Source organism: Mycobacterium sp. NGS48 (assembly GCF_059812585.1).
Genome location: NZ_JCALCY010000015.1, coordinates 1 through 57115, shown reverse-complemented (window position 1 = coordinate 57115; position 57115 = coordinate 1). Strand labels below are relative to the sequence as shown.

Here is a 57115-nt window from a genome sequence, read left to right as displayed (position 1 = left end):
CGGGCGGTTTCGATCAACACCGCCAACCCGCAGTCCGCTTCCAGCGACTGATCGCCGGTGACGACGCGATACCGCTCGAACGCCATCGCGATGGCGGCGTTGATGTGAAAAGCCGCAGTGCCGGCCGGCCAGTAGCCCGAACACTCCTGGCCGCGGATCGTCCGCCAGGGAAAGGCCGCGCCGTCGAGGCCGAGCTCGTCTGCGCGCTCCTTGGCGAGGTCCAGTGTCGAAGCTCGCCATCGCAGCGCATCGGCTGCCGCACGGGGTGCGGTGTAGGTCAGGACCGGAAGAACGAATCCCTCGGTGTCCCAGAAGGCGTGGCCGTCGTAGCCGGTGCCGGTGAGACCCTTGCTCGGGATCGCGCGCTGTTCGGCGCGTGCACTGGCCTGCAGGATGTGGAAGAGTCCGAACCGCACCGCCTGTTGGCTGTCGGCGTCACCTTCGACCTCCACGTCGGCGCTGTCCCAGAAGTCGTCGAGATATTCGCGCTGGGCGTCCAGCAGCCCCTGCCAGCCGACATAGCGGGCGCCGGTGATTGCGCCTGCCGCCTGGTCACGCAGGGCCGGCCGCGAGCGCAGACTCGACCACCCATAGGCCAGATATTTCACGATGCGCAGTTTCTGGCCCGAGCGCAGCCCACAGATGATCGTCGTCCTGGCCAGGTCGGGACGCGCTTCAGTGCTGACCTCGACGCGGCCCGGGACCTCGATCTCGTGATCCATCACCGCGGCCATCATCAGCCCACTGCCCCTGGTGCGGTGCATCAGCAAAGCTCGGTGATCGGTGGTGCTTTCGTGGTCGACGGCCTCCAGCGGTTCGTCCAGCACGGCGGACACCCGCGGATCGGCTGATGTCTGCGGCTGGTCCTCGTTGGCGACGAGTTCGGATTGCACTGTCACGCGGACGAATTCGTCGAGCGCCTCGACGACATATTCGATCGCCGCCACGCTGCGCTGGTCCAGCGACACCAGTCGGGTCGACACCACTTTGACCTGCTTGCCCGCCGGCGAGCGCCAGTGCGCGTGGCGGGTCAGCGTTCCGGCCCTCAGGTCGAGGATCCGCTCGTGGGCGATCAGTTCGCCATAGCGGACGTCGAACAACTCGTCGTCGACCATCAGCCGCAAGATCTTGCCGTTGGTGACGTCGACGACGGTCTGGCCGGCTTCGGGATATCCGAACCCCGCCTCCGCGTACGGCAGCGGCCGTATTTCGTAAAACGAGTTCAAATAGGTGCCCGGCAGGCCATGCGGCTCACCTTCGTCGAGGTTGCCGCGTAACCCGATGTGGCCATTGGACAGCGCGAACAGGGATTCCGATTGGGCCAGCACGTTCAGGTCGAGCCGGGTTTCGCGTACCTGCCAGGGCTCGACGGGGAAGTCTTCGTCGGTGATCATGACAGCAACTCGGCCAGATCGGTGACGACGACGTCGGCACCGTCGCGGCGCAACTCCTCGGCCTGTCCCACCCGGTCGACGCCGACCACGAAGCCGAAGTTTCCGGCGCGACCGGCCGCCACACCGGACAGCGCATCCTCGAACACCGCGGCCGCGTCGGCGTCCACCTGCAGCAGCTCGGCTGCCCGCAGAAACGAGTCGGGGGCCGGCTTGCCCTCGATGTGTTCTTCGCGCAGGGTTACCCCGTCGACCCGCTGCTGAACGAACCGATCCAGGCCGGTGACTTCGAGCACTTCGCGGGTATTGGCGCTGGACGACACCACCGCCACCGCCAGGCCGGCGGAGGCCACGGCTTCCAGGTAGCGGCGCGACCCGTCGAACACCTCGACACCGTCATCGCGCAGGGTCTGTTGGAACGCCTCGTTTTTGCGGTTGCCCAGGCCGTGCACGGTCTCGGCGTCGTCGGGATCGTCGGGGCCGCCCTCAGGCAGCTCGATGCCGCGACTGTCCAGAAAGGACCGGACGCCGTCCTCGCGTTTCTTACCGTCCACGTACTGCCGATAGTCGGTGGCCGGGTCGAACGGGACGAATTCCTCACCGGTACGTTCGGACCGCCGGCGAAGGTAGTCGTCGAACATGGTCTTCCAGGCTTTGGTGTGCACGCTCGCAGTGTCGGTGAGCACACCGTCGAGGTCGAACAGACACGCATGTACCTTTTCCGGCAGACCCAGCACAGCAGACCTCTCCTTTCAGTTGGGGCACTACCACTTCACCATGCCGGTGATCGGCAGGCAGCGTTTCCGGGTGGGCCGCTCATTAGACTGGGCCGGTGGAGTCAGCATCGCCCCGTCCTGTGTTGGTCGTCGACTTCGGCGCGCAGTATGCCCAGTTGATCGCCCGCCGGGTGCGCGAGGCCCGGGTGTTCTCCGAAGTCGTTCCGCACACCGCCTCGGTCGAGGAGATCAAGGCCCGCGACCCGCAGGCGCTGGTGCTCTCCGGCGGGCCGGCCAGCGTCTACGCCGAGCAGGCGCCGCAACTCGATCCGGCGCTGTTCGACCTGGGACTGCCGGTATTCGGGATCTGCTACGGGTTCCAGGCCATGGCCCAGGCGCTCGGCGGCACCGTCGCGCCCACCGGGACCAGTGAATACGGCCGGACCCAACTGAAAGTCCTTGGCGGCGAATTGCATTCGGACCTGCCGGATAACCAGCCGGTTTGGATGAGTCATCGTGACGCCGTCACCGCCGCACCGGAAGGATTCGAGGTGGTGGCCACCAGCGCCAGTTCGCCGGTCGCCGGCTTCGAGGACCGGGCCCGGCGACTGGCCGGCGTGCAGTACCACCCCGAAGTGATGCACACCCCGCACGGGCAGCAGGTGCTCAGCCGCTTCCTGCACGACTTCGCCGGCATCGGTGCGGACTGGACGCCGGCCAACATCGCCAGTGCGCTGGTCGAGCAGGTCCGGGAGCAGATCGGCGACGGCCATGCGATCTGCGGGCTGTCCGGCGGCGTCGATTCGGCGGTGGCCGCGGCCTTGGTGCAGCGCGCGATTGGTGATCGGCTGACCTGTGTCTTCGTCGACCACGGGCTGCTGCGTGCCGGCGAGCGCGCGCAGGTACGGCGCGACTTCGTGGCCGCCACCGGCGCCAATCTGGTCACCGTCGACGCAGCGCAGACCTTCCTCGATGCGCTGGCGGGGGTGACCAATCCCGAAGGCAAACGCAAGATCATCGGCCGCCAGTTCATCCGGTCCTTCGAAGGTGCGGTGCGGGATGTCATGGGGGACAACGAGATTGACTTCCTGGTGCAGGGCACGCTGTATCCAGACGTGGTGGAGTCCGGTGGCGGCACCGGCGCCGCGAACATCAAAAGTCACCACAATGTCGGCGGATTGCCCGATGATTTGAAGTTCAAACTCGTCGAGCCGTTACGGTTGCTGTTCAAAGACGAGGTGCGCGCGGTCGGGCGGGAGTTGGGGCTGCCGGAGGAAATCGTTGCGCGCCAACCCTTTCCGGGTCCGGGGCTGGGGATTCGAATTGTCGGCGAGGTCACCGCGGCGCGGCTGGAGACGCTGCGACGCGCTGATGCGATCGCGCGCGAGGAGTTGACCGCGGCGGGCCTGGACACCCAGATTTGGCAGTGCCCGGTGGTGCTGCTGGCCGACGTCCGCTCGGTGGGCGTGCAGGGCGATGGCCGCACCTACGGGCACCCGATCGTGCTGCGGCCGGTTTCCAGCGAGGACGCCATGACCGCCGACTGGACGCGGGTGCCCTACGAGGTGCTGGAGCGTATTTCCACCCGGATCACCAACGAGGTCGTCGAGGTCAACCGGGTGGTGCTCGACGTCACCAGCAAGCCGCCCGGCACCATCGAGTGGGAGTAAGAGCCTGCTCGATTTCATCGAGATTGCGTCCAGGGCTGTGATGCGGCTGTGGATCACAGCCCTGGCGTCAATCTCAACGCGGCCGGGCCCCACAGAAACACCATTTGCCTCAGCAGCCCCTTGCGTTGCTTGACGGTTGTCGGTGGGCAGGTGTTGACTCATCACTATCGAACATACATTCGAGAACGTGAGGGATTTATGTCTACCGCTGCAGTGGATGACCGCGCTGAGCAGCTGAAACTGCTGCGCCGGCAGATGGCGGCGGTGTCGGGGAAGGTCGGCTCCGGACGGCAGGCGGAGTCGGAGGCCAGGCTGCCGGTCCCGCCGTTGCTGGCCGATGTGCTGCCCGACGCGTTGCCCCGGGGAACGGTGGCCGTGCTGTCGGGGGCCCGGTCGCTGCCGCTGAGCATGGTGGCCGCGGTGACGGCCGACGGCGGCAACGCGGCGATCGTCGGCCAGCCGGATATCGGGCTGCTGGCCGCCGTGGAGATGGGAGCGGACCTGAGCCGGCTCGCGGTGATACCGGATGCCGGAACCGATCCGGTTGAGGTGGCCGCAGTGCTGATGGACGGGATGGATCTGGTGGTCCTCGGACTGGGTGGACGCACGGTGCCGTTGACCCGGGCGCGGGCGGTGGTGGCCCGCGCGCATCAGAAGGGCTGCACGCTACTGGTCACCGACGGCGATTGGCAGGGAGCGTCGATGCGGCTGGCGGCTCGGGTCTGCGGTTATGAGACCGGTGTACCAGGTTTTGGCCGGATCGGGCAGGTGCGGCTCCAGATCAGCAGGGTAGGCGGGCGGGGGCGAATGGTTGGGCGGATACGGGCGGGATAGTTTGATGGCCTCCCGAGTGCTGGCGATCTGGTGTATGGATTGGCCGGCGGTGGCCGCGGCGGCGGCCGTCGGCCTGCCCGCGACGGCGCCGGTTGCGGTCACTCTGGCCAACCGGGTGATCGCCTGTTCATCGGCCGCCCGTGCAGCGGGGGTGCGACGCGCGCTGCGGCGACGGGAAGCGGCTGCGCGCTGCCCGCAACTGCACGTGGTGGCCGCTGACGCCGATCGCGACGCCCGCTTCTTCGAAGGCATCGTCGCCGCGATCGACGATTTGGTGCCGCGCGCCGAGGTGCTGCGGCCCGGGCTGGTGGTGGTGCCGGTGCGCGGGGCGGCCCGTTTCTTCGGGTCCGAACAGGATGCATCCGAGCGGCTGATCGACGCGGTGGCCGCCGCGGGCGCCGAATGTCAGGCCGGAATCGCCGACCAGTTGTCCACCGCGGTCTTCGCTGCCCGTGCGGGTCGAGTCGTGCAACCCGGACACGACGCGCGGTTCCTGTCGGTGTTGTCGATCCGCCAGCTCGCCACCGAGCCCAGCCTGTCCGGTCCCGGCCGCGACGACCTGGCGGACCTGTTGTGGCGGATGGGGATTCGCACGATCGGAAAGTTCGCCGACTTGTCGCGTACCGACGTGGCGTCGAGGTTCGGGACCGATGCGGTGATCGCGCACCGGTTTGCCCGTGGCGAGCCGGAGCGTGGACCATCCGGGCGGGAGTTACCGCAGGAATTCGATGCCGTACTGCACTGCGACCCGCCGATCGATCGGGTCGACGCCGCAGCCTTCGCCGGCCGCTCGTTGGCCGGCACGCTGCATCAGACGTTGATGGACGCCGGGGTGGGATGCACCAAGCTGGCCATTCATGCCGTCACCGCCAACGGCGAAGAGCTGCAACGGGTATGGCGTTGCGCCGAGCCGTTGACCGAGGACGCCACCGCCGACCGGGTGCGTTGGCAACTGGACGGGTGGTTGAACAAGCGGACCGCCGACGAGCGCCCCACCGCGCCGGTGACGCTGCTGCGGCTGCAGGCGGTGGAGGTGATCTCGGCTGGGGCGCTGCAGTTGCCGTTATGGGGTGGACTCGGCGACGATGACCGGTTGCGGGCCCGCCGGGCGCTGGTCCGGGTGCAGGGCCTGCTCGGGCCGGAGGCGGTGCAGGTGCCGGTACTGTCCGGCGGTCGTGGGCCGGCCGAACGCATCACCTTCACACCGCTGGGCGACGAGCCGGTGCCGCAGGCCGACCCGCGTCAGCCATGGCCGGGTCAGCTGCCGGAGCCCTCGCCGACGGTGTTGCTCGACGACCCAGTGGAATTACTTGACACGCACGGTAATCCGGTGCGGGTGACCAGCCGCGGACTGTTCTCCGCCGACCCGACGCGAATGACCGCCCGCGGTCGTGACGACCGGCTGTGCTGGTGGTCCGGCCCCTGGCCGGTCGACGAACGCTGGTGGGATCCGCAGCGGGCCAAGGGCCGCACCGCCCGGGCGCAGGTCCTGCTCGACGGCGATCCCGGTAGGGCGCTGCTGCTGTGCTACCGCCGGCGGCGCTGGTATCTGGAGGGAATCTACGAGTGACGGCTTTGTCCGCCGGTCTCACCATCAACCCGACCGCTCGCTTGCCGAAGCGACCCGGCTTATCAGCAAGTCGACCCGGGCCACGTGTTGCTCCGGGCGTAACCGGCCGCCGCGGAAGAGCGTGACCAGTCCGTGCAGCGCCGCCCACAGCACCTCGGTGAGGGTGTCGACATCCTGGGCGCCCGCAATTCCTGTGACTGCTTGGCGGAGCTCGGCGAAGCCTTTTACCAACTCGGGAGGGGTATCTGCATCAGCGAATCGCAATGTGGTGGCGCGGGTGAACATTGTGTCATAGAGCGCCGGGTTCTTGTCGGCGAACTCGATATAGGCATGCGCGACTCGTTTCAGCGTCGCCTCGGGGCCTCGTCGCCCACGGCGGGCACGGGACAGCGCCTCGGCAAGTTCGTCGAACCCGTCGATCGCCACAGCCTCGGCGATACTGTCCATCCCCGAAAAGTGCTTGTACAACACCGGCTGGCTGTATTCGATCTCCTCGGAGAGCCGGCGTGTGGTAACAGCCTCCCAGCCCTCGGCTTCAGCCAATCCGCGGGCCGCACTGATGATGAGGCGACGCCGTGCGGCTTGCTCGCGCGCTCGTCGCTCGTTGATGGCCATACTTGATCATAGCATTGCTAGAAAATCTAGCGACGCTATTGACGTACGTATTCGCCAGCGCTAGCATTGCTAACCTTACGACTGAGAGTGAGGCGCGACATGATCGAACTCGCCGAGGTGCTGGCGATGATCGCGGTGTTGGGTACTGCGGTTGTGTACGGCACCGACGTATTCTGCGCAGTTGTTCAGCGACCAGCATTGGCCGCCGTTGACGATGGTGCCCTGGTGGCCGTGATGGGCAGCGTGCATTACTACGGTGACCGGCGCATGCCAGTGCCCGGTGTTCTCGGCGGCGTGGCCGCCATCGCCAGTGCTGCGCTGTTCGCGGTCGCCGGTCAATGGGCCCAGAGCATTACGGCGTTCTGCGCGGTAGTGCTGCTGCTGCTCTGGATCGTGCTTTATGCGCGGGTCAGCGCGCCGATCAACCGCCAGCTCACCCAGGCCGCTAGCAGCCGCCAGGTCCCGCCGAACGCACGTGTGCTGCAGTCCGGTTGGGACCGCATCATCAACGTTCGTGCCGCTGTGCAGGGACTGGCGCTCGCAGCGCTGTGCCTCACGATGATCGTCTGACCCCCAATGTCCACACCGGAAAGGAGGTCGTGATCGTGCGACCGCAAACACTTGGCCGACTCGTGATGCGCGCGGCACCGCTTTTCAACGCGCCGGTGGCCGCGGTGGCCAACTCGCCACGCTTCGGCGGGCTGGTGAACCGCAACATCGCCATGCTCAGCTATACCGGACGGCGGTCCGGACGTAGGTTCAGTATCCCGGTGGGATACCGGCGCAGCGGTGACGAGGTCATCATCGGCGTCAACATGCCCGAGGCGAAGACGTGGTGGCGCAACTTTCTCGGCGACGGAGGCCCACTGACGTTGCGGCTCGACGGCAGCGAACGCGCCGGGCATGCGGTCGCCACGCGTGACCAGAAGGGGCGCGTCACCATCACTGTGCGACTGGCCAACTGAGCACCGTTGCGTGACCCGGGGTGCGGGCGGTCAAAGTTAGCCCAGCCGCTGTGCGAAGGGCCCGACCCGCTCGATGAACCGGTCGAAGAACGTTACCGGGTCGACGTCAACCCCGATGAGCGCGTTGGGTTCTCGACCCCAGCGCCCCGACCAGTCGGTCACCGTCATGCCGCGGGTCAGGCTGCCCGCCAGTTCGACGTCCACCGTCGCCGGTCGGGTCGCCACCAACTGCGGGTCCACCGCGACCGCGGCGGCCAGCGGATCATGCAGGTGTGCCAGATACCCGTAGCCGGCGTTGTCGTGGGCCTCGAAGTAGAACCGCATCGCGTCTTCGATGAACCGGATCAACAGGTTCGGTGTCGTCGTCCTTAACCGCGACAAGTGCTCCGGTGTCATCGCTACGTGCTGGGTCAGGTCCAACCCGCACAGAATCGGAAGACATTCGGCGCCAACCCAGCTTCCGAAGACTTCCGCCGCCGCCTCGGGGTCCACGCTGATGTTCCATTCGGCCACCGGATTGGTGTTGCCGCGGTAATCGTAGGCGCCGCCCATGATCACCAGCCGATTCAGCAGGGTGGGCAATGTGGGCTCGGCGCGCAACGCCAACGCCAAGTTGGTCAGCGGCCCGGTGGCGACACCGATCAACTCTCCGGGATATGCGCGCGCAGCCCGGACCCACGCGCTCGCCGCGTCGTAGTCGGTGAGCGCGCGATCAGACGGCGGCAGCTCGGCATACCCTAAACCGTTGGGCCCATGGGCTTTTCCAGGAGGACACATCGGACAGCTCAGTGGCTGCGCGGCGCCCCTGGACACCGGGATCTCGCCCGCCTGGCACAGGTCGAGCAACCCCAGATTGTTCACGCAAACCTGGTCCACCCCAACGTTTCCCCCGGTCGAGGCGATGCCGACCAGTTCGACCTGCGGGCTGGCCAGTAGATACACCAAAGCCAGCGCATCGTCGACACCGGTATCGACGTCGGCGAAAATCGGTGATGTGTTCACGCAAACGTGATTACCAGAACGTCGCGCATTGCAGGCGCCGACTCGTCAACTGGCCGGATCGGTGAGACGCCGTGCACGGTACGGCGATCGTCACCCAGCAGCAGTGTCCGGGGCTCGGCCAGCGTGGCAGCCAGCAGTTGGCGACCGTCCACATCGAAGACCGTGCTCTGGCCACCGGCAGCATTGCTGCGATTGATCAGCAGCGAGGTAACCAGTGTGACGCCATCGCGGTGCAGTCCCTCCGGGGTGGGCTGACCCTCGTCGTCCGCGGATGCCACCACCCGAAACGGATGCACCTTGACGGTCCACTCCGCAACATCGTCGAGGGCGCCGGCGACTTGGCCCAGCAAATCCAGGATCCGTTGCAGCAGCGGCTCGCCGGCGAACGCGTCGGTCAACGGCTCGAAGTGGCGATCCCGCTCGACGTAAAGGGGATTGGAGTTTTTCGGCTGCACAAACGCAGCGACCGGTACCGGCGCTGAGACTCCACCTTTGACCGTGTAATGGCCGTAGCGGCGCAGCCGGTGTATGCCGAGCTCGGCGGCGTAGCGATCCGGCGCCAGATCGTCCCAGTGCTCGGCAAACCGCGCCCACGTGTCGTCGTCGACGCCGAGGCAGCGCGTCACCTCGTCCGGGGGTATCAAGCACACACCCGTCGCGGTGAGTCGATCGGTGTCCGACACACCGCCGGTGTACCTGCCAGCTGAGCCGGCTAAACGCGCGGAATCACCAGTGCACGCCGGGAACCAACCGGACCGCGCGTTTGACCGGACCGGGTACCCGCACCCGAGTGACCGACCGAACCGGGCGCTTCGGCTTACGCCGCGACGACGACTGGGCGGCAACGGGTTCAGGCGGCTCGATTCCCAGCGCTGCCGCGGAGTCGGGGTAACCGAGATAGAGCTGATGCAGGATCCGCCGCGACAACTTCGGGGTGAAGTAATTGCCGACGTCGGCGAGGGTCCCTAGCGGCGTGTCGATCCGGGCCGGCTTCTCGACCAGGCCGCGCACCACCATCGCCGCCGCATGCTCGGGGCTGATCGCGCGCATCGGGTTGAGCCGCCGCGACGGCGCAATCATCGGGGTGGCCACCAACGGCATATGGATGTTGGTGAAGGTGATGTGATCCGACAGCGTCTCCGAGGACACCACCTCGGCGAACGCGTCCAGTGCCGCCTTGCTGGGCAGATACGAGCTGTACTTGGGGCTGCGGGCCTGCACCCCGGCACTGGACACATTGACGACGTGACCGAACCGTCGCTCACGCCAGTGCGGTAACAGCGCCAGCATCATTCGCACCGCGCCGAAATAGTTGACCGCCATCACCCGCTCGTAATCGTGCAGTCGCTCAGTGGAGTTGACCACCGACCGGCGAATCGAGCGGCCCGCGTTGTTGACCAGGTAGTCGACATGGTCGAACCGCCCCAGGATGTCCTTGATGGTGTGCTCGACCGATGCCGAGTCGGTGACGTCACAGGTGAACGCATAGGCCCGGCCGCCGCCTGCGCGGATTTCGGCGACCAGGTCGTCGAGCGCCTCGCCGTTGCGGGCCAGCGCGAACACCGTCGCACCCCGCTCGGCGATCGCAATGGCCGACGCGCGACCGATGCCGCTGGACGCGCCGGTGATGATGACGTGCCGACCGACCAGCGCGCCGGCCGGATCGTCGCGACGGGCGCGGTCGGGGTCCAGGTGCTGCGCCCAGTACCGCCACAGCGCCGGCGCATAGTCGGCGAACTCGGGCACGCTGATCCCGGTGCCGCGCAACGCCTGCTGTGTTTCGTCGGAGGTGAAGGTGGGCGCCAAATCGACGACGTCGAGAACCTCGGCGGGAATACCGAGTTGGGTGGCCGCCATATTGCGCCACACCTTGGCCCGGCCCCGCACGTTGAGCACGGGTGCGGCCACCGAGCGGGGCAGCGAGCCGCGCAGCTCCGGCAGACCGGCTTCGGCGGCGATACCGCGGTAAATACCGCGCAGACCAATGGTTTTCGGCGCGGTCAGGTGGAATGCTTGTCCGTCTCGGCCGTCGGCGTGCATCAGTGACACCAGCGCGTCGACGACGTAGTCGACCGGGACGATGTTGGTGCGCCCGGTGTCGGGCAACATGATCGGGGTGAACCGGGGAAGCACAGCCAACTTCGTCAATATCGGAAAGAAGTAATACGGCCCGTCGACCTTGTCCATCTCGCCGGTGTGCGAATCACCCACTACTACCGCCGGCCGGTAGATGCGGTAGCGCAGCCCGGGCGTCGCGCGCACCAATGACTCGGCTTCGAACTTGGTCTGGTGATAGGGCGTCGGCAGCTGCTGCCCGACGTCGAAATCGGCTTCGGTGTACTCCCCGCGGAAGTCGCCGGCCACCGCGATCGACGACACGTGATGCAGCGTCGCATCGAGCCGACGTGCCAGCTCGATCACGGCGCGGGTGCCGTCCACATTGGCGGCGCGTTGCTCGGCATCCGACGCGGCGATGTCATAAATCGCCGCACAGTGCACCACATGGTCGACGCCGCCCAGGTCGGCGACGGCCTCGTCGGTCAACCCGAGATCGACCGCCGTCAGGTCACCGACCAGCGGTTTTACCCGATCGCCCCAGTCACGGGCCAGCCGTTCGAACCGGCCCAGCGACGGCCGGCGGACCAATACCACGACCTCGGCGCCCGGCTGAGTCGCCAGGAGACGGGAAACGACTCGTCGCCCGATGAACCCGGTACCGCCGGTAACGACATACCGCATGCAAGCCATCGTGACGGCTGACGCCGCGCCCGTCAACGCACTGTGACGGGATCGTCGCTAGAACAACTGCCCGGGCCCCTAGTAGCTGAAGTCGCGGATGCCGTCCCAATCCACCAGCGTCCACCCCATCGCAGGGCTGCCTTTGATGACGACGCGCCCGGTGTTGGGCAGCGGATGGCTTTTCACCAAGCTGTCCTTGGGGTTCTTCACGTTCATCAATGTCCAGTACATGATCGACGTGCTGTGCGAAAACGCGATCGGTTTGCTGTTGCCGCTGTCGTAGATCTTTTGGACGGCGGCGCCGAATTGGTCGTTGAACTTGGTCCCGCTGATGGACCCGGGGATGGCGTCCTGGTGATCGCCGTTCAGCCAATCCGCGGGCGCGAGCAGATAGGTCGAGCCGGCCCGGTCTGACCGCGTGTTGTCATACCAGCCGGCGTCGACTTCGCGCAGACCGGGCAGGATCTGAACCTGCTCGTTGAGTTCCTTGGCCAACGGAGCGGCCGTCTGCTGCGTGCGGACCATGGTCGAGGCGTACACGCCGTCGTAGTCGTTGCGGGCAAGCTGGTGAGCGACCTGCTCGGCCTGCCCCTCACCTTCCTCGGTGAGGCCCGGACCGGGCACCTCGGTGTTGATCATGCCCGCGGCGTTGCTCTCGGACTCGGCATGCCGCACGAAGGTCAGCGTGATGGTGCGCACGTGCGGCGATCCCGAGCAGGCGCCGACGATGACGACCGCGGCAAGCACGGCTGCCGCCTTCCAGATAATGGTCCGGTTGAGCATGCCGATAGCCTGCCTTGTCAAGGGCGTCGGTGTGAAGCATTTGCCCGGGTTGGGATGAAGAAGTGTCGCGGCAGCACACGCTGCCGAGTGAATCTGATCGAGAGGAGACCCGCATGGCGATCGACCCGAAGGCCGTCGGTGCGACGACGGAGCCGATGCAATTCGAATGGACCGACCGCGACACGATGTTGTATGCGCTCGGTGTCGGCGCCGGGACCGACGAGCTGTCATTCACCACTGAAAACAGCCACGACATCAGCCAGCAGGTATTGCCCACCTATGCCGTCATCTGCTGCATAGGGTTCGCGGCCGCGGCCAAAGTCGGCCAATTCGACTTCAGCCGGCTGCTGCACGGGTCGCAGGAGATCCGGTTGTTCGCCCCGCTGCCGCCGGCCGGCCGCCTCAGCGTGGTCTCCGAGGTGGCCGATATCCAGGACAAAGGGGAGGGCAAGAACGCGATCGTCATGTTGCGCGCCCGCGGCACCGACCCGGCCACGCAGGAGGTCGTCGCCGAAACCCTGACCACGGCCGTCATCCGCGGCGCCGGCGGATTCGGTGGAGAGCCCGGTCAGCGGCCGGCCGCACCGGAGATCCCGGACCGCGAACCCGACTCCCACGTCACCTACGCCACCCGCGAGGACCAGGCCCTGCTCTATCGGCTTTCCGGTGACCGCAACCCGCTGCACAGCGATCCCTGGTTTGCCCAGACCCTGGCGGGCTTTCCGAAGCCGATCCTGCACGGGTTGTGCACCTACGGGTTCGCCGGGCGCGCGCTCGTCGCCGAACTCGGCAACGGGGATGCCACCAAGATCACCAGCATCGCCGCGCGTTTCACCTCGCCGGTATTTCCCGGCGAAACGCTGACTACCTCGATCTGGCGCACTGAGTCCGGCCGGGCGGTGTTCCGTACCGAGGCGTCCGCGCCCGACGGCGGCGACGCGCGGTTGGTGCTCGAGGACGGCGCAGTCGAATATACGGCCGAGTAATTTGCCTTACCCGGTTTACCAGGGGCGTTCTTGTGGCACTTTGCCACTATGGCGTTCAAACTCACCTACAGCGACGGGCAAGAGACCGACTACGACGACGACACCAAATGGGAAGTCGAAAACGGCGTCCTGAAAATGGGACGGGAGTCGGGTAAGTGGACGGTGTTCATTTCCCCGAGTCATTGGGCCACCCTTGAGATAACCCAGGCCAAGGATGGCGGCAAAGACAAAGACAAAGACAAGGGCAAGGATAAAGACAACGACAAGGACGAAGACGAAGACGACGGTGACGATCAGGACCACGATCAAGAAGATAGTTCGGACTCGTAGGTTGGCTGCCTGGAGCCGATGAACTCGAGCAGCGCAGCGTTATAGCGGCGCACTGGCTGAGATGGCGCCCGTGGCCGGCGCCCTACTCGGTGTAGAACAACGAAACCTGTTCAGCAGTAGCGATATTCGACATGAGTAGTGCTCCTACGCCGGGACCTTGTCGAGAAAACCGACCACCCGCGCGAGCCGTCCGTCGTCGGCGGCGGTCGCGACATCGAAGCCGACGATGAGAGGATCATTGCCGTCGGCACCCAGTCCCCAGCTGAATCGCGCGACATCATGGTGCGTGTCGATCTGCCCGGCGAGGGTGAACACATGCCCGGGAAATTGCTCCTGGATTGCGGCGATGGTTGCATCGATAGCATCGTGGCCGGATGCGTCGACGAGCGGATCGACATAGCTGGCGTCCTCGGTCCAGGTCTTGGTGATCAGTTCGCGGCGAGTCGTGGAGTCTGTCTCGTTCCAGCAGGCGAGATAGCGATCGACGAGTTCGTTCATGATGCTCTTCCTTTCGGTGTCGGTGTGGTCGATCGTGATCGGTGGCGCCGAGGTTGTCGATTACCTGCGAGGTAATCGTGGTCATGTCTCGTCGCGGCTAGCATCGGCCTCGTGACGACCGTGGCCCGTCCCGCCCCGGCAGTGCCTGCAATCGGTCAGCTGCTGCGGGAGTGGCGCGAGCGGCGCCGGGTAAGCCAGCTCGACTTGTCTCTTCAGGCCGAGATCTCGGCCAGACACCTGAGTTTTGTGGAGACCGGACGTTCGCACCCGACGCCGGGGATGATCCTTCGGCTCAGCGAGCAGCTGGATGTGCCGCTGCGGGAACGCAATGCGCTGCTGCTGGCCGGTGGTTATGCGCCCGCGTACCCGGAACACGCGCTTGACGAACCGGAACTGGACCGGGTGCGCGCAGCACTGCGCCAAATCCTCGCTGGGCACGAGCCCTATCCGGCGCTGGTCGTCAACCGATGGTGGGAATTGCTCGACGGCAATGAGGCCGTCACGCTCCTCACCGACGGATGTGACCCCGCACTGCTTGCGCCGCCGGTGAACGCGTTACGGATCTCGCTGCATCCGGACGGAATGGCACCGCGCATCGCCAACCTGGCCGAGTGGCGCGCGCACATCCTCGAACGGCTTCGCCGTCAGTTTTACGCGACCCGCGACCCTCGCCTGGCCGAGCTTCTCGCCGAGCTGTCGGCATACCCGGGAAGCGAGGATGAGCGCCCAATGCTCACCGATGTCGTGGTGCCGCTGCGCATCCGCCACGGCGAGGCGCAGTTGGCATTTTTCAGCATGACGGCTGTCGTTGGCGCACCGCTGGACGTCACGGTGGCCGAGGTCGCGATCGAATCGTTTTACCCGGCCGATGCGGCGACTGCCGATGCGCTGCACGCGTTCCAGCGGCCTACTTAGCGGGCGCCGCCGGTGGCGCGTCGTTAGGCGCGATTTCGGCGCCGACCTTGCGGAACAGCGTCTCGGCCTCGTTGCGGTAGTTGCCCTGGGCGTCGAATGCCTCGGGTTGGTAGGTGACCGCGACCGCGATCGCCGTCTTCTGCGACGGGAGGTAGGCCTCGACGGCTGCCTCACCGGCGAACATCGGATTCTGCAGCAACCAGTTCCCGGAGATCACGATCCCGAGCCCGTAGGTGTAGTCACCGTTGTGCGTTCGACAGGTGTCGCAGCCCGGCAACGCGGTGGTGTGGCCGCGTAGCCCTGTGGACACCATCGCCCGATACGACTCGGGCGAGAGCAGCTTGCCCGAGCCGATACCGACCGCGGTGGCCTCCATGTCATAGATGTTGGTGGTCTGAATCGCACCGTGGGTGATCGTCCAGGACGGGTTCCAAAAAGTGGAGTCCTCATAAAACGGCGTGCCGGCCGGGACCTTGAGCGCTGCGCGGCGTTCCGAGGTGAAGGCATGCAGGGTCGGCACCGGAATTTGCGGGGTGAACGAGTTGGCGGTGTTGAACAACGCCAGCGGCTGGAGCACCTTGTCCTGCAACAGTTTCGGCATCCCCACCCCGGTGGCTTTCTCCAGTGCCCGACCGAGTAGCAGGTAGTTGGTGTGGGCGTAGTTCCAGTTGGTCCCGGGCTCGTAGAGCAGCGGTTTGTGCACCGCGTAGTCGAGCAACTCCTGCGGTGTCCATTGCCGGAACGGATCGGCGACCTGGGCAGCATCGAAGTCGGCGTTGCCCAGCACGTAGTCGCGGTAGCCCGATGTCATCTGGGCGAGCTGCCGCAGGGTGACCCGGTCGGAGCTGGGAACCTCGGGAAGCCACGTCGACAGCGTGTCGTCGAGCCCCACCTTCTTCTCGTCGACGAGCTTGAGCAGCAGCGTCGCCACGTAGGAGATCGCGACCGCGCCGTTGCGAAAGAACATGCTGGGAGTGGCGGGCACGCCGGTCATCGAGTCCCCGACGGCCTGCGTGACGATTTCCTTGCCGTCGACGGTGACGCGGACGATCGCCGCCTTGAGGTGAGCCTGCGACATCGTGTCGCGGACGATCTGCATCACCGCTTGGGCCTTGGCCGGATCGGCGGACGAGGACGAAGCGGGAAGTTCATAGGTCGAGGTGCAGCCCGCCGAAAGTACGGCAACGACACACACACAAGGCCCCAGCCGCCCGAAGATCGCCATAGTTGATCTTTGCAGTTGCGCCCGAGCGCCGAGCACGCAGACGTCGTCGCACCCAAACGGTTGAACGTCGGTGAATGCGGGCACCCCGATTGGGTCCATGAAGACTTTTACGAGCGGGACCCGGAAGTGCCAGATCAGTCGCCGTTCGGCCTGATTGCTCGCAGTGTCGTCCCCGAATCATCGACGACACCGCTGCTGCTGCTGGACCCGTCGCTGCGGATTCGCGGGTTGAACAGCGCTTATGAGCGCGCGACCCTGCGCCAGCGCGGCGAGTTGATCGGTGAGCAGTTATTCGACACGTTCCCGGACAACCCCGACGATCCTGAGGCGTGTGGCACCCACAATTTGGGTGTTTCACTGGAGACGGTGATGCGTACCGGCCGTAGCCACGATATGTGGGCTCAGCGCTACGACGTCGCTGATCCCGCGCATTCGGGATCGTTTATTCCGAAGGTATGGGGTCCGCGCAATTCGCCCGTCTACGACCATGGCGAGCTGGTCGGCATCGTGCATCAGGTCGAAGAGCTGACCGATCTCGAAAGCACGTTGTCGGCGATGGCGCGCGCACTCGACGCTGACGACACGTTGGCTCCGGCCGAGCAGTTGCACGTGCTGGCGGCTTTTGCGGCTGCGCTGCCAGCCGAGCGGGAACGACTACGCGCGTTGGCGGCAGAAAACGAGCAGCTGCGCCAAGCTGTGGAGACCCGGGACATCATCGGCCAGGCCAAGGGCATGCTGATGGAGCGCTATAGCCTCGGCGCGGCTGCCGCATTTCGGTTGCTGGTCCGACTGTCACAGCAAAGCAACACCCGAGTCGTCGAGATCGCGCGCAGGCTGGTGGAGATCGACCAGCCACGCGACTCGGCCAGCTAAGAAGCGGTGCCGATCTGGTGTGCCAGCCGCTGCGTGAATGCAACAACGCGGTCGGGACTGTCCAATGCATACCGTGCGGCGGTTGCGCGGTCACCGTCGTCGTTGTGGCGCACCACAATTCCGGCGCCGTCGTCGCGGACCGCATCAAAGGCATCCTCGTCGGTGATGTCGTCACCGAGATAAATCGGCAGCAGCCGGGCGGAGTCAGCATCCTGGATGTGGTCGAGCACCCAGTGCAGCGTCTTTCCCTTGTCCCAGTCGACGTTGGGCCGCAACTCGATGACCTCGCGCCCAGTGGTCACCCGTAGCTCACTGCGCCGGCCGGCGGCGCGCACTACGGCGGAAACCTCGCCAACCCGGTTCCGGGCGGCATTCCGATAATGCACGGCGATACCAAATCGCTTGTGCTCCACAACAACACCGCTGACCGCGGCCAGCTGGTTGCGCAGGTCGGCAGCCGCCTTTTCGAGTACCGGGACGCTGGCGGCCGCCTCCGCGTTTTGGTGGTGCTCACCGTCGGCTCCGGTCAGCTCGAAACCATGACTGCCCGCATACCAGATGCCGGGCAGCCCGATCCGCTGCCGCACGTCGGCCAGATCGCGGCCGGACAGCACCGCGACCGGGCACCGTGTGGTCAACAACGTCAACGCCTCGGCCGCGCCATCGGCCAGCTGCGCGGCGTCGGGATCATCGACGATCTCCGACAGCGTTCCGTCGAAGTCGAAGAACACCGACGGCCGTTGTCCGGCAAGCTCGTCGAGGGCTTGCAGGCCGTCGGCCAGTTCCGACATCCGCCGATCCCCGGTCCGCACGGCGATCTCGCCCAGGCCGGTGACCACCGCGTCGGCGCCCCGGTCGCGCAGTTGCTCGGTGGATCCCGTCGCAAGACCGATGACCAACGTGAATCCAGCATCCCGCGCGGTCGCGACACCCTGCGGTGTTGCGGTGACGACAGCACACCGGCCGGGCCGGACCGAGAGCCGGTTGGCCGCCACGACGAACTCAGGCGCTTCGGCCGGCGCGGTGAGGACACCGGCGTCGCGCAATCGCTCGATCAGTGCGGTGTCGGCCGGCAGGTTGAACAGCACCGCGTCGTGTCGGCGCGGATCGATGATGACCGGCATACCCATAACATTAGGTGCGCCGCCGATTTAGCGTGGTAGCAGTTAAGGAGGAGCATCATGTCGGCGCCGGTATCGCACAACGGAATCCTGGTTGGTGTAGACGGATCACCGTCGTCGAAAGTGGCGGTGAAGTGGGCAGCACGCGATGCGCTCATGCGTGGCGTTCCGCTGACATTGATCCATGTGCTCGCGCCGCCCGTGGTGATGACCTTTCCCGAGACCCCGATGCCGGCCGGGTACATGGAATGGCAAGAGGAGCAGGGGCAGCGCCATCTTCAGGAAGCCTTGACGATCACCGAGCAGGCCGGCCTGGCGCACGTCGGCACGGAATCCATCGTCGGCTCGACCGTTCCCACCCTGGTGGATCTGACGAAGGAAGCGGCGATGGTGGTGGTGGGATGCCGCGGGCACGGATGGTTGCGGCGCAGCCTGCTGGGCTCGGTCAGTTCCAACCTCGTTCGGCACGCGCACTGCCCGGTGGCCGTCATCCACGACGAAGAACCGTCGGCCCACCCTGTCGGATCGCCGGTGGTTGTCGGTGTCGACGGTTCCCAGGTCTCGGAGGCGGCGACGGCGGTGGCTTTCGAGGAGGCGTCGTTGCGGGGCGTCGAGCTTGTCGCTGTGTATGCCTGGCATGACGCCAATGTCTTCGAGTTCGCCGGTATCGAACTCGCCACCATGCAGGCGGAAGGCGAGCGGGTACTTGCCGAGGCGCTGGCGGGCTGGCAAGAGCGCTATCCCGACGTCACGGTGCGCCGCGTTGTGGTGAGCGATCGGCCCGCCGATCAGTTGATCGAGCAATCGCACTCCGCCCAACTGGTCGTCGTCGGCAGTCACGGTCGGGGTGGTTTCGCGGGGATGTTGTTGGGTTCGGTCAGCGTGGCCGTCGTGCAGGCGGCCCGCACGCCGGTGATCGTGGTCCGCGGGACGTAGCCAGTTCTATCGAACATATATTCGATATACTGGTCGGGTGGGCTGGGGAAATGGCCCGCCGACCTGGGCGGAGATGGAGCGGGTGCTCGACGGCAAGCCCCGCGGCAAGCCGCGCCGCGCCAGCACGCCACTTGCGGCTGAGGCGTCCGACGACGGCCCCCGATCACGCAAGCGTGGAAGCTATCAGCCGCCGGAGGGCAACCGGTCAATTCGTTCGTCGGTCGCCTATGCCGAGTTGCACGCGCATTCGGCGTTCAGCTTCCTCGACGGGGCCGGCACGCCGGAGGAGTTGGTCGAGGAGGCCGTACGACTGGATCTACGCGCCATCGCGCTGACCGATCACAACGGCCTGTACGGCGCGGTGCGGTTCGCCGAAGCCGCCGCGGAACTGGACATGGCGACCGTCTTCGGCGCCGAACTGTCTTTGGCGTCCGGTGCACGCACCGACGAGCCGGACCCGCCCGGGCCGCACCTGCTGGTGTTGGCCCGCGGCGCGGAAGGCTATCGACGGTTGTCTCGGCAGCTGGCCGCCGCGCATCTGGCCGGCGGTGAGAAAGGCAAGCCGCGCTTTGACTTCGATGCGTTGACCGAGGCGGCCGGCGGGCATTGGCACATCCTGACCGGCTGCCGCAAAGGCCATGTCCGACAGGCACTTTGCAGCGGAGGTCCGGAGGCGGCCGCGGTGGCGTTGGCCGATCTGGTGGACCGGTTCGGGGCTGAGCGAGTCGGCGTCGAACTCACCCATCACGGCCAACCGTGTGACGACCAGCGCAACGCCGAATTAGCCGAGCTGGCAACCCGGTTCGGACTCGGCGTCGTCGCCACCACCGGCGCGCACTTCGCTGCACCCTCGCGAAGCCGGCTGGCGATGGCCATGGGCGCGATACGGGCCCGCCAGTCCCTGGACGAGGCCGCCGGCTGGCTGGCCCCGCTGGGCGGCTCACACCTGCGTTCTGGTGAGGAGATGGCCCGGCTGTTTGCTTGGTGTCCCGGCGCGGTGACCGCCGCGGCCGAGCTCGGCGAGCAGTGCGCCTTCGGGCTGGCGTTGATCGCCCCTCAGCTGCCGCCGTTCGACGTGCCGGCCGGACATACCGAAGACAGCTGGTTGCGCGAGCTGACGATGACCGGTGCCGGTAACCGCTACGGTCCTCCCGGGCGGGCGCCGAAGGCCTACGCGCAGATCGACCATGAACTGAACGTCATTGAACAGCTGAAGTTTCCGGGCTATTTCCTGGTGGTCCATGACATCACCCGGTTCTGCCGGGAGAACAACATCCTGTGCCAGGGCAGGGGATCGGCGGCCAACTCCGCGGTCTGCTATGCGCTCGGCGTCACCGCGGTCGATCCGGTAGCCAACGAGCTGCTGTTCGAACGCTTCTTGTCACCGGTTCGCGACGGGCCGCCCGACATCGACATCGACATCGAGTCGGACCAGCGGGAAAAAGTCATCCAGTACGTCTATGACAGATACGGCCGCGACTATGCCGCCCAAGTCGCCAATGTCATCACTTACCGCGGCCGGATTGCGGTGCGGGACATGGCTCGTGCGCTGGGTTTCTCGCAGGGGCAGCAGGACGCGTGGAGCAAACAGATCAGCAGCTGGAACGGGCTGGCCAACTGTCCCGACTCGGATGTTCTGGAGGGCGTCCCGATGCAGGTGATCGACCTGGCGACGCAAATCCAGAACTTGCCACGGCATATGGGCATCCACTCCGGCGGCATGGTGATCTGTGACCGTCCGATCGCCGACGTGTGCCCGGTGGAATGGGCGCGGATGGAAAACCGCAGTGTTCTGCAGTGGGACAAAGATGACTGCGCAGCAATCGGTTTGGTGAAATTCGATCTGCTCGGGCTGGGCATGCTCTCGGCGCTGCACTATGCCGTCGACTTGGTGGCCGAACACAAGGGTATCGAGGTGGACTTGGCGAAGCTGGACCTTTCCGAACCGGCGGTCTACGAGATGCTGGCCCGCGCCGACTCCGTCGGGGTGTTCCAGGTGGAGTCGCGGGCGCAGATGGCTACCCTGCCGCGTCTGCGGCCGCGTGAGTTCTACGACCTGGTGGTCGAGGTTGCGCTGATCCGTCCCGGACCGATCCAGGGCGGCTCGGTGCACCCCTACATCCGGCGGCGCAACGGCATCGACCCGGTGGTCTACGACCACCCGTCGATGGAATCCGCGCTGCGGAAAACCCTTGGGGTGCCGTTGTTCCAGGAGCAGTTGATGCAGCTCGCGGTCGACTGCGCCGGGTTTTCCGCGGCCGAGGCCGACCAGTTGCGGCGAGCCATGGGGTCCAAGCGCTCAGCCGAGCGGATGCGACGGCTGCGTGGCCGGTTCTACGACGGCATGCGCCAGTTGCACGGCGCTCCCGACGAAGTGATCGAGAGGGTGTACGAAAAGCTGGAAGCGTTCGCCAATTTCGGGTTCCCGGAAAGTCACGCGCTGAGTTTTGCGTCGCTGGTGTTCTACTCGTCGTGGTTCAAGCTGCACCATCCAGCGGCGTTCTGCGCAGCGCTGCTGCGTGCCCAGCCGATGGGCTTCTACTCGCCGCAGTCGCTGGTGGCCGACGCCCGCCGGCACGGTGTGATCGTGCACGGTCCCGACGTCAACGCCAGCCTCGCGTACGCCACCCTGGAGAACGCCGGGATGCAGGTGCGGTTGGGGCTGGGCAGTGTGCGTCATATCGGCGACGATCTGGCCGAGAAACTGGTGGGGGAGCGAAAAGCCAACGGCCCGTTTCTTTCTCTGCTGGATTTGACGATACGTGTGCAATTGAGCGTGCCGCAGACCGAAGCGCTGGCCACTGCCGGAGCGCTGAGTTGCTTCACGATGTCCCGGCGGGAGGCGCTGTGGGCGGCTGGGGCGGCCGCCACGGGGCGGCCCGACCGGCTACCCGGAGTGGGCTCGTCGTCGCACATCCCGGCGTTACCGGGGATGAGCGAGCTGGAGTTGGCCGCCGCCGACGTGTGGGCCACCGGCATCTCCCCGGACAGCTATCCGACCCAGTTCCTGCGCTCGGATCTGGATGCGATGGGGGTATTGCCCGCCGAGACATTGTTGTCGGTGCCCGACGGCGATCGGGTGTTGATCGCCGGCGCGGTGACTCATCGGCAACGGCCGGGGACCGCCCAAGGGGTGACGTTTCTCAACCTCGAGGATGAGACCGGGATGGTCAACGTGCTCTGCACGCCGGGAGTGTGGGCGCGACACCGCAAGCTGGCGCAGACAGCGTCGGCGCTGCTGGTCCGCGGCCAGGTCCAAAACGCCAGCGGCGCAGTCACTGTCGTCGCCGAGCGGTTGGCCAAGCTCTCTCTGGCGGTCGGTTCCCGCTCAAGGGACTTCCGGTGACACCGCGAGAGTGCAACTGCCGACGGGTCCACTCGGGAAACGCGTCGATAGTTGCACTTTCGCGGGAACTGTAACCTCCACACATGACCTTGAACCTGTCGTTCGACGAAGTCCTCACCACCACCCGCTCGGTGCGCAAACGCCTCGACCTAGACAAGCCGGTGCCCCGCGACGTGCTCGACGAATGCCTCGAGCTGGCGCTGCAGGCGCCTACCGGTTCCAACGCGCAGGGCTGGCAGTGGGTGTTCGTCGAGGACGCCGACAAGAAGAAGGCTCTGGCCGATATCTATCGCGCCAACGCCACCCCGTACCTCGACCAGCCGAAGCCGGAGTACGGCGACAGCCGAGACGAACGCAGACCGCATGTCTACAACTCGGCCAAATACCTCAACGAGCACTTCCACGAGGTGCCGGTGATGCTGATCCCGTGCCTGGAGGGCCGCCCGGACGGAGCGCCGGCCGGGATGAGCGCGTCCTTCTGGGGATCGCTGCTGCCCGCGGTATGGAGCCTGATGCTGGCGTTGCGCTCACGCGGCCTGGGCTCGGCGTGGACGACGCTGCACCTGCTCGGCGACGGCGAGAAGCAGGCCGCCGAACTGCTCGGCATTCCCTACGAGAAATACAGCCAGGGCGGGCTGTTCCCGATCGCCTACACCAAGGGCACCGACTTCAAACCCGCCAAGCGGTTGCCCGCCGAGACCGTCACCCACTGGAACAGCTGGTAGTCAGATTCCGCGGAACCCCTGTTGACGCCACGCCTCATACACCGCCACCGCCGCAGCGTTGGACAGGTTCAGCGACCGTCGCCCGGTCAGCATCGGAATGCGGACCGCCTCGGTGATGTGAGCGTCGGCCAGGGTGGCCGCGTCCAGCCCGGTGGGCTCCGGACCGAACATCAACACGTCGCCGGGCTGATATCCCACCTCGGTGAACAGCGTCGTCGCATGCGCAGTGAACGCGAAGACCCGCCCCGCTGACAGCGTCTGCCACGCGGCATCAAGCGACGAGTGCACGGTGACGGACGCCAGGTCGTGATAGTCCAGCCCGGCCCGGCGCAACTTGGGTTCGGACAGGTCGAAGCCCAACGGCTCGACCAAATGCAGCTCACAGCCAGTGGCGGCCGCAGTCCGGATCGCGTTACCGGTATTGGGCGCAATCCGAGGCGAGTAGAACAGCATCTTGAACACAACACGCCATCCTCCCTGTAGGTGGGTGCTTGCCAGCTGCGGACGCCCGTCCTGCTGTTGGAATAATTGCTCGTATGGTCGAGCAGAGCATCTGGATGCAGAAGGTCGCGGCTGATCCCGGGCATTCGCACTGGTATATCGAGCGTTTCCGCGCCATGGCGCGCGCCGGCGAGGATCTGGCCGGCGAGGCTCGCTTGGTGGACGCGATGGCGCCCCGCGGTGCCCGCATCCTCGATGCCGGCTGCGGTCCCGGCCGGCTGGGCGGGTATCTGGCCGCGGCCGGTCACCACGTGGTCGGCGTCGACGTCGACCCGACGCTCATCGAGGCAGCCGAGCAGGACCATCCCGGATTGCGCTGGCTCGTCGATGACCTCGCCGAGCTCGACTTGCCCGCGCGCGGCATCACCGAACCGTTCGACCTCATCGTGTCGGCGGGCAACGTCATGACGTTCCTTGCGCCAAGCACCCGAGTCCAGGTGCTGGGCCGGCTGCGCGCCCACCTGGCGGGCGACGGTCGAGCGGTGATCGGGTTCGGCGCCGGACGCGACTACGAGTTCGCGGAGTTTCTCGACCACGTCGCAGATGCCCGGTTCGCGCACGATCTGCTGCTGTCTACCTGGGATCTGCGACCGTTCACCGATAACTCCGATTTCCTCGTCGCGATCCTTCGACCGGCGTAGGCCTTTCCGATTTGCTCAGCTACCGTTTCGGCAGTCTGGCGGGCGGTGGCGAACTCTGTCTGTTCAGTAAGAATTATGGTCACCGTGGCCGCAGGCTGTCATACTCGTCGGATTGCCAGGCGTATATATCGCTCGCCCGTCTGCCTGGGACGGGTGCAATTGAGCAGGAAGTCCTATGAACGACGCGCGAACACACAGCCGTGGTTCGGGCCCCATGTTCGCCCGTCCGGCCGAAGTGGTCGAGCCGGCTGATCCAGAGACCTCCGACACGGAACTCGCAGCGTCGCAACGACCGCCGACGTGGTCCTTGCGCAATTGGCCGGTCCGCTGGAAAGTCGTCGCAATCGTCGTGGTGCCGTTGGCGCTGGCGATGGTGTTCGGTGGATTACGGATCGCCGGCGCCGTAACCGACGCCAACGATCTGCGCCGCGCCGCCGACCGCGCCGAAGTCGTTCCGGCCATCACCAAATACATGTCGGCACTCGACGTGGCGTTGCTGGCGACGTCCAATGGGGGCGACGTCGAGGGTGCCAAGAAGAACTACGAGGCGCGCAAACACGAACTGCAGGCGCGGCTGGACGACACCGACGCCGTCCCCGACGTTCGGGCCGGTGTCAACGCCATGCTGAACGGCGGCCAGGCCTTATTGGACCGGGTTGCGTCGAACACCATCGGTTTGCGAGAGCGGGTCACCACGTACGCGCCGATCCTGCTGACCGCCGAGAACGCCGTCGACGGGTCGGTACGCGTCGACAACGAGAAGATTCGGGCCGCCGCGCAGGGCCTGAGCCGCGCGATCGGGGCCCGCGGCCAGATGATGATGCAGCAGCTGCTGGTCACGCGCGGCGGAGATCTGCCCGAGCCGGAGTTGCGCACCTCGATGATCACATTGGCCGGCACCGAGCCGTCGACGCTGTTCGGGATGGCCGAGGTGCTCGGTGTCGGGTCAGCGGACGCCAAGAAGCTGCAACAGCAGATGGTGACCCGGATGGCGATCATGTCCGATCCGTCCAGCGTGCTGGTCGACAACCCGGCGCTGCTGCGTTCGATCCAGACCACCGACTCGGTTGCCGCGGAGCTGATCAGGGACACCACTGCCGCGGTGACGAAGTCGGTGGAGGATCGGGCCAACGATCGCCGCGACGCCGCGATCCGTGACACCGTGCTGGTGCTGGCCGCCATCGTGGCCGCATTGGTGATCGTGTTGCTGGTGGCGCGCTCGCTGATCCAGCCGCTGCGGGTGTTGCGCGACGGCGCGCTGAAGGTCGCCCACGAGGACCTCGAGCGTGAGATCGCCCGGGTACGGGCCGGCGACGAGCGCGCCCCCGAGCCGCTGCCGGTCTACACCACCGAGGAGATCGGGCAGGTCGCGCACGCCGTCGACGAGTTGCACACCCAAGCGCTGCTGCTGGCCGGTGACGAGGCGCGGTTACGGCTGCTGGTCAACGACATGTTCGAGACCATGTCCCGGCGCAACCGCTCCCTGGTCGACCAGCAGCTCTCACTGATCGACCGGCTGGAGCGCAACGAGGAGAATCCCGATCGCCTCGAGAGTCTGTTCCGCCTGGACCACCTTGCCGCCCGGATGCGCCGCAACGGCGCGAACCTGCTGGTGCTGGCCGGCGCGCAAGGCTCGCGGGGAGACCAGCGCGAACCGGTGCCGCTGGCGACGGTGATCAACGCGGCCACCTCCGAGGTCGAGGACTATCGCCGGGTGGAGACCCCGGCGGTGCCCGAGTGCGCCATCGCGGGTGCCGCCGCCGGCGACGTGATCCATCTGCTCGCCGAGTTGATCGACAACGCGCTGCGCTACTCACCGCCGACCGCACCGGTCCGGGTGGCGGCCGCGCGGCGCGACGACGGCGGAGTCCACCTCGAGGTCGTCGACGTTGGTCTGGGCATGACCGACGCCGACCGGCGCATCGCCAACATGCGGCTGCGCGCCGGTGGTGAGGTCACCCCCGACAATGCCCGACACATGGGTCTGTTCGTCGTTGGCCGGCTGGCCGGCCGGCACGGCATCCGGGTGCGGCTGCGCGGTCCTTCGCGCGACGACCGCCGTTCGGGCACCACCGCCGAGCTGTATCTGCCGGCATCGGTGCTGGCCGGCGCCGAGCAGCACGGCGCGCCGGCACCCGCAGTGACGCCGATGCGCGCCGCTGGGGACGCCGTCTCGGCAGGGGATTATGCCGACGCCGCCGACTTCGCCGCTGAGACTGAACCGGTGGAGCGTAACGGATCGCATTCGCCTGACTCGCCGTTCAGCCTGTTGCCGCGGCGCACCCCTGGGTCCAGCGGCATCGCTGGGGTGCCGCCCGGCCAGCCCCAACGGGACGATCCACCGTCCCGACCCGAGCGGCCGGAACCCTGGCGCGAGCCAGAGCGCCAGGAGCCGTCCGTCGAGTCGTCTGCGCCGCAATCGTTTTCGAATACCTCCTCGTTCTTCTCCTCACGAGCACGGGCTGCGGCGGAGCCCGATGTGCAGGAGTCGGATGACGACTGGCCCTCGGATGTGGCCGCCCCGCCGAGCCGCGCAACTCGGGCGGCCGACGCTCCCGAAGATCTGATCTATCAGCGGATGCTCTCCGAATGGCTGGTCGATCCGCACGAGCTGGCGCACAGCGCCGACCTGGATTGGAAGTCGGTGTGGGACCACGGCTGGTCGGTGGCCGCCGAGGCCGAGAACGTGCCCGTCCAGGACCACACCGAGCAGGGCCTGCCGGTGCGTGAACCCGGCGCACGCTTGGTGCCCGGAGCGGCCACCGAGGCGCCCCCCGACCGCGAGGACCGGGTCAACGGCGTCGCGCAGCATCGGGCCGACGACGACGACGCGGTAACATTGAACGGCGGATTCGGTTCCGGCCGGCATCAAGCTCCGGCGCGAAACCCCGAAGCGATCCGCACTTCCATCAGCAGCCACTTCGGTGGCGTGCGCGCCGGACGGTCGCACGCCCGCGAAACACCTCAAGGACCTGATCACGAATGACCAACCAGGCGTACGGCAACTCGCTGGATTGGCTGGTGTCGAACTTCGCCCGCGAAGTGCCCGGGGTGTCGCATGCGGTGCTGGTATCCGTCGACGGGCTGCTGATGGCTGCCAGTGAGCATCTGCCGACCGACCGGGCGGATCAGCTGGCGGCGGTGTCGTCGGGACTGGCCAGCCTGGCTACCGGCGCCGCGCAGCTGTTCGACGGCGGCGCGGTCCTGCAGTCGGTGGTGGAGATGCAGAACGGCTACCTGTTGCTGATGCGAGTCGGTGACGGCTCGCATCTGGCCACGCTGGCGTCGACGTCGTGTGACATCGGCCAGATCGGATACGAGATGGCCGTGCTCGTGGAACGGGTGGGCGGCGTCGTCCAGTCGTCGAGACGCGCCCAGTCCATCCAGCACTCGTGAGCCGCAATGGACAGACGCGAGCCGCCGCCGCGACCTGAGGCGAGTCTGGTCCGCCCCTACACTCTGACGGCCGGACGGACCGACACCACCGTCGATCTTCCGCTGGAAGCGCCGGTGCAGACGTTGGAGTCGGCGCTCTTCCACAGATGGCCGACCGACGACATGAGAGGAAGAATCGTCCAACTGTGCACCAAAAGCCCCTCGGTCGCCGAAATCTCGGCTCGGCTGAATCTGCCGCTGGGCGTGACGCGCGTCCTGGTCGGCGATTTGGTGACGGCGGGCTACCTTCGAGTGAGCCCGACCTTGACCGAGCGTTCGACACGCGATGAACGCCGCGAACTCATAGGAAGGACGCTGCGTGGCCTCCGAGCACTCTGAGCGGCGCGACCCGCGACGGGAAACAGTCTCGACGAAGATCGTTGTCGCGGGCGGATTCGGCGCCGGCAAGACGACGTTCGTCGGTGCGGTGTCGGAGATCATGCCGCTGCGCACCGAGGCGATGGTCACCGACGCTTCCGCCGGAGTCGACATGGTGGAGGCCACCCCGGACAAGCGGACCACCACGGTGGCCATGGACTTCGGCCGGATCACCCTGGACGCGGATCTGGTGCTCTACCTGTTCGGTACACCCGGCCAGCGCCGGTTCTGGTTCATGTGGGACGACCTGGTGCGCGGCGCCATCGGAGCGATCATCCTGGTCGACTGCCGGCGCCTGCAGGACAGCTTCGCCGCCGTCGACTTCTTCGAACACCGCAATCTGCCGTTCCTTGTTGCCGTCAACGAATTCGCCGGTGCGCCACAGTATCCGGTCGCCGAAGTACGCAAAGCACTGGCACTGGCCGCACACATCCCGATCATCAGCATCGATGCCCGTGATCGCAGGTCAGCCACCGACGCGCTGATCGCGATCAGCGAATATGCCCTGGCGAGCCTGTCGCCGACCGGCAGCTGACCGCGCAGGCGATCCTCAACGTTTGAGCCGGATGTGCCACCTGATGAAGGCGCCATAGGCGACCGACAGTGCGGCCAGCATGAACATGTCGATCACAAAGATGTGCTTCGAGGGTTGCCACCACCGGTCTTCCGTCGGAATTTGCGGGACTTTCACCAGGTGCGGAAAGTCGACCGACGACGCCCCGGCAGCGAATCCCCAGCGGGCCGGCGTCACAAAGGACAGCTGGTTCAGACCGAGCCGGCCGGTCACCGGGATCCCCATCCCGCCGCAGAGCACCAGTTGGGACATGATCGACACCACCAGCAGCGGCATGATCTGCTCGTTTGATTGCGCAACTGCCGACAGCAGCAGGCCGAGCATCGCCGAGGCGACACAAGTGGCGGCAACGGTGAGGAACAGCGACAACGTGGAGCTGCCGAAGAACGGCGGATCCGCGGTGGGCGCGCCCTTGCCGAGCCGGACGATGATCACCGCGATCCCCGCCTGGAGGGTCGCGAACACGGAGAAAACGACGACCTTTGCCAGCAGGTAGGCCGTGGTGGACAGGCCGACCGCCTGTTCTCGGCGGAAGATCGGGCGTTCGCCGATCAGGTCGCGGATCGTCAACGCGGTGCCCATGAACACCGCCCCGATACAGAGCAGCACCAGAATGTACTGCGGCTGAGTGGGCGCGAGGCCTTGCGGGTCAGCAACACCGAGTCCCGGTTTGTGCCCTTTGACGGTCAGCGTCAGCGCTCCCATCAGGAACGGCAACACCGCCAGGAACACCGTGTAGCCACGGTCGGAGATGACGAGCCGTACCTGACGTCGGGCAATCGTGGACAGCTGCCGCCATAGGTCGGTGTGGACCGGCTCACCCAAGTCACCTGGCGCCTCCTGACGCCCGCCCGCTTGGGACGGCAGCTTGTCACCTTTCCTCTCGATGAAGCGGCGGTTGGCTTCGTCGGGGTCGGCGCCCACCTTGGCGAAGATGTCGGCCCAGTTCGTGGTTCCCAACGCCGACTCGACTTGGCTGGGCGGGCCGCAGAACGCCGTCTTGCCGCCCGGCGCCACCAGCAGGATCTGGTCGCAGACGTCAAGGTAGGACACCGAGTGGGTGACCACCAGCACCGTGCGGCCGGCCTCGGCCAGCGACTGCAGCATGAGCATGACCTGACGGTCCAGCGCCGGGTCCAGCCCGGAGGTCGGCTCGTCGAGGATCAGCAGTGAGGGCTGGGTGAGCAGTTCCAGCGCCACCGAGGCGCGTTTGCGTTGGCCACCGGACAGCTTGTCCACCCGGGTGTCGCCGTGCTTGGACAGGTCGAGTTCCTCGAGCACCCCGGCGACGACCTGGGCGCGCTCCTCTTTGCTGGTGTCCGGGGGGAGTCGCAGCTCGGCGGCATAGCCCAGTGCCTGGTTGACGGTGAGTTGGCGGTGCACGACGTCGTCCTGCGGAACCATCCCGATCCGGCTACGCATCGTCGCGTACTCGCGGTGGATATCGTGTCCCTCGAAGGTGATCGTGCCCTGGCTGGGATTGGTATATCCGGCAATGAGCCGAGACAGGGTGGTCTTGCCCGCGCCGGATCCACCGATGATCGCGGTCAGCGTGCCGGGCCGCGCGGTGAACGAGACGTTGTCGATCAGTTCCTTGCCGTCGATCCTGAAGTGAACCCCGTTCACCTCCAGGCCGCCAGTCTTTGTTGCGGCCTCGGTACGCCGGACCAGCTGGCCGTCGGTGAAGACCAGGTCGATGTTGCCGATCGTGACCACGTCGCCCTCAGTCAGCACCGCCGAGCCGACCCGGACGCCGTTGACGAACGTGCCGTTGATGCTGCGGGCGTCGCGGATCTCGGTGCCCAGCGGCGACTGCACCAGGAACGCATGGTGGCGCGACGCCAGCACGTCCTGGATGACGATGTCGTTGTCGTTGGCGCGTCCGATGGTGGCCGAACCGGCCGGCTTCTCCAGCGCCGCGGCTCCCGGCAGGAAAGCCTGGAACATCTTGGTCGCCAGGTTCGCCACCTCGGGAGGCTTGCTGGCCGCCGGCGCCATCTGGGTGCGTGGTTGTGGTGGCGGCAGCGGTGGCTGCTGCCGCGGCGGCGGCGGGGCACTCGGATAACCCGCCCGCTGACCGGCGCTGTTCTGGTACATCGGCTGCGGCGGGGGACCGGGATGAGACGGGCCGGGCGGGTGTGGCCGCATCCCGGGAGACTGCGCAATGTGTGGTGCGCTGCCTCCCCGCGCCGGCTGCGGCTGCGACGGCCGCGGTGGCGGCTGAACGACTCGCATCGACGCCGTCTGTGGCGGGCGGCCGGCCATCCCGGCGTGTCGTCCGACTTCGAAGATCAGCCGCGGCCCGTCCGGATTGCCGATGTTGACCGTCTGGCCGTCGTGGATGTCGACCACCGGGACTCGGCGTCCGTTGACGAATGTTCCGTTCAACGAACCGTTGTCGATCGCCAGCCACCGGCCCTGGTCGAACCGCAGCAACAGATGCGCGCGCGAAATCAGCGGATGCGTGATGCGCATGTCGGCGCGAAGGTCGCGACCGACGACCACGTCATGGCCCGCCGCGAAAGTACGTTCGGATCCGTCGTATCGAACCGTCAGCGCGGGCGGTGCTGATTGATTCATCGAGACAACTGTAGCCGGTTGATTCACCGAACCGACTGTATGCGTTGTGGCGCCGGGCGGTGCAAGACGCGGTGCGCTGGCCCTACCCGACCGGCAATCGGTCCGGTGCGCCGGTCACTACGCAACGGGTGCGGCTGTAGATCGTCGGCATGCATTGGTTGCAGTGCGTGCATGCCGAATGCACAGCGTGCTCGTCGCGGATCCGGTTGACCAAGTCCGGCTCGGCCAGCAGCGCGCGGGCCATCGCGACGAAGTCGAATCCTTCGGACATCGCCAACTCCATCGTTTCCCGATTGGTGATGCCCCCGAGCAAGATCAGCGGCATGGACAGCTCGGCGCGGAACAGCCGGGCGTCTCGCAGCAGATACGCGTCGCGATAGGGATATTCGCGGAGGAACTTGTGACCGGTCATCCGCATCCCCCAGCGCAGCGGCGGCTTGAAGGCACCGGCGAATTCCTTGATCGGGGCGTCGCCCCGGAATAGATACATCGGGTTGACCAGTGAGCTGCCGGCAGTGAGCTCGAGCGCATCCAGCCCGCCGTCGTCCTGCAACCACGTGGCCGTGGTCAGCGCCTCTTCGAGCGTGATGCCGCCACGCACCCCGTCGGCCATGTTGAGTTTGGCGGTCACCGCGATCTGCTGATCGACGGCGCGGCGAACGGCCAGCACCAACCCGCGCGCGACCTTGGCCCGGTTCTCCAGCGATCCCCCGAACTCGTCGGCGCGGCGGTTGATCAGTGGGCTGAGAAATGAACTGGCCAAATAGTTGTGGCCCAAATGGATTTCGACGGCGTCGAATCCCGCGTCGACGGCGAGCCGGGCAGCGTTGGCGTGCGCAGCGATGACGCCGTCGATGTCGTCGCGGGTGGCCTTCTTGGCGAAGCGCATCCCGATCGGGTTGAAGAACCGTACCGGCGCCAGCGCACGGGCCTTGTTGGAGCGAGCGTCGGCCACCGGGCCGGCGTGCCCGATCTGTGCGCTCACCGCGGCACCCTCGGCGTGCACGGTCTCGGTGAGCCGGCGCAACCCGGCGAGGGCCTCCGGGCGCATCCAGATCTGGTTGCCGCCGGTGCGACCGCCGGGGGAGACCGCGCAGTAGGCCACCGTCGTCATGCCGACCCCGCCGGCCGCCGGCAACCGGTGGTATTCGATCAGATCGTCGGTCACCAGCGCGTCGGGTGTGCGGGACTCGAACGTCGCCGCTTTGATGATGCGGTTACGCAGTGTCAGCGGACCGAGTTTGGCGGGGGCGAACACGTCCGGGGCGGGCATACCGGCAGCTTAACGCGGGCTCCGCCGAGCATGAAACACTGTCAGGCGTGGCTGCGAACATACTGGACGGCAAAGCAACACGCGACGAAATCTTCGTCGACCTCAAGCAGCGGGTGGCCGCACTGACGGCCGCGGGACGCACCCCCGGCTTGGGCACCATCCTGGTCGGCGACGATCCCGGCTCGCAGGCTTACGTGCGGGGCAAGCATTCCGACTGTGCCAAGGTCGGCATCACCTCGATCCGCCGTGACCTGCCCGCTGATGTCAGCCAGGCCAAGCTCGACGAGACGATCGATGAGCTCAACGCCAACCCCGAATGCACCGGCTACATCGTGCAATTGCCGCTGCCCAAGCACTTGGACGAGAACGCCGCATTGGAGCGGGTCGGCCCCGATAAGGACGCCGACGGGCTGCACCCCACCAACCTGGGCCGCCTCGTGCTCAACACACCAGGGCCGCTGCCATGTACGCCGCGTGGCATCGTGCATCTGCTCCGGCGCTACGACGTGCCGATCGCCGGCGCGCACGTGGTCGTGATCGGCCGCGGTGTGACCGTCGGCCGGCCGTTGGGCCTGCTGCTGACCCGGCGCTCGGAAAATGCCACAGTAACGTTGTGCCACACCGCGACTCGTGACCTGGCCGGGCTGACCCGACAGGCGGACATCATCGTGGCCGGCGTCGGCGTGCCGCATCTGCTGACCGCCGACATGGTGCGACCGGGCGCCGCCGTCATCGACGTCGGGGTCAGCCGCACCGACGACGGGCTGGTCGGCGACGTGGCACCGGATGTGTGGGAGGTCGCCGGTCACGTGTCGCCGAATCCCGGTGGCGTCGGCCCGCTGACCAGGGCTTTCCTGCTGACCAACGTCGTCGAATTGGCCGAGGCTGCGTCGTGAGCGTGTCGGACCGGACCCGCATGATCTTCGCCGCCCAGTGGCCGATCGTGCTGGTCGTGCTGATCTTCGTCGTCGCGTTCGCGCTGGCCGCCGCCAACTTCTGGCGTCGCGGCGCACTGCTGATCGGCATCGGTGTGGGAGCGGCGGCGGTGCTGCGACTAGTGCTGTCCGAGGACCGCGCCGGGCTTTTGGTGGTGCGCAGCAAGGGAACTGACTTTGCCACCACGGCGGTGGTGGCGACCGCGATGGTCTACATCGCGTCGACGATCGACCCGCTGGGGACAGGTTAGAGAGCCGGCATCCCCGGCAGCTGCGGCAAGTTCGGCATGTTGCCGTCAGCCAGCGACGCCATCATCGACGGGCAGTACATCGATATCGCGATGCTGGTGAACAACTGCGCCATGCCCGGCGACATGCCGTTGTTGCCGACCACGTTCGACGCCGCAGAGGCGAACGTTCCGCCCGGCTGAGCCAGCATGGGGCAGATGGACTGACCGAGCTCAGCTGTGCTGCCGGGATCTCCGTAATTGACGCCCGCGCCGTTGAGCGCGGAAAGGAAGCTGTCATCGATCGAGTCGGCCTGTGCCGGCGCCGCCAACGCCGCAGCGGCGATCAGCCCGGTGGATATCGCTAGCGCGATTCTGTTGCGACAGCTGTTCAATGCCGGCATGTTCCGCTCCTCACTCAAGTCGCTCCCAGGAACAGTGGGCTACGACAGTCACATTCACGACGCGATGAGGTCAAGGTTTGAACACTATGCGTCTGTTGGGGGCTCGAGTTCGAGCGCGGCCGCGACGATCGGCTTCGCCCAGTCGGGCGTTGACGCCAGGTCGTCGGGACCGATGATACGTCCCTGCTTGACATGCAGCACAAGCCGCGGCTGCGGTGCTTGCCCGGCGGCCGGGTCGGCTTGCGTCGAGTTGTCGTAGACGCGCAACTCAGTGAGCGTGGGCAGCAGACGCACCAGGTTGAGTCGGCTGTGCCGGTAGCGCCGCCGGATGTCGGCGTCGGGAATGTCGTGGCCGCCGCCACGAACTCGCTGCCGGACCCGCTCGACGTGCGCGTCGGCGCTGGACAGCCCGACGTAGAAGACACGTACCTCGATTCCCTGCGACGCGGCGTCGGCGATCAGCCGGGCCATCGTGTTCCCGCCCAGTGTGGTCTCGATCGCGAAATCGAGGTGTTCCCGAATCACCCTCTCCAGCAAGCGTTTTCCCTGCTGCCACGCAAGCGAGTTGGCGCTGGCTTGGTCCAGGCTCGAGTCCGCCGCCCGCACTGCGCGCGCCGCCTCGTCGGGATTGAAGTAGTCCGCTCCGGCGGCGCGTATTGCCGCACCGCCGATACTGCTCTTACCCGCGCCGTTGACACCCGCGAGCACGTACAACCGAGCCGGCGGCGCACCGTCGTTGCTGGCCACTCGGTGATTAGTGCCGCGGCTTTTCGCGGGCGGCCCGCACCGCGGCGCGGCCCAGCTGCGCAGGCGAGGCGTCGAATGCGGCCGCGATCGCCGCCTTGCTCTGCGGCCGCTGCATACGGTCGAGCAAGTCGTCGAAACGGTCGCTCAACTCATCGAGGGCGGGCTCGTGCGAGCGGGTCAGTGCTTCGAATTCAGCCACCGACAACAGCACCGCCTTGGGCGTGTTGTGCTTAGTGATCGCAACGGCACCGGAGAGCGCGGCTTCCTCGAAGACAGCTCCGAACTGATTCTTGAACCGGGTGGCCGCGACCGTCGGCAAATCGACCAGTTTGCCGTCACGATTACGGAAGGTCAGGGTGGTCATGGCGCCTCCCTTTCGTTCGTAGGCCCGAGTCTAGCCAATACAGCCATTATAGCCAATTTGGCTAGTTAGCCCGACACGTCGTTCAGGTCGACGAATATCGCTCTTTCGTCGCCGACAATTCGGAGATGACACCTTCCAGGCCGTGCCGTGCCGCGTGAGATCTCGCGGCAGACGTTTCTGCGAGGTGCGGTCGGAGCGTTAGCCGCCGGCGCAGTCTTCGGATCGGGTCGAGTCGGCTCGGTCCGGGCCGGTGCAGAGCCGGCCGCCTCGGGCTGGGAGGGCCTTGCCAGCGCACTCGGCGGACACGTGCTCACACCCGGTGACGGTGGCCAATTCGCAACGGCCAAGCAGGTATTCAATACCAACTACAACGGCTCGACGCCGGCGGCCATCGTCACACCGACGACGGCGGCAGATGTGCAAAAGGCGATGGCATTCGCCACCGCCCACAACCTCAAGGTCGCTCCGCGCAGTGGCGGGCACTCGTATGTGGGCGCCTCCACGGCCAACGGGACCATGGTGCTGGACCTGCGTCAACTGCCCGGGGGAATCAATTACGACGCCGCCACCGGGCAGGTCACCGTCGCGCCGGCGACCAGTCTGTACGCGCTGCATGAGGCGCTGGCCGCAGCGGGCCGCGGGATCGCGACGGGCACCTGCCCGTCGGTCGGCACCGCCGGGCATGCCCTGGGCGGCGGGCTGGGCGCTCAATCGCGCCACGCGGGATTGATGTGTGACGCGTTGACCTCGGCGTCGGTGGTGCTGCCCAGCGGTGAGGCGGTCACCGCGTCTGCCGCCAACCACCCCGATCTGTTCTGGGCGTTGCGGGGCGGCGGTGGCGGCAACTTCGGGGTGACAACCTCGCTGACCTTCGCCACGTTCCCCACGGGCGACGTCGACGCGGTGAACCTCACTTTTCCGCCGCAGGCATTCGCACAGGTTCTGCTCGGTTGGCAGAAATGGCTGAGTACGGCCGATCGCAGCAGTTGGGCACTGGCCGACAGCACCACCGACGCGATGGGTACGCACTGTCGCATCCTCGCGACCTGCCCGGCCGGGTCGGGCAGCAGTGTCGCCGCCGCGATCACGTCAGCTGTCGGAGTACAACCGACCGGTACCGAGAACCACACGTTCAACTATCTGGACCTGGTGCGGTATCTGGCCGTCGGGAACCTCAACCCGTCGCCGCTCGGATATGTCGGCGGATCCGACGTCTTCCCGACCATCAACGCCGGGGCCGCTCAGGGGATCGCCGCGGCGGTGGACGCCTTTCCGCGTGGGGCGGGCCGCATCTTGGCGATCATGCACGCGCTCGACGGGGCGCTCGCCACCGTGGCGCCGGGAGCTACCGCCTTCCCGTGGCGCCGGCAGTCCGCGCTGGTGCAGTGGTACGTCGAAACATCCGGTTCCCCGTCGGCTGCCACCAGCTGGCTGGCCACGGCACACCAAGCGGTGCAATCGTATTCGGTCGGCGGCTACGTGAACTACATCGAGGTGGGCCAACCGCCGTCGCGCTATTTCGGCCCGAACCTGCCCCAGCTAAGCGCCGTACGGCAAAAATACGATCCCAACCGAATTATGTTCTCGGGCTTGAATTTCTGAACCCTCGAACGTCGACTCGTTGTGCCGCAAACCGCGAATTCGCCCAACAACTCGACGCTCGGCGCACGTTCAGGACAGCGTGGCGCGTACGCAGACCGTCACGTACGGCAGCGCGAGGCCACTTGCGCTCGCCAGCGCGGGATGCGTGGCCAGCAATTCGCGTACCTCATCGAGCGTCTTGCTGCGCACCTCGGTCGGCGAGGTGATGCAGTAGCTGCGAGACGCCACCAGGTCGATAAGAGCTTGCGGCGTCAGGTAACTCGTCCACTCGACCTGATGACGCTGCAAGTCCGTGAAGGGCCCGGGCAACGTCACCTTGTCGCGGACCGGGTCGCCGTCGCGTCCGATGATGCGACCCAGCTCGCGCACCCAGCCGAGCCGCTCGTCGCGGGTGTTCCACACCAGGGCCAGTCGCCCGCCGGGTCGCAGCACCCGGGCCACTTCCGGAATCGCTCGTGCCGGGTCGAACCAATGCCACGCCTGGGCGACTAGCACCGCGTCAACGCTGTTGTCCGCCAGCGGAATCTCTTCGGCCGTACCCAGCAATGCCGGGGTGTCCGGCAACGAGTTGCGCAGCACCTCCAACATTTCAGCGATCGGATCCACCGCCACCACGGCCAAGCCGCGCTCAACCAGCCGAGTGGTCAGTTTGCCGGTCCCCGCGCCAAGGTCGAGCACATCACGGGCCTCAGCCGGCAGCAGCCAGTCGATGGCCTCCGGCGGATAGGACGGACGGCCCCGCTCGTAGGCGGCCGCTTCGGCGCCGAACGACAGCGAACGGGCTTGCCCGGAGCGGGTCACCGCCGGCGCACACCTTCGCCGGCAGCGATATCCAGCGTCCGTCGCACCAATTCGCCGACGGCTTCGGATTCCACCAAAAAGCCGTCGTGTCCGTAGATCGAGTCGATGACCTCTAGCCCATTGCATCCCGGCATCAGGGCGGCCAGTTCTTCCTGGAGCCGTAGTGGGAAGAGCCGGTCGGAAGTAATTCCCCCGATCACTACCGGCACCGGACAGCCGCGCAGTGCCTCGGCGACCCCACCGCGGTTGCGGCCGACGTCGTGTCCAATCATCGCGTGGGTCAAGGCCACGTAGCTCCCGGCGTCGAATCGGGCGACCAACTTGCTGCTCTGATACTCCAAATAGCCTTGCACGGAGTAACGACCGCCCGTCGCCGGATCTTCGCCGCTCTGAGCGTCATTGGCGAAGCGGGTGTCCAACTCGAGCTCGCCCCGGAAAGCCAGGTGCGCAAATTGGCGGGCGATCGCCAGTCCGACGTCGGGTGTGCGGCCGGTGCCGTAATAGTCACCGCCCTGCCAGTTCGGGTCGGCCTCGATCGCTGCGAGTTGGCTGACCTGGGTGCCTATCTCGTCGGCAGTGCTACGCGCACCCACCGCCAATAGCAACGCGGACGCAACCTCGTCGGGGTGGCCGATAATCCATTCCAGCGCCCGTGCGCCGCCCATCGATCCGCCGACGACGGCGGCAACTTTGGTGATGCCCAATGCGGCCAACGCCGCGATGTCTGCCTCCACCTGATCGCGAATCGTGACACGCGGAAACCGTGAGCCCCAGGGTTTTCCGTCGCGAGCCAGTGAGCTGGGCCCGGTTGAGCCGCGGCAGCCGCCCAGCACGTTGGTGGACAGTGCGCACCAACGATTGGTGTCGATCGGCGCACCCGGCCCGGCGACACCGTCCCACCAGCCCGGCGTAGGCTGCCCGGGCCCGGCGGGGCCGGTGATGTGCGAATCGCCGGTGAGTGCGTGCAACACCACCACGACGTTGTCGCGTGTCGGCGACAGCTCTCCCCACCGCTGCACGGCGATCTGAACGTCGTCGAGCACCACGCCGCTTTCCAGCGTCAGCGAACCGATGTCAACGACGCCGAGCTCCCCTTCGGCGGGAAGCGCTTGAGTTGGCACGTCGAAGATTGTCACCCAAACCTCCTCAGAATGCCGCCACCGCGTGCGGGTCGCCCGCGTCGGCGGCACCGAATTTGCGAGCCGCAGCGAAGCCGAGTTGCAAGTCGGCCAGGATGTCGTCGATACCCTCGATCCCGACGGCCAACCGCACCAGCCCCGGGCTGACGCCGCTCGACAGCTGCTCGTCGGGACTGAGTTGGGAGTGGGTCGTCGATGCCGGATGGATCACCAGCGAACGCACATCCCCGATATTGGCGACGTGGCTGTGCAGTTGCAGCGCATTGACAAACGCCTTGCCTGCCTCGACGCCGCCGGCCAACTCGAAGGCCAGCACTGCGCCGGTTCCTCTGGGCGCCAGCTTCTGTCCCAGCTCGTACCACGGCGAGCTCGGCAGCCCGGCGTAGTTGACCGACACCACGTCGTCATGACCGGCCAAAAACTCTGCGACCCGCTTGGCGTTGGCGACGTGACGCTCCATGCGCAGACTCAAGGTTTCCAGTCCCTGCGCGACCAGGAAAGCGTTGAACGGCGAGGCCGCAGAACCGTAGTCGCGCAGCAGTTGTACCCGAGCTTTGAGCGCGAACGCGGGCGGTCCCAATTCCGCGTACACCACGCCGTGGTAGCTGGGATCGGGCGTGGTGAAGTCGGGAAAACGGCCGCCCGTCCAATCGAAGGTGCCACCGTCGACGATGACCCCGGCGATCGCGGCGCCATGCCCACCCAGGTACTTGGTGGCCGAATGCACCACGATGTCGGCGCCCTGGGCGATCGGCTGGATCAGGTAAGGGGTGGCGACGGTGTTGTCGACGATCAGCGGCAGCCCGTTCTGGTGGGCAATAGCGGCCACGCCCGGGGTATCCAGCACGTCGATCTGCGGGTTGGAGATCGTCTCGGCGAAGAACGCCTTGGTGTTGGGCCGGATCGCCGAACGCCAGGACTCCAGGTTGTCGGGTTCGTCGATGAAGGTGACCTCGACGCCGATCTTGGCGAGCGAATAGTGGAACAGGTTGTAGGTGCCGCCGTAGAGCCGCGGACTGGAGACGATGTGGTCACCGGCGCCGGCCAGGTTCAGCAGCGCGAACGTCGACGCCGCTTGACCGGAGGCCAGGAACAGTGCGGCCACCCCGCCTTCGAGCGCGGCGATGCGCTGCTCGACGACGTCGGCGGTCGGGTTCATGATCCGGGTGTAGATGTTTCCCGGGACCTCCAGCCCGAACAGCGCCGCCGCGTGTGCGGTGTCGTCGAAGGTGAAGGAGGTGGTCTGGTAGATCGGCAGGGCGCGTGCATGGGTGGTGGGGTCCGGCCGCTGCCCGACATGGACTTGTTTGGTCTCGAACGACCAATGCGCGGTCGGATCGTTGTCGTCGTTCTCGTCAGCGCTCATCTGCATGCTTTCTGTCAACGGCTTGCTTGCTTGGGGGCGGTTGCTCGTCGGCGCCCGAGACGCCATCCGGAGAAGACGTCAACCGGCAGCCATTCGGTCAGCAACTGTGAGTCACGATGGGCCAGCCCCAATAGGCGTGCATCAGGTTTCCCTGTCTACTCGGGGGGCCCGTCACGGCGGACCCGCGCTTGCCGCGTAGCCGGTTGTGGCTACTCAACCTGGTCATCACCCGGGGCACCCCACCGCGGTTGGAGGGTTGCCGGCCAGCAAGCCGGGGCTTGAACGCTGGCACTCATGACCGACCTGAAGCTTATCGCACGTCGGCGAGAGGCCGCCACCTGACTCGCCGACGATGCAGACCGCCCCTTTAGGGCTGTCGATTAGCGGGTACGCGATACTGGCAGCCACCGTGACAACGCCGATCCGTTGACAATCTGACCTGAGACGCCGGGAGACAGACCGTGTGCGCCGAACAGCCGACCATCATCTACACGCTGACCGACGAGGCGCCGTTGTTGGCGACGTATGCCTTTTTGCCGATCGTGCGCGCGTTTGCCGAACCGGCGGGCATCAAGATCGAAGCCAGTGACATCTCGGTGGCGGCACGCATCTTGGCCGAGTTCCCCGATTACCTCACCGAAGAGCAGCGCGTGTCCGACAACCTCGCCGAACTCGGCCGGCTGACGCAGCTACCCGACACCACCATCATCAAGCTGCCGAACATCAGCGCCTCGGTGCCGCAACTGGTGGCCGCGATCAAAGAGCTGCAGGGTAAGGGATTCAAGGTTCCGGATTACCCGGAGAATCCGAAAATCGATCGGGAAAGGGAGCTGAAAAAGCGTTACGCCAAGGTCTTGGGCAGTGCGGTGAATCCGGTGCTGCGGGAAGGTAACTCGGATCGCCGTGCGCCCAAGGCGGTCAAGGAATTCGCGCGTAAGCACCCGCACAGCATGGGCGAGTGGTCGATGGCATCGCGCACTCACGTGGCGACCATGCGCCACGGCGACTTCTATCACGGCGAGAAGTCGATGACGCTGGACCGTGCGCGCGACGTGAAGATGGAGCTGGTGACCAACAGCGGCGAGACGATCGTGCTCAAGCCGAAGGTGTCACTGGCCGAGGGCGACATCATCGACAGCATGTTCATGAGCGTCAGAGCTCTGCGCGAGTTCTACGAGGAACAGATGGAGGATGCGCGCAAGACCGGCGTGATGTTCTCCCTGCATGTCAAGGCGACGATGATGAAGGTCAGCCACCCCATCGTGTTCGGCCATGCGGTCAAGGTCTTCTACTCCGACGCGTTCGCCAAGCATCAGAAGCTGTTCGACGAGCTGGGTGTCAACGTCAACAACGGCCTGGTTGACCTCTACAACAAGATCGAGTCGCTGCCCGCGTCGCAGCACGACGAAATCATTCGCGACCTGCACGCCTGCCACGAGCACCGGCCGGAGTTGGCCATGGTCGACTCGGCCAAGGGAATCTCGAACTTCCACTCACCCAGCGACGTGATCGTGGACGCCTCGATGCCGGCGATGATTCGCGCCGGCGGCAAGATGTACGGCGCCGACGGACGGCAAAAGGACACCAAGGCGGTCAACCCCGAGTCCACGTTCGCCCGTATCTACCAGGAGATCATCAACTTCTGTAAGACCAACGGCGCTTTCGATCCGGCGACGATGGGCACCGTTCCCAATGTCGGTCTGATGGCGCAGCAGGCCGAGGAATACGGGTCGCACGACAAGACATTCGAGCTATCCCAAGGCGGCGTCGCCAATATCGTGGACCTCGCCACCGGCGAAGTACTGCTGTCGCAGAACGTGGAAGCCGGCGACATCTGGCGGATGCCGATCGTGCGGGACGCGCCGATCCGCGACTGGGTGAAACTGGCCGTCACCCGTGCCCGTAACTCCGGCATGCCGGTGCTGTTTTGGCTGGACCCCTACCGGCCACACGAAAACGAACTGATCAAAAAGGTCAGGACGTATCTGAAGGATCACGACACCGAGGGCCTCGACATTCAGATCATGTCGCAGGTTCGTTCCATGCGGTACACCCTGGAACGGCTGATTCGCGGGCTGGACACCATCGCCGCGACCGGCAACATCCTGCGCGACTACCTGACCGACCTGTTTCCGATCCTGGAGTTGGGTACCAGCGCCAAGATGCTGTCCATCGTCCCGCTGATGGCCGGCGGCGGAATGTACGAAACCGGAGCGGGCGGGTCGGCGCCCAAGCACGTCAAGCAACTGGTGGAGGAGAATCACCTGCGCTGGGATTCGCTGGGCGAGTTCCTGGCACTGGGCGCCAGCCTGGAGGATATGGGCGCCAAGATCGGTAACGAGCGCGCCGAGATTCTGGGCAAGGCGCTGGATGCCGCGATCGGAAAGCTGCTGGACAACAACAAGAGCCCGTCGCGCAAGACCGGTGAGCTCGACAACCGCGGCAGCCAGTTCTACCTGGCCATGTACTGGGCGCAAGAGTTGGCGGCCCAGAACGATGACGAGGATCTGCGGAAGCACTTCACCGCACTGGCCGATGCCCTGAAGGAAAACGAAGACGTCATCATTGCCGAACTGGCCGAGGCGCAGGGCGAGGCGGTCGACATCGGCGGCTACTACGCGCCGGATCGCGACAAGACGACCGCGGTGATGCGCCCGAGTAAAACACTCAACGCCGCACTCGACGCCCAGGTCACGACCGCCTGAATCCAGATTGTTCAGAACAGTCCGGTCCGGGGCACCCCTTGTAGTGTTGGGTCGAGAGTGGTTGCTCACCCGCAGGCTCACCAGGTTGCCCACAAGGCGGCGTTAATCGTCGGCTAGGAGGATCGGACTCAGATGCCCAGCGGCGGAAAGATCAAAGTCAAAGGCACGGTAGTAGAGCTCGACGGTGACGAGATGACACGCGTCATCTGGCAGTGGATCAAGGATTTGCTGATCTTTCCGCACCTCGACATCGACCTGGATTATTACGACCTGGGCGTCGAGCACCGCGACGACACCTACGACCAGGTGACGATCGACTCCGCCTATGCCATCAAGAAGCACGGCGTCGGCGTCAAGTGCGCCACCATCACCCCCGACGAGGCCCGCGTCAAGGAGTTCGACCTCAAGACCATGTGGTCGTCGCCGAACGGAACGATCCGGAACATTCTGGGCGGCACGATATTTCGCGAGCCGATCATGATTTCGAACATCCCGCGGCTGGTCCCGGGTTGGAAGAAGCCGATTATCATCGGCCGGCACGCTTTTGGCGACCAGTATCGTGCGACGAACTTCAAAGTGGACCGCCCCGGCACCGTCACGCTGACCTTCACGCCCAACGACGACAGCGAGCCGGTTGTGCAGGAAATGGTGAGCATTCCCGAAGACGGCGGTGTCGTGATGGGGATGTACAACTTCAAGGAATCGATCCAGGACTTCGCCCGCACATCGTTTGCCTATGGCCTGCAAGAGAACTACCCGGTGTACCTGTCGACCAAGAACACCATTCTCAAGTCTTATGACGGCATGTTCAAAGACGAGTTCCAGCGCATCTACGACGAGGAGTTCAAGGACAAGTTCGAAGAAGCCGGACTGACCTACGAGCACCGGTTGATCGACGACATGGTGGCGGCCTGCCTGAAGTGGGAGGGCGGCTATGTGTGGGCCTGCAAGAACTACGACGGCGACGTGCAATCCGACGCGGTGGCGCAGGGCTACGGCTCACTCGGGCTGATGACGTCGGTGCTGATGACCGCCGACGGTAAGACGGTCGAGGCCGAAGCCGCGCATGGCACCGTCACGCGGCATTTTCGTCAGTACCAGGAAGGCAAGCCGACCTCCACCAATCCGATCGCCTCGATCTTCGCGTGGACCCGGGGGCTGCAGCACCGCGGCAAGCTGGACAACACCCCCGAGGTCAGCGACTTCGCCCAAAAGCTGGAAGACGTCGTCGTCACCACCGTTGAGGGCGGCCAGATGACCAAGGACCTCGCACTGCTGATCGGCAAGGATCAAGACTGGCAGACCAGCGAGGAGTTCCTCAACACGATCGCCGAGAACCTGGACAAGGCCCTCAGCTGATTGCTCAGCTCGACCTGATCTCGCGGATCGGCGGGCTGTATTGGTCGAGGAAGTCGGTGATGACTTCGGTGACACGGCCGGGCGCCTCGAACATCGGGATGTGACCCACACCGTCGAGCTCAGTCACCTGCGTGCGCTTGGGAAGTTGGGCCCTGAAGTACCGGTGGGATCTCGGCCCCGGAAAGACCCGGTCCTTTTCGCAGATGACCAAATGGGCGGGAACGGCGGTTTGCGCCAAGTCCGCCAGTCCGGGCATCAACAGCGCTTTGATCAGCAGCTGGAAGTAGGCCGGGCAGTGCGCAACGTCGTCGATGATCGCCCGCAGTTCGCTTTCGCTGACGCCGTCCGGTGATCCACTGACCGGCAGGGTGGCCAGCCGGCGGCTGAACGGCAGCTGCAATGCGCGCGGCCCGAGCCAGCGCGCCAGCGCCCATACCGGCATGCCCATCACGAACTTGGCGATCACCTCGAACTTGGTCGGGCTCCACCGCGTCCATCCGCCCGCCGGGGCGATGCCGGTGACCGTGCGGGCCCGGCCCCGGCTCTCCAGTTCGAACGCCACCCAGCCGCCCAGCGAGTTGCCGACGATGTGGGCGGTGTTCCAGCCCAGCTCGTCGAGTTGCCGCTCCACGTGATCGGCCAGTACCTCCGAGCTCAGAAACCAGGTACCCGAGTAGGGCCCGCCGTTGTGGCCGGCCATCGTCGGGGCGAACACCTCGTAGCGGCCGGTGTCGGCCAATTGCTGCGCGACGGTCTGCCACACCAACTGCGAGATCAGAAAGGGATGTAACAGCAGGACCGGTTCTCCGGTGCCCAGATGAATTGGCGCGCGCATACGCCGACACTATGGCGATACCGCCGGTACTGCAATTGGGGTCATTGGAATGGTCTATCGCCGCCGTCATGCGACCGATTCGCGAATGGCGGGATTGGCGTGCCATAATCCGCCGGTAAGGCGACGACGTTGCAGGAAGCCGGTGTGAGTCCGGCGCGGTCCCGCCACTGTCATCGGGGAGCGACCCTCATCCGCCACGGCTGCGAGCTGGAAGGCGAGGCGAGCAACGATCCGAGAGCCAGGACACTCGCGTCGTCGCATCCTGCTACCCGGGGCGGTGTACCCCGAGAGAGCTGACGAACCTCCATGCCATGCATGTCAGGGCCGGCCGTCGCGGCTGCCCATTTCGCTAAATCCACTGCGATTCCAGGCAGCTGGCGTTGACCGCGCCGATTTGGATGGCCGCACCGCCGGAAGTGCATTCGACGCTGCTCTCCAGCGGTCCCGGTCCCGGCTCGCTGCTGGCCGCCGCGACGGCATGGAATTCGCTGGGCACCGAATACCTCGACGCGGCCGACGAACTCACCGCGTTGTTGGGAGCGGTGCAAGCCGGGACCTGGGACGGCCCGACGGCCGCAAGCTACGTGGCCGCACACGCGCCGTATCTGGCGTGGCTGACGCAAGCCGCCACCGACAGCGCCGTCAGAGCGGCCCGGCATGAAACCGCGGCCACCGCCTACATCAGCGCGCTGGGGGCCATGCCGACGCTGGCCGAACTGGCCGCCAACCACGCCGCCCACGCGGCGTTGGTGGCGACGAATTTCTTCGGTGTCAACGCGATTCCGATCGCGCTGAACGAGGCCGACTATGTGCGGATGTGGATTCAGGCCGCCACCGTGATGAGCACCTATCAAACCGTCGCCACCGCGGCAGTGACGGCATCACCACAAACCACGCCGGCACCGCAGATCATGAAGGCCGACACCTCGGCGGCCACTGCCGATCAGCCGTCACCGTTGCCCCCCGACCGTCAGGACGACGTCCTGGATTGGCTGAACAACAGCGGGTTCACCGACTTCTACAACAGGGTCTTCCAACCGCTCATCGACGGTCTGATGAGCGATCCGTTCTTCCAGAACATGTTCGCCGGGTTTGATCCCTGGCTGCCGATACTCGGAAATCCGCTTACCTACCTCAACCCGGCCAATATCGCGTTCGCTCTCGGCTATCCGATGGACATCGGTACCTACGTTGCCCTGCTGTCGCAAACCTTCGGATTCATCGGGGCGGATCTCGCCGCTGCCTTCGCGACCGGTAACCCCGCGACGATCGCTTTCACCATTCTGTTCACCACCGTCGAAGCGATCGGCACGATCATCACCGACACCATCGCGCTGCTCAAGACTTTGCTGGAGACGACCCTGCTCCCGGTTTTTCTGCCGCTGCTGACCCTCCCGCTGATTCCGCTGGTGGCTGCCCCCATGTTGCTGGGCGGCGCCGTGGGCTTGGCGGGTTTGCACCTGCACGGCATCCCGGTGATGCCCGTCATCCCGGCCCCGCCGCCCCTGGCATTGGCACTGGCGCCGACCCCGCCTCCCGTCCCGGCTCCGGCACCCGCGCCGGCCCCGGCTGCGGCGCCGGCGACCGCCCCTGCGCCGCCGGCACCGGTGGCTCCGCCGCCGGCGCCGGCGGCGCCACCGGTGGGTCTGACCATGGACGGATTGGCCTACATGCTCGGTGGACTGACCGCCGATGCGCGGCGGGCGGCCGGCGCCAGCGCCCGCCGAAAGAAGGCGCGGCATGCCCTGGTAGCCCAGCCCGCGGCGGCTGCGGCAGCTATGGAGCAACAGGCTCGGGGTGGGCGGCACCGGCGGCCGGAGGTCACGCAACTGGGCCGCGGGTACGAATACATGGACCTGGAGCCAGAGCCGCCGGTATTGCCCTCGGATCAGGGCGCGGGACCAATGGGATTTGCCGGGACCGAACGCACGGTGGCCGGGGCACAGCCGGCGGGATTGACCACAGTGGTCGGCGGCTCCTACGGCGGCGGGTCGACGGCGCCGATGATGCCGAGCACCTGGGAGCACGAGCTCGACTGAGCGACCGTGGGCTGCCGGCCGGGGCCCGCGTGAAAAGATCGAGCCATCATGAACACCGCTACCGCAACCCGCCGGGTCTTCTCCGGTGTGCAGCCCACCTCTGACTCGCTTCACCTCGGCAACGCCCTGGGTGCGGTGACTCATTGGGCCGAGTTGCAGGACGACCACGACACGTTCTTCTGCGTCGTCGACCTGCATGCCATCACCATCCCGCAGGATCCCGACGTGTTGCGGCGGCGCACGCTGGTCACCGCGGCGCAATATCTGGCGCTGGGCGTCGACCCGGCCCGCAGCACGATCTTTGTGCAAAGTCACGTGCCGGCCCACACTCAGCTGGCTTGGGTGCTGGGCTGTTTCACCGGTTTCGGCCAGGCCTCGCGGATGACACAGTTCAAAGACAAGTCGACGCGCCAGGGCGCCGAGTCGACGACGGTCGGGCTGTTCACCTACCCGGTATTGCAGGCTGCCGACGTGCTGGCCTACGACGCCGAACTGGTGCCGGTCGGCGAGGACCAGCGCCAGCATCTCGAGTTGGCCCGCGACGTGGCGCAGCGCTTCAACAGCCGGTTCCCGGACACTTTCGTCGTTCCCGACCTGCTCATCCCCAAGGTCACCGCCAAGATCTACGATTTGCAGGACCCGTCGGCCAAGATGAGTAAATCGGCGGCCACCGACGCCGGCCTGATCAATCTGCTCGACGATCCGCGGTTGTCGGCCAAGAAGATTCGCTCGGCGGTGACCGACAGCGAACGCGACATCCGCTATGACCCGGAGGCTAAACCGGGGGTGTCTAATCTGCTCGGGATCCAGTCCGCGGTCAGTGGCGTCGACCTCGACACCGTGGTAGAGCATTACGCCGGGCGCGGTTATGGCGACCTGAAGAAGGACACGGCCCAAGCCGTCGTCGAATTCGTGACACCGATCAAGACCCGGGTCGACGAGTTGCTCGCAGATCCGGCCGAATTGGAATCCGTGCTCGCCACCGGAGCGGCACGAGCGCAGGATGTGGCCGCAAAAACGGTCGATCGTGTCTACGACCGGCTAGGGTTTCTTCCACGACGTTTCTAGTCCGCGACGATGCGGAGGTCATGAGCGAATCGGCCCAACCCGGACTTCTGGATCGGCTGCGTGCGCGGTACCGGTGGTTCGACCGTGTGATGCAGGCCAACGAGCGTTTCAATGACGCCAGGGGCAACTATTTCGCGGCCGGCCTCACCTACTACACAATCTTTGCGCTGTTTCCCTTGCTGATGGTCGGTTTCGCCGTTGGCGGGTTCGTCTTATCGCGCCGGCCGGCGCTATTGACCGAGATCGACCACAAGGTGCGGGCCAGTGTGCCCGGTAACCTGGGTCAACAGGTAGTCGATTTGATGAATACCGCGATCGACTCGCGCGCGTCGGTCGGCCTGATCGGCTTGGCCACCGCGGCGTGGGCGGGTCTGAGCTGGATGGCCCATCTGCGCGAAGCGCTCAGCGAGATGTGGATGCAGCGCGGCGAGCGACCCGGATTCGTCCGCACCAAGGTGTCGGATCTGGTGGCGATGGTGTCCACGTTCGTCGCGATCATGGCGACGTTGGCGCTGAGCGCGCTGGCCAGTGCCGCACCGATGGCCAAAGTGCTTGGCTGGCTGGGCATTCACCACGTGCCGATGCTGGACGTGATCTTCCGCGGCGTATCGGTGTTGATGTCGGTGGTGGTGTCGTGGCTGGTGTTCACCTGGATGATCGCCCGGCTGCCCCGGGAGTCGATCAGCTTCGCCAGCTCGGTGCGAGCCGGGCTGCTTGCCGCGATTGGGTTCGAGGTGTTCAAGTTGGTCGGGTCGATCTATCTGCGGTCGGTGCTGCACACCCCGGCCGGCGCGACGTTCGGCCCGGTGCTGGGGTTGATGGTGTTCGTCTACATCACCGCGCGACTGCTGTTGTTCGCCACCGCCTGGGCAGCGACATCACCGGACAATCTGCTTGCGGCGCCAGTAGAGCCGCCCGAACCCGCGATGATCACCACCCGGATGCAACCCGACGACGGTTTGAGCGCTCGGCAGGCGCTGGTCGCTGCAGCGGCCGGAGCCATTGGCGCGCTGGGGCTTTCCCGGCTGCTTCGTCGGCGTTAACTCACCACCCTCTCTCCATCGAAACTGCGGCTACGGCGACTTCAAGGCGAAAGTCCCGCACTGAACGCAGTTTCGGCGCTGTCAGCGCAGTCTCGGCACTGTGGATCAACGCCCGGGGGCGTATCTGTGCCTGGCGACCGGTGTGGTCTCGTGTCGCCGTTAGCTCACCACCTTGAGGCCGACTATGCAACCGACGACGCCGGCGATGAGCAGCACCTTGATCAGTGACGCAGCTTCGTCTCCGGTCAACATGGCGTAGGCGACGGTGAGCACCGCGCCGATGCCCACCCACACCGCATAACTGGTTCCGGTCGGCAGGCTGCGCATCGCGAACGCCAATCCCGCCATCGACAACGTCAGCGCGACAACGAAAGCCAGTGAGGCACCCAGTCGAGAGAAGCCGTCGGATCGGTTCAGGGCCGTCGCCCATACCGCCTCCAGCACTCCGGATATCACCAACACCACCCAGGCCATCGTGCACCTCCGCAGCGCCGTCTTGTCTGGCCCGGTACGGTGCACCTCGTCGGGTTGTCAGTTGCTGACCGGCTCGAGGATAGCAAAGTCTAAGGGAGCCCGGATCTTCCGAGCTCTGCGGTCATCTGCTGCGCGAATACCGTGGCGGCTTTGAGTGGACGGACCATCACGGTCAATTCGTCGATCAAACCGTCGCCGCGACTGTGCAGGAAGTCGCAGCCCTGGATCTGCAAACCGTCGACGGTGGCGTTGAACAGTAGTGCGTGGTCGGCGGCGCCGGCGTCGATTTCCCTTTCGAAGCGAAACTCTTGCAATACGGTCGCTACCGCGGAGATGATGGCTGCCACGGTGTTGCGGCCGGTGTAGGGCCGGTGCGCGACCGGGCTGTGCAAGATTACGTCGTCGGTGAACAGTGTGCCTATCGTGTCGATATCGCCGGCCTCGACGGCAGCGCGGAATGCATGCATGCTCACATCACCGGCGCGCGGCCCACGGCTACGGTGACCGCGGCGATCAGAATCAAGATGTTCACCGCGACACTGCGCGGTTCGCGAAGGTACGCGTGCGAGCTCATTGCGCCTATCATGACGACCACGAAACCGAGCGCGGCGAGCGGTGTCAGGTACGGCGCGACTCCGGTGATCGTGGGCATCAGTATTCCTATGGCGCCAAGCAATTCGCAGAACGCGGTCACGCGGACCACCGGCAGCGGAAACGGTGCAACACCGGTTTGGCCGCTGGCGATGAGCCGGTCCTTGGGCCAGCTGATTTTCGCCAGTCCCGACGCCGTAAAGACGGCAGCGAGCAACACTTGCAGGGTCCACAGCAGGACATTCATTCCTGACCTCCAATCGACGTAGGTTCACCATTAAGACGTGGTGCCGTCGTCGGATGTGACAGCGGATGTCAGGACAGCGGTGGGCTAGCGCGACACCGTGGGTGCGAGCCATTCGCCGTTGGTCATCACGGCGGTCACCGCTAGATCGCCGTCCAGTACTACAACGTCGGCTTTGCGGCCGGTGCAGAGCGCCCCGACGTCGTCCAGCCCGAGCGTGCGCGCCGGGGTCGCCGAGGTCATCTGCACCGCGGCGGACAGGCCCGCATCGGCGGCCGCCGCCCGGAAGAGTTGATCCATGGTCGCGGTGCTGCCCGCGATGGTCGGGGTGCCTCGCACCCGTGGCACCCCCGAGACGACCTCAATTTCCATTGTCCCGAGCCGGAATTCGCCGTCACCCACCCCGGCTGCCGAAATAGCGTCGGTGACGGCCGCGACCCGATCAGGTCCTGCGGTCGCGATCACCGCGGACAGCACAGCGGGGTGGACGTGAACCCCGTCGGCGATCAACTCGACCGTCACCCGCGGATCCTGCAGCAGCGCAAGCGATGGTCCGGGGTCGCGGTGGTGCAGTGGCCGCATGCCGTTGAACAGATGGGTGCCGGCCGTCGCGCCAAGCGCGATGGCATGGCGGGTCTGCTCGTAGGTCGCATCGGTATGTCCAACAGCCACAACGACTCCCGCATCGACGAAGCGGGTAATCGCGTTGTCGCTTCCGCGTCGTTCCGGTGCCAAGGTGACCATTCGGACCGCTCCGTCACCGGCCGCCAGCAGAGTGTCGATCTCAGCGGGCTCCGGGTCGCGCATCTGCTGAGGATCGTGCGCGCCGCACCGCCCTGGACTCAGCCACGGCCCCTCCAAGTGGATGCCGGCCACGACGCCGGCCTGTGTGGCTTCGGTCAGTGCCGACACCGCGTTGCGCAGATGGGCGGGGGAGGCGGTGACCACACTCGCCAATGTGGTGGTGGTGCCGTGTCGGCGATGAAACGCCGCCGCCCGCACAATATCTGCGCTGTCGGCATCGGTGTAACTCGCGCCGCCGCCGCCATGTACATGCATGTCGACGAATCCCGGCACCACGATCGCGCTCGGCAGGTTGACATCGGCCGGCCGGGGCGAAGGGCCGCTGCCGCAGCCCAGGATCCGATCACCCGACGTTTCCAGCCACCCCGGTCGGCAGACCCGCTGCTCGAGAACGATTGTGCCGGCAGTGATTAGAGCCACGACGGTGCATGTGGCGCGGTGGTAGGCAACTCCTCGGGCCAACTGCCGCCGTTCTCCCAGAAGTGCCGGATGTCTTCCAATTGCTTGCCTTTGGTCTCGGGAGCAAACCGATAGACGAAGACGAAGCTTGCGAGCGCGAAAACACCGAACACCGCGAAGGTTCCCGCGCCGCCCAAGGAACTCAGCATCGACAGGAACGCGCCGGCGACGATTGCGTTGGCCACCAAATCCGCAGTGAGCATGGCGCCGGATCCGAGCGACCGTAGCCGCGACGGCATGCTCTCGCCGGCGTACACCGATACCAGTGCGCCGAAGCCGAACGTGAAGCCGATCATGAAGATCAGCACACCGATGAACCCGAAAAGGGTGAGCGCATCGTAGGAGTCCGAGCCCACCGCGAATACCAGGATCAGCAGGACGTCAGCGGCGATCATCGTGGCGATGCCGATCAACAGAATCGGCCGGCGGCCCAGCCGGTCGACAAGCAGCAGCGAGACGACTACCGCGGCAAGGGCGGCGACTTGGACCACCGCCGGCAACAGCAGCAACGCGGAGCTGCCCCGAAAGCCCATCGCCTCGAACAGCCGCGGGCCGTAGCAGATGATGGCGTTGACGCCGGTGATCTGGATGAAAAACCCGAGGCCGACCAAAAAGACGGTGGCTCGCAGATACGGCCGGCGCACCATCTCGGCGACTACACCGCCGCTTTCTTCGTTTTCTTCGCGAAGCGCGCGGCCGATCTCGGCGATCTCCTGCTCGACGTCGCGTGCCGGTTCGATCCGCTGCAGCGCCCGGCGTGCGTCAGCAGTGCGGCCCTTGAGCATGTACCAGCGCGCGGTGTCGGGCAGCCGGTGCAACAGCAGCAACGCCAGCACGGCGGGCAGGGCGGCCAGCCCCAGCATCAATCGCCAACTCTGCGACCCGGACAGCAGGTAAGCCGCTACGTAGCCGAGGATGATGCCGATAACGGTGGCCACCTGGTAGGCGACCAGCATCGAGCCGCGGACCGCCGCGGGGGAGGATTCGGCGACGAATACCGGCGCCACCACCATGGACAGCCCGATGGCCAGCCCCAAAAGCAGCCGCGCTACCAGCAGCATCGGCATCGAGGGCGCCATTGCTCCCAGCACCGCCAGCACCGCGTAGGCGGCGGTGGCCAGCGTAAGCGACTTCTTTCGTCCGACCGCATTGGCCAGTGGCCCACCACCCATTGCCCCGACGATCTGGCCGATGACCACCGCTGTGGTGACCAGCTCCTGCTGGTGTGTGCTGAGGTGAAAGCCGTCGGTGATATACAGCAGCGCGCCGGCGATGTTGGACAGGTCGTAGCCGCAGATCAGGCCGACACTTGCCGCGGTGATCCCGATTAGCAGCACTCGTCGCGACAGCTGCGCCTGATTGATTCGTGGCATGGGCATACGCCCTCCTACGTTAGGCGGCGCGCGCGGTTGCGGGGTGGCCGGGCAGGCACCGGCCCGGCGCCACGCCGTGTGGTATGCGCCGGGTGATCAGAATTCGCGCTGCGGCCTGCGGTTCAGCGAGCGGGCGACCATGATCAAGCCGAACACGATGATGGTGCCGATGACCGCCACGCCGACTCGCACCGGCAGCGCGTCGGCGGGCGGCACGATGGCGGCGGCGGCGCGGGCGGCGAGGCCGTCGCCATCGGCATCGGCGACGGGTTTGGCGGCCACCAGCGCCGGGTCCGGCTCGATCAGCGTTCCCACCCGAGTGCCCGGGGAAGTGGCGAATCCGTAGTCCAGTAGATGTGCGGCCTGTTGCCACGGCGCGATCGGCTGACGGGTGCCGTGCAGCAGTACGGCCATCAGCCGGCGACCGTCCCGGTTGGCTGCACCTACGAACGTCTGACCGGCGTCGTCGGTGTAGCCGGTTTTGCCGCCCAGCGCGCCTGGATAGTGTGCGAGCAACTGGTTGTCGTTCTCCAGCTGATAACCCGGGGCATCGCCGTGGCCGGGGAAGTCGAAGGTCGGTGTCGCGACGATGCCGGCGAATGTCGGGTTCTCCCAGGCATACCGGTAGAACAGGCCGATGTCGTAGGCGGATGTGCTCATGCCGGGCCCGTCCAATCCGGACGGTGTCGCGACGCGGGTGTCGCGCCCGCCGAGCTTGGCGGCCAGCGTGTTGATCTTCTCCAGGGCGACCTGCATGCCGCCCAGCTGCACGGCCAGCGCGTGGGCGGCGTCGTTGCCGGAATGCATGAGCAGCCCGTGCAAGAGCTGGTTGACGGTGTAGGTGCCGCCGGGCGCGACGCCCACTTTGGTGCCCTCTGCGGCGGCGTCCTCCGGGGTGCCGTCGACGGTCTTGTTGAGGTTGAGTTCGTTGAGCGATGCCATCGCGACCAGCACCTTGATGACGCTGGCCGGCCGGTGCCGACCGTGGGGGTCGCGGGCGGCGAGGATGGCGCCGCTGTCGAGGTCGGCCACCACCCACGCCTCGGCGGAGATGTCGTCGGGCACTGGTGGCGTGTCCGGCGCGGCGATGACGCCGCAGCCGGCCAGCGCGTTGCCGCCGACTGGCGACGGCGGCACCGGCAGCGGAAGCGGCGGATCACCGGCCTGGGGCACCTCCGACGAATCCACCGCCGGCGGGGTGGACACCTTGTAGCGGCACGCGTCCGGCGCGGTGTCGGGCTCGGCCACGGCGGCGGGCAGGCTGGGCACCGCAGCTAAGAAAACCGCTGCTGCCAGGCACGATGCGGAACGTAAGAAGACCATCGTGTGTGCAGGGTAGGCGATCGGCGGCCCGATTCAACGGCGCCGCGCTGTGACTGATGTTGCAGAAGTTAAAAAGCTGAGGTTCAACGGGCGCCGGCCGCCGCAAGCTCGACGTGCGCGACGGCCGGGAAATCAATCGTGCCCATCCATAGCTTGCCGGCGCTTTCGACAAGCCCGGTGACGACGCCGAAGTCGGGATGACTGGTGCGTAGGCCGGCGACGGGCGCACCGCCGTCCGGGTCGAACGCGACGGCCCACACCTCGGGTTTGATCCGTGGTTGCAGGCGCTCGGGCAGTCGCCACGCGATCTTGCGCAGGATCGGCGGGCGCGGCAGCAGCCATTCCAGCGCGGTATTGGCCGGGGCGACCATCGCCGTCCAGATCCGCCCGTCGGCACCCGTGGACAGGTTGTCGGGCATGCCGGGCAGATTCACCGCCAGCGGTGTCACCGAACCGGCATGCGGGCCGGTCAGCCAATACTTCGACAGCCGGCGCGCCTGGGTTTCGGCGAAGACCAGCGCCGATTCGTCAGTCGTCGCCGTTACCCCGTTGGCGAAGTAGAGTCCGTCGACCAGCGAAGTGACGGTGCCGTCGGTACCGAGCCGGAACAGGCCGCCGCGTCCGCGTGCCTCGATGACCGCCGCGGTGTAGTCCTCGAAACGAAAATCACACGTCGATTCGGTGAAATAGATTGTGCCGTCGAATGTTTCGGTGACATTGGAACAGAACATCAGTGGTCGGCCGGCCACCGATTCGACCAGTGTTTCCAGCGCGTGGCTGTTCGGGTCCAGCGCAAGCAGTCCCCGGTGGCTGTCGCAGATCAGCACCCGCCCGTCGCGGGCCACGTGCAGGCCCAGCGGCCGGCCGCCGGTGTCAGCGACGACGGTGACCTCGTGTCCATCCGTCGAGATTTGGACAACGCGACCGTCTTCCAGGCCGGTCCATAGCCGGCCGGCGGCGTCGGCGACGACGTCCTCGGGTCCATTGCCGGGCAGCGGGACGACTGTGATGCTCGCCGTCGGCATGTCGGGAAGCGGGTCGACCGGTGGTGGCTGCCAGCGGACCGGGTCGATACGTGGTTTGCTCACAGGCGCATCTTGCCGCGAAAGTGCAACTACCGACGCTGTTCCTCGAGAAATACGTCGGTAGTTGCACTTTCGCGAGACTAGAGATGACTTTCTGTGAGCGCACTGCGCAGAATCGATTCGATGGTGTCGAATTCGGTTGGGCCGCTGATCAGTGGCGGCGCCAGCTGAATCGCCGGGTCGCCGCGGTTGTCGATGCGGCAATACAGCCCGGCCTCGTAGATCGCCGCGGACAGCATGGGCAGCAGCCGCTGGCGTTCCTCGGGGCTGAAGGTCTGTCTGGTCGCCTGGTCCTTGACCAATTCGATCGAGTAGAAGTAGCCCTCGCCGCGGACATCGCCGACCAGCGGCAGGTCGTAGAGCCTCTCCAGAGCGGTGCGGAAGCCCGCTGCGTGGTGTTTGACGCGATCGGTCAGGCCCTCGCGCTCAAAGATGTCGAGGTTGGCCAATGCGACCGCGGCCGACACCGGATGCCCGCCGAACGTATAGCCGTGCGGGAACATCGTCGTTGCGTCGTCGAAAGGCTCGAACAGCCGGTCGCTGGCGATCATCGCGCCGATTGGCGAGTATCCCGACGTCATCCCCTTGGCGCAGGTGATCAGGTCGGGTACGTAGCCGAAATCTTCGCAGGCGAACATCGATCCGATGCGGCCGAAGGCACAGATCACTTCGTCGGAGACCAGCAGCACGTCGTAGTCGTCGCAGATCTCCCGGACCCGCTCGAAATAGCCAGGCGGAGGCGGGATGCTGCCGCCCGCGTTTTGTACCGGTTCGAGGAACACCGCGGCGACGGTGTCGGGGCCCTCGAACTCGATCGCCTCGCCGATCCGGTCGGCGGCCCACCGTCCGAAAGCTTTGGCGTCGGCGTCGAACGGTTCAGCTGCGCGGTAGAAGTTCGTGTTGGGCACCTTCACCGCTCCTGGCACCAGTGGCTCGAACGGGGCCTTGAACTCCGGCACCCCGGTGATGGCCAGCGCGCCCTGCGGGGTGCCGTGGTAGGCGACGGCACGCGAAATCGCTTTGTACTTACCGGGTTTGCCGGTGAGCTTGAAGTACTGCTTGGCCAGTTTCCACGCGGTTTCCACCGCCTCGCCGCCACCGGTGGTGAAGAACACCCGGTTCAGGTCGCCGGGCGCGTAGTGCGCCAGCCGTTCGGCCAGCTCGATAGCCGGCGGCGTGGCGTAGGACCACAGCGGAAAGTACGCCAGCGTGCGGGCCTGCGCGGCGGCCGCCTCGGCGAGTTCGGCGCGGCCGTGTCCGACCTGCACGGTGAACAGCCCGGAGAGCCCGTCGAGGTAGCTTTTGCCGCGGTCGTCCCAGATCGTGACGCCTTCGCCGCGGGTGATGATCGGCGGTGTGATGCCGGGGCCATGCCGGGCGAAGTGTCCCCATAGGTGCCGGTCGGCCTTGGCTGACAGATTCTTGCTCATGTTGCCCGCGAGCGTAACGCCACGACGCTTTTGGGCGGTTGAATTGTCAGTGGCGTTACGCTCGGCGCCGGCTAAC

The 57115-nt window shown here is 66.2% G+C and carries 53 protein-coding genes and 3 riboswitches (1 of these 56 cut by a window edge); of the genes, 25 read left to right on the top strand and 28 right to left on the bottom strand.

Annotated elements, in window-relative coordinates; genetic code table 11:
• Both AC5Y42_RS20040 and AC5Y42_RS20035 read right to left on the bottom strand, forming a co-directional pair.
• A protein-coding gene (locus tag AC5Y42_RS20040) for a glycoside hydrolase family 65 protein (protein WP_499900319.1) crosses the window boundary here: on the bottom strand, nt 1-1394 show its 5' portion. Its footprint begins 997 nt before the window's first position; only the first 1394 of its 2391 coding nucleotides appear in the window; its start codon is at nt 1392-1394; the stop codon falls past the left edge of the window.
• Nucleotides 1391-2128, bottom strand: coding sequence for a beta-phosphoglucomutase family hydrolase (locus AC5Y42_RS20035; protein WP_499900318.1), 738 nt, complete (start codon nt 2126-2128; stop codon nt 1391-1393). The genes AC5Y42_RS20040 and AC5Y42_RS20035 overlap by 4 nt, the downstream gene beginning before the upstream one ends.
• A gap of 95 nt (nt 2129-2223) precedes the next feature.
• On the opposite strand from AC5Y42_RS20035, the gene guaA reads away from it, so the two are divergent.
• The 3 genes from guaA (at nt 2224) to AC5Y42_RS20020 (ending at nt 6181) form a co-directional block, all read left to right on the top strand.
• Entirely contained in the window at nt 2224-3777 is a 1554-nt protein-coding gene (guaA, locus tag AC5Y42_RS20030; protein WP_499900317.1) for a glutamine-hydrolyzing GMP synthase, read from the top strand.
• 198 nt (nt 3778-3975) lie between these two features.
• On the top strand, nt 3976-4611 hold the full coding sequence (gene imuA' / locus AC5Y42_RS20025; RefSeq protein ID WP_499900316.1) for a DnaE2-dependent mutagenesis accessory factor ImuA': 636 nt from the start codon (nt 3976-3978) through the stop codon (nt 4609-4611).
• Nucleotide 4612: 1 nt separating this feature from the next.
• A complete protein-coding gene (locus AC5Y42_RS20020) occupies nt 4613-6181 on the top strand; it encodes a DNA polymerase Y family protein (RefSeq protein WP_499900315.1) in 1569 nt (522 codons plus the stop codon).
• 24 nt (nt 6182-6205) lie between these two features.
• Here AC5Y42_RS20020 and AC5Y42_RS20015 read toward each other — a convergent pair whose 3' ends face one another.
• Nucleotides 6206-6796 (bottom strand): TetR/AcrR family transcriptional regulator, encoded by a 591-nt coding sequence (locus tag AC5Y42_RS20015; RefSeq protein ID WP_499900314.1) that lies wholly within the window; start codon nt 6794-6796, stop codon nt 6206-6208.
• 99 nt (nt 6797-6895) lie between these two features.
• Here AC5Y42_RS20015 and AC5Y42_RS20010 point away from each other — a divergent pair, with 99 nt between their 5' ends.
• Nucleotides 6896-7366, top strand: coding sequence for a DUF1772 domain-containing protein (locus tag AC5Y42_RS20010; RefSeq protein ID WP_499900313.1), 471 nt, complete (start codon nt 6896-6898; stop codon nt 7364-7366).
• Between the two features lie 65 nt (nt 7367-7431).
• On the top strand, nt 7432-7761 hold the full coding sequence (locus AC5Y42_RS20005; protein ID WP_499888798.1) for a nitroreductase/quinone reductase family protein: 330 nt from the start codon (nt 7432-7434) through the stop codon (nt 7759-7761).
• Between the two features lie 36 nt (nt 7762-7797).
• Here AC5Y42_RS20005 and AC5Y42_RS20000 read toward each other — a convergent pair whose 3' ends face one another.
• The 4 genes from AC5Y42_RS20000 to AC5Y42_RS19985 all read right to left on the bottom strand — a co-directional run bounded on the left by AC5Y42_RS20000 (nt 7798) and on the right by AC5Y42_RS19985 (nt 12285).
• Complete coding sequence (locus tag AC5Y42_RS20000) at nt 7798-8763, bottom strand: nucleoside hydrolase (RefSeq protein WP_499900312.1); 966 nt, start codon at nt 8761-8763, stop codon at nt 7798-7800.
• On the bottom strand, nt 8760-9446 hold the full coding sequence (locus tag AC5Y42_RS19995) for a 2OG-Fe dioxygenase family protein (protein WP_499900311.1): 687 nt from the start codon (nt 9444-9446) through the stop codon (nt 8760-8762). The genes AC5Y42_RS20000 and AC5Y42_RS19995 overlap by 4 nt, the downstream gene beginning before the upstream one ends.
• Before the next feature lie 43 nt (nt 9447-9489).
• On the bottom strand, nt 9490-11502 hold the full coding sequence (locus AC5Y42_RS19990; RefSeq protein WP_499900310.1) for an SDR family oxidoreductase: 2013 nt from the start codon (nt 11500-11502) through the stop codon (nt 9490-9492).
• Nucleotides 11503-11580: 78 nt separating this feature from the next.
• A complete protein-coding gene (locus AC5Y42_RS19985) occupies nt 11581-12285 on the bottom strand; it encodes a histidine phosphatase family protein (RefSeq protein WP_499900309.1) in 705 nt (234 codons plus the stop codon).
• Nucleotides 12286-12398: 113 nt separating this feature from the next.
• On the opposite strand from AC5Y42_RS19985, the gene AC5Y42_RS19980 reads away from it, so the two are divergent.
• Both AC5Y42_RS19980 and AC5Y42_RS19975 read left to right on the top strand, forming a co-directional pair.
• Nucleotides 12399-13271: a MaoC/PaaZ C-terminal domain-containing protein gene (locus AC5Y42_RS19980; protein ID WP_499900308.1), complete on the top strand. Its 873-nt coding sequence runs from the start codon at nt 12399-12401 to the stop codon at nt 13269-13271.
• Between the two features lie 48 nt (nt 13272-13319).
• Nucleotides 13320-13601, top strand: a complete 282-nt coding sequence (locus AC5Y42_RS19975) for a hypothetical protein (protein WP_499900307.1) — start codon at nt 13320-13322, stop codon at nt 13599-13601.
• A 144-nt stretch (nt 13602-13745) separates the two neighbouring features.
• On the opposite strand, the gene AC5Y42_RS19970 is transcribed toward AC5Y42_RS19975, so the two are convergent.
• Nucleotides 13746-14099 (bottom strand): nuclear transport factor 2 family protein, encoded by a 354-nt coding sequence (locus AC5Y42_RS19970; RefSeq protein WP_499900306.1) that lies wholly within the window; start codon nt 14097-14099, stop codon nt 13746-13748.
• 111 nt (nt 14100-14210) lie between these two features.
• Here AC5Y42_RS19970 and AC5Y42_RS19965 point away from each other — a divergent pair, with 111 nt between their 5' ends.
• The gene (locus tag AC5Y42_RS19965; RefSeq protein ID WP_499900305.1) at nt 14211-15014 is read left to right on the top strand and encodes an MmyB family transcriptional regulator; all 804 of its coding nucleotides are present in this window, start codon (nt 14211-14213) and stop codon (nt 15012-15014) included.
• Here AC5Y42_RS19965 and AC5Y42_RS19960 read toward each other — a convergent pair.
• Complete coding sequence (locus AC5Y42_RS19960; protein WP_499900304.1) at nt 15007-16239, bottom strand: serine hydrolase domain-containing protein; 1233 nt, start codon at nt 16237-16239, stop codon at nt 15007-15009. The two genes, AC5Y42_RS19965 and AC5Y42_RS19960, sit on opposite strands and share 8 nt — an antisense overlap.
• A 9-nt stretch (nt 16240-16248) precedes the next feature.
• Here AC5Y42_RS19960 and AC5Y42_RS19955 point away from each other — a divergent pair, with 9 nt between their 5' ends.
• Nucleotides 16249-17112 carry an ANTAR domain-containing response regulator gene (locus AC5Y42_RS19955; RefSeq protein WP_499900303.1) on the top strand — a complete coding sequence of 288 codons (864 nt, stop codon included), beginning with the start codon at nt 16249-16251 and terminating at the stop codon, nt 17110-17112.
• Here the strand turns inward: AC5Y42_RS19955 and otsB are convergent.
• Entirely contained in the window at nt 17109-18236 is a 1128-nt protein-coding gene (gene otsB, locus AC5Y42_RS19950) for a trehalose-phosphatase (RefSeq protein WP_499900302.1), read from the bottom strand. The two genes, AC5Y42_RS19955 and otsB, sit on opposite strands and share 4 nt — an antisense overlap.
• A 57-nt stretch (nt 18237-18293) precedes the next feature.
• Between otsB and AC5Y42_RS19945 the strand changes: the two genes are divergently transcribed.
• The 3 genes from AC5Y42_RS19945 to AC5Y42_RS19935 all read left to right on the top strand — a co-directional run bounded on the left by AC5Y42_RS19945 (nt 18294) and on the right by AC5Y42_RS19935 (nt 23240).
• On the top strand, nt 18294-19169 hold the full coding sequence (locus AC5Y42_RS19945) for a universal stress protein (RefSeq protein ID WP_499900301.1): 876 nt from the start codon (nt 18294-18296) through the stop codon (nt 19167-19169).
• Nucleotides 19170-19206: 37 nt separating this feature from the next.
• Complete coding sequence (locus tag AC5Y42_RS19940; protein WP_499900300.1) at nt 19207-22515, top strand: error-prone DNA polymerase; 3309 nt, start codon at nt 19207-19209, stop codon at nt 22513-22515.
• Nucleotides 22516-22598: 83 nt separating this feature from the next.
• On the top strand, nt 22599-23240 hold the full coding sequence (locus AC5Y42_RS19935; protein WP_499900299.1) for a nitroreductase family protein: 642 nt from the start codon (nt 22599-22601) through the stop codon (nt 23238-23240).
• Here the strand turns inward: AC5Y42_RS19935 and AC5Y42_RS19930 are convergent, their stop codons facing one another.
• Nucleotides 23241-23702, bottom strand: coding sequence for a tRNA (cytidine(34)-2'-O)-methyltransferase (locus AC5Y42_RS19930; RefSeq protein WP_499900298.1), 462 nt, complete (start codon nt 23700-23702; stop codon nt 23241-23243). It lies immediately after the preceding gene.
• A gap of 74 nt (nt 23703-23776) precedes the next feature.
• On the opposite strand from AC5Y42_RS19930, the gene AC5Y42_RS19925 reads away from it, so the two are divergent.
• The 5 genes from AC5Y42_RS19925 (at nt 23777) to AC5Y42_RS19905 (ending at nt 28730) form a co-directional block, all read left to right on the top strand.
• On the top strand, nt 23777-24382 hold the full coding sequence (locus tag AC5Y42_RS19925; protein WP_499900297.1) for a class I SAM-dependent methyltransferase: 606 nt from the start codon (nt 23777-23779) through the stop codon (nt 24380-24382).
• 214 nt (nt 24383-24596) lie between these two features.
• On the top strand, nt 24597-27368 hold the full coding sequence (locus tag AC5Y42_RS19920) for a sensor histidine kinase (protein WP_499900296.1): 2772 nt from the start codon (nt 24597-24599) through the stop codon (nt 27366-27368).
• A complete protein-coding gene (locus tag AC5Y42_RS19915) occupies nt 27365-27778 on the top strand; it encodes a roadblock/LC7 domain-containing protein (RefSeq protein WP_499900295.1) in 414 nt (137 codons plus the stop codon). Before AC5Y42_RS19920 ends, AC5Y42_RS19915 begins: the two co-directional genes overlap by 4 nt.
• Before the next feature lie 6 nt (nt 27779-27784).
• Nucleotides 27785-28156, top strand: a complete 372-nt coding sequence (locus AC5Y42_RS19910; protein ID WP_499900294.1) for a DUF742 domain-containing protein — start codon at nt 27785-27787, stop codon at nt 28154-28156.
• Nucleotides 28137-28730, top strand: a complete 594-nt coding sequence (locus AC5Y42_RS19905) for a GTP-binding protein (RefSeq protein ID WP_499900293.1) — start codon at nt 28137-28139, stop codon at nt 28728-28730. Before AC5Y42_RS19910 ends, AC5Y42_RS19905 begins: the two co-directional genes overlap by 20 nt.
• A 15-nt stretch (nt 28731-28745) precedes the next feature.
• Here the strand turns inward: AC5Y42_RS19905 and AC5Y42_RS19900 are convergent, their stop codons facing one another.
• Both AC5Y42_RS19900 and AC5Y42_RS19895 read right to left on the bottom strand, forming a co-directional pair.
• Nucleotides 28746-31349 (bottom strand): ATP-binding cassette domain-containing protein, encoded by a 2604-nt coding sequence (locus AC5Y42_RS19900; protein WP_499900292.1) that lies wholly within the window; start codon nt 31347-31349, stop codon nt 28746-28748.
• Between the two features lie 82 nt (nt 31350-31431).
• Nucleotides 31432-32622 (bottom strand): NADH:flavin oxidoreductase, encoded by a 1191-nt coding sequence (locus tag AC5Y42_RS19895; RefSeq protein ID WP_499900291.1) that lies wholly within the window; start codon nt 32620-32622, stop codon nt 31432-31434.
• Nucleotides 32623-32669: 47 nt separating this feature from the next.
• Between AC5Y42_RS19895 and AC5Y42_RS19890 the strand changes: the two genes are divergently transcribed.
• Complete coding sequence (locus tag AC5Y42_RS19890) at nt 32670-33518, top strand: bifunctional methylenetetrahydrofolate dehydrogenase/methenyltetrahydrofolate cyclohydrolase (protein WP_499900290.1); 849 nt, start codon at nt 32670-32672, stop codon at nt 33516-33518.
• Entirely contained in the window at nt 33515-33808 is a 294-nt protein-coding gene (locus tag AC5Y42_RS19885) for a DUF3017 domain-containing protein (RefSeq protein WP_499888081.1), read from the top strand. Before AC5Y42_RS19890 ends, AC5Y42_RS19885 begins: the two co-directional genes overlap by 4 nt.
• Here AC5Y42_RS19885 and AC5Y42_RS19880 read toward each other — a convergent pair.
• The 3 genes from AC5Y42_RS19880 to AC5Y42_RS19870 all read right to left on the bottom strand — a co-directional run bounded on the left by AC5Y42_RS19880 (nt 33805) and on the right by AC5Y42_RS19870 (nt 35299).
• Entirely contained in the window at nt 33805-34188 is a 384-nt protein-coding gene (locus tag AC5Y42_RS19880) for a DUF732 domain-containing protein (protein ID WP_499900289.1), read from the bottom strand. The genes AC5Y42_RS19885 and AC5Y42_RS19880 overlap by 4 nt on opposite strands.
• An 84-nt stretch (nt 34189-34272) precedes the next feature.
• Nucleotides 34273-34935 (bottom strand): ATPase, encoded by a 663-nt coding sequence (locus AC5Y42_RS19875; RefSeq protein ID WP_499900288.1) that lies wholly within the window; start codon nt 34933-34935, stop codon nt 34273-34275.
• Nucleotides 34936-34942: 7 nt separating this feature from the next.
• Nucleotides 34943-35299: a type II toxin-antitoxin system prevent-host-death family antitoxin gene (locus AC5Y42_RS19870; protein ID WP_499900287.1), complete on the bottom strand. Its 357-nt coding sequence runs from the start codon at nt 35297-35299 to the stop codon at nt 34943-34945.
• A gap of 147 nt (nt 35300-35446) precedes the next feature.
• Between AC5Y42_RS19870 and AC5Y42_RS19865 the strand changes: the two genes are divergently transcribed.
• Nucleotides 35447-36901, top strand: coding sequence for an FAD-binding oxidoreductase (locus tag AC5Y42_RS19865; protein WP_499900286.1), 1455 nt, complete (start codon nt 35447-35449; stop codon nt 36899-36901).
• A gap of 69 nt (nt 36902-36970) precedes the next feature.
• Here AC5Y42_RS19865 and AC5Y42_RS19860 read toward each other — a convergent pair whose 3' ends face one another.
• From AC5Y42_RS19860 to AC5Y42_RS19850, 3 genes are read right to left on the bottom strand one after another with little or no spacing between them, the layout of a single operon-like run.
• Nucleotides 36971-37702, bottom strand: a complete 732-nt coding sequence (locus AC5Y42_RS19860) for a class I SAM-dependent methyltransferase (protein ID WP_499900285.1) — start codon at nt 37700-37702, stop codon at nt 36971-36973.
• Nucleotides 37699-38838 carry a homoserine O-acetyltransferase MetX gene (gene metX, locus AC5Y42_RS19855; RefSeq protein WP_499900284.1) on the bottom strand — a complete coding sequence of 380 codons (1140 nt, stop codon included), beginning with the start codon at nt 38836-38838 and terminating at the stop codon, nt 37699-37701. Before metX ends, AC5Y42_RS19860 begins: the two co-directional genes overlap by 4 nt.
• Before the next feature lie 10 nt (nt 38839-38848).
• Nucleotides 38849-40207 carry a bifunctional o-acetylhomoserine/o-acetylserine sulfhydrylase gene (locus AC5Y42_RS19850; protein ID WP_499900283.1) on the bottom strand — a complete coding sequence of 453 codons (1359 nt, stop codon included), beginning with the start codon at nt 40205-40207 and terminating at the stop codon, nt 38849-38851.
• Nucleotides 40208-40386: 179 nt separating this feature from the next.
• Nucleotides 40387-40507: riboswitch (SAM riboswitch) on the bottom strand.
• Between the two features lie 161 nt (nt 40508-40668).
• On the opposite strand from AC5Y42_RS19850, the gene AC5Y42_RS19845 reads away from it, so the two are divergent.
• Nucleotides 40669-42912 (top strand): NADP-dependent isocitrate dehydrogenase, encoded by a 2244-nt coding sequence (locus AC5Y42_RS19845; protein ID WP_499900282.1) that lies wholly within the window; start codon nt 40669-40671, stop codon nt 42910-42912.
• Nucleotides 42913-43044: 132 nt separating this feature from the next.
• A complete protein-coding gene (locus AC5Y42_RS19840) occupies nt 43045-44271 on the top strand; it encodes an NADP-dependent isocitrate dehydrogenase (RefSeq protein ID WP_499900281.1) in 1227 nt (408 codons plus the stop codon).
• Nucleotides 44272-44275: 4 nt separating this feature from the next.
• Here the strand turns inward: AC5Y42_RS19840 and ephH are convergent, their stop codons facing one another.
• Nucleotides 44276-45106 carry an epoxide hydrolase EphH gene (gene ephH / locus AC5Y42_RS19835; RefSeq protein WP_499900280.1) on the bottom strand — a complete coding sequence of 277 codons (831 nt, stop codon included), beginning with the start codon at nt 45104-45106 and terminating at the stop codon, nt 44276-44278.
• Nucleotides 45107-45215: 109 nt separating this feature from the next.
• Nucleotides 45216-45375: riboswitch (cobalamin riboswitch) on the top strand.
• A gap of 111 nt (nt 45376-45486) precedes the next feature.
• Between ephH and AC5Y42_RS19830 the strand changes: the two genes are divergently transcribed.
• Genes AC5Y42_RS19830 through yhjD form a run of 3 tightly spaced genes read left to right on the top strand, consistent with a single transcriptional unit; the run spans nt 45487 to nt 49256 of the window.
• On the top strand, nt 45487-47145 hold the full coding sequence (locus AC5Y42_RS19830) for a PPE domain-containing protein (protein WP_499900279.1): 1659 nt from the start codon (nt 45487-45489) through the stop codon (nt 47143-47145).
• A 48-nt stretch (nt 47146-47193) separates the two neighbouring features.
• On the top strand, nt 47194-48213 hold the full coding sequence (gene trpS, locus AC5Y42_RS19825) for a tryptophan--tRNA ligase (protein WP_499900278.1): 1020 nt from the start codon (nt 47194-47196) through the stop codon (nt 48211-48213).
• A gap of 20 nt (nt 48214-48233) precedes the next feature.
• On the top strand, nt 48234-49256 hold the full coding sequence (yhjD, locus tag AC5Y42_RS19820) for an inner membrane protein YhjD (RefSeq protein WP_499900277.1): 1023 nt from the start codon (nt 48234-48236) through the stop codon (nt 49254-49256).
• A gap of 159 nt (nt 49257-49415) precedes the next feature.
• Here yhjD and AC5Y42_RS19815 read toward each other — a convergent pair whose 3' ends face one another.
• The 8 genes from AC5Y42_RS19815 to AC5Y42_RS19780 form a co-directional block, all read right to left on the bottom strand.
• Nucleotides 49416-49730 carry a DMT family transporter gene (locus AC5Y42_RS19815; protein ID WP_499900276.1) on the bottom strand — a complete coding sequence of 105 codons (315 nt, stop codon included), beginning with the start codon at nt 49728-49730 and terminating at the stop codon, nt 49416-49418.
• A gap of 11 nt (nt 49731-49741) precedes the next feature.
• Nucleotides 49742-49804: riboswitch (guanidine-III (ykkC-III) riboswitch) on the bottom strand.
• A gap of 15 nt (nt 49805-49819) precedes the next feature.
• Entirely contained in the window at nt 49820-50197 is a 378-nt protein-coding gene (locus AC5Y42_RS19810) for a nuclear transport factor 2 family protein (RefSeq protein ID WP_499900275.1), read from the bottom strand.
• A gap of 2 nt (nt 50198-50199) precedes the next feature.
• Nucleotides 50200-50568, bottom strand: a complete 369-nt coding sequence (locus tag AC5Y42_RS19805) for a DoxX family protein (RefSeq protein ID WP_499900274.1) — start codon at nt 50566-50568, stop codon at nt 50200-50202.
• An 84-nt stretch (nt 50569-50652) separates the two neighbouring features.
• Nucleotides 50653-51789: an N-acetylglucosamine-6-phosphate deacetylase gene (gene nagA, locus AC5Y42_RS19800; protein WP_499900273.1), complete on the bottom strand. Its 1137-nt coding sequence runs from the start codon at nt 51787-51789 to the stop codon at nt 50653-50655.
• Nucleotides 51780-53201 (bottom strand): sugar porter family MFS transporter, encoded by a 1422-nt coding sequence (locus AC5Y42_RS19795; protein ID WP_499900272.1) that lies wholly within the window; start codon nt 53199-53201, stop codon nt 51780-51782. Before AC5Y42_RS19795 ends, nagA begins: the two co-directional genes overlap by 10 nt.
• Nucleotides 53202-53297: 96 nt before the next feature.
• Entirely contained in the window at nt 53298-54524 is a 1227-nt protein-coding gene (gene dacB1, locus AC5Y42_RS19790) for a D-alanyl-D-alanine carboxypeptidase DacB1 (protein ID WP_499900271.1), read from the bottom strand.
• A gap of 83 nt (nt 54525-54607) precedes the next feature.
• On the bottom strand, nt 54608-55549 hold the full coding sequence (locus AC5Y42_RS19785) for an SMP-30/gluconolactonase/LRE family protein (RefSeq protein WP_499900338.1): 942 nt from the start codon (nt 55547-55549) through the stop codon (nt 54608-54610).
• Nucleotides 55550-55689: 140 nt separating this feature from the next.
• Entirely contained in the window at nt 55690-57039 is a 1350-nt protein-coding gene (locus AC5Y42_RS19780; protein ID WP_499900270.1) for an aspartate aminotransferase family protein, read from the bottom strand.
• Nucleotides 57040-57115: the final 76 nt, after the last annotated feature.

Bases quoted from the DNA above. Each gene is read 5' to 3' on its own strand.
- imuA' (WP_499900316.1), top strand. From the start codon at position 3,976: ATGTCTACCGCTGCAGTGGATGACCGCGCTGAGCAGCTGAAACTGCTG.
- AC5Y42_RS20015 (WP_499900314.1), bottom strand. From the start codon at position 6,796: ATGGCCATCAACGAGCGACGAGCGCGCGAGCAAGCCGCACGGCGTCGC.
- AC5Y42_RS20010 (WP_499900313.1), top strand. From the start codon at position 6,896: ATGATCGAACTCGCCGAGGTGCTGGCGATGATCGCGGTGTTGGGTACT.
- AC5Y42_RS20005 (WP_499888798.1), top strand. From the start codon at position 7,432: ATGCGCGCGGCACCGCTTTTCAACGCGCCGGTGGCCGCGGTGGCCAAC.
- AC5Y42_RS19990 (WP_499900310.1), bottom strand. From the start codon at position 11,502: ATGCGGTATGTCGTTACCGGCGGTACCGGGTTCATCGGGCGACGAGTC.
- AC5Y42_RS19985 (WP_499900309.1), bottom strand. From the start codon at position 12,285: ATGCTCAACCGGACCATTATCTGGAAGGCGGCAGCCGTGCTTGCCGCG.
- AC5Y42_RS19980 (WP_499900308.1), top strand. From the start codon at position 12,399: ATGGCGATCGACCCGAAGGCCGTCGGTGCGACGACGGAGCCGATGCAA.
- AC5Y42_RS19975 (WP_499900307.1), top strand. From the start codon at position 13,320: ATGGCGTTCAAACTCACCTACAGCGACGGGCAAGAGACCGACTACGAC.
- AC5Y42_RS19970 (WP_499900306.1), bottom strand. From the start codon at position 14,099: ATGAACGAACTCGTCGATCGCTATCTCGCCTGCTGGAACGAGACAGAC.
- AC5Y42_RS19960 (WP_499900304.1), bottom strand. From the start codon at position 16,239: ATGGCGATCTTCGGGCGGCTGGGGCCTTGTGTGTGTGTCGTTGCCGTA.
- otsB (WP_499900302.1), bottom strand. From the start codon at position 18,236: ATGCCGGTCATCATCGATCCGCGCCGACACGACGCGGTGCTGTTCAAC.
- AC5Y42_RS19945 (WP_499900301.1), top strand. From the start codon at position 18,294: ATGTCGGCGCCGGTATCGCACAACGGAATCCTGGTTGGTGTAGACGGA.
- AC5Y42_RS19935 (WP_499900299.1), top strand. From the start codon at position 22,599: ATGACCTTGAACCTGTCGTTCGACGAAGTCCTCACCACCACCCGCTCG.
- AC5Y42_RS19925 (WP_499900297.1), top strand. From the start codon at position 23,777: ATGGTCGAGCAGAGCATCTGGATGCAGAAGGTCGCGGCTGATCCCGGG.
- AC5Y42_RS19920 (WP_499900296.1), top strand. From the start codon at position 24,597: ATGTTCGCCCGTCCGGCCGAAGTGGTCGAGCCGGCTGATCCAGAGACC.
- AC5Y42_RS19915 (WP_499900295.1), top strand. From the start codon at position 27,365: ATGACCAACCAGGCGTACGGCAACTCGCTGGATTGGCTGGTGTCGAAC.
- AC5Y42_RS19910 (WP_499900294.1), top strand. From the start codon at position 27,785: ATGGACAGACGCGAGCCGCCGCCGCGACCTGAGGCGAGTCTGGTCCGC.
- AC5Y42_RS19900 (WP_499900292.1), bottom strand. From the start codon at position 31,349: ATGAATCAATCAGCACCGCCCGCGCTGACGGTTCGATACGACGGATCC.
- AC5Y42_RS19895 (WP_499900291.1), bottom strand. From the start codon at position 32,622: ATGCCCGCCCCGGACGTGTTCGCCCCCGCCAAACTCGGTCCGCTGACA.
- AC5Y42_RS19880 (WP_499900289.1), bottom strand. From the start codon at position 34,188: ATGCCGGCATTGAACAGCTGTCGCAACAGAATCGCGCTAGCGATATCC.
- AC5Y42_RS19870 (WP_499900287.1), bottom strand. From the start codon at position 35,299: ATGACCACCCTGACCTTCCGTAATCGTGACGGCAAACTGGTCGATTTG.
- AC5Y42_RS19850 (WP_499900283.1), bottom strand. From the start codon at position 40,207: ATGAGCGCTGACGAGAACGACGACAACGATCCGACCGCGCATTGGTCG.
- AC5Y42_RS19840 (WP_499900281.1), top strand. From the start codon at position 43,045: ATGCCCAGCGGCGGAAAGATCAAAGTCAAAGGCACGGTAGTAGAGCTC.
- ephH (WP_499900280.1), bottom strand. From the start codon at position 45,106: ATGCGCGCGCCAATTCATCTGGGCACCGGAGAACCGGTCCTGCTGTTA.
- trpS (WP_499900278.1), top strand. From the start codon at position 47,194: ATGAACACCGCTACCGCAACCCGCCGGGTCTTCTCCGGTGTGCAGCCC.
- yhjD (WP_499900277.1), top strand. From the start codon at position 48,234: ATGAGCGAATCGGCCCAACCCGGACTTCTGGATCGGCTGCGTGCGCGG.
- AC5Y42_RS19815 (WP_499900276.1), bottom strand. From the start codon at position 49,730: ATGGCCTGGGTGGTGTTGGTGATATCCGGAGTGCTGGAGGCGGTATGG.
- AC5Y42_RS19810 (WP_499900275.1), bottom strand. From the start codon at position 50,197: ATGCATGCATTCCGCGCTGCCGTCGAGGCCGGCGATATCGACACGATA.
- AC5Y42_RS19805 (WP_499900274.1), bottom strand. From the start codon at position 50,568: ATGAATGTCCTGCTGTGGACCCTGCAAGTGTTGCTCGCTGCCGTCTTT.
- AC5Y42_RS19795 (WP_499900272.1), bottom strand. From the start codon at position 53,201: ATGCCACGAATCAATCAGGCGCAGCTGTCGCGACGAGTGCTGCTAATC.
- dacB1 (WP_499900271.1), bottom strand. From the start codon at position 54,524: ATGGTCTTCTTACGTTCCGCATCGTGCCTGGCAGCAGCGGTTTTCTTA.
- AC5Y42_RS19785 (WP_499900338.1), bottom strand. From the start codon at position 55,549: ATGCCGACGGCGAGCATCACAGTCGTCCCGCTGCCCGGCAATGGACCC.
- AC5Y42_RS19780 (WP_499900270.1), bottom strand. From the start codon at position 57,039: ATGAGCAAGAATCTGTCAGCCAAGGCCGACCGGCACCTATGGGGACAC.